Genomic DNA, 44763 nt, shown 5'->3' with positions numbered 1-44763 from the left:
AATATTATAATTTTATAATATGAAAGGAGATTGCCCATGTCCTTAAGCCACAGCATACTTGGTTTCTTATCTTACGGAAGCATGACCGGATACGATCTGGCCAAGGCTTTCGGTTCATCTGTCCGGTTTTTCTGGTACGCCCAGACCAGTCAGATCTACTTAGAGCTTAATAAACTGGAGAAAAAAGAATGTGTCACCTGTGAAATCATTATCCAGACAGAAAAACCCAGCAAAAAACTTTATTCCATAACTCCAAAAGGAAAACAGGAATTTCTCCGCTGGCTTTCCCAGGAGAATGACGAATTTTCCAAGGGAAATAAAAATGCTTTTCTAATGAAAGTCTTCTTTTCCGGCTGCCGGCCTCCCAAAGAGTCTATTGATATGCTGACTGACTTTATCCGTGACTGCAGCCATTATCAAAACGAGATGAAGCAGATCCCTGACAGCATCGGCCAGTACGGCAGTCTGGTGGAACCGGAACAAAAACTGTATTGGGAACTTTCCGCAGATTTTGGCTATAGCTATATTGAAATGTGTATAGACTGGGCCAGCAGATCTATTAAAAAACTGGAGGAGCTGACATGAATGTCCTGATCATAAACGGAAGTCCCAAAGGCGCAAAAAGCAATTCCATGAAGCTGACAGAAGCATTTATTGAAGGAATGAAAGAAACATCACCCGTTCATGCAGAAACCCTGACCGTTTCCAAACTGGACATCAGGCCGTGTATAGGCTGCTTTGGCTGCTGGAAGGCTACCCCGGGGAGGTGCTGTATGTCCGATGACATGGCGATGGTGATAGAAAAGATTTTATCCGCTGATGTTGTTATATACAGCTTTCCGCTGTATTATTTCGGACTGCCCTCCCATTTAAAGGCGCTGATAGACAGACAGCTTCCCATGGTTTTACCTTTTATGGAAAGAGAAGCTCAAAACGGCTCTCATCCTTCCCGGTATGATATGACAAACAAGCGTTATGTGCTGATCTCCACCTGCGGCTTCTATACGGCGGAAGGCAATTATGATGCCGTTGATTCACAGTTTACCCACCATCTTGGTAAAGGCAGGTACGAAACGATATACTGCGGACAGGGGGAGCTTTTTCGTGTTCCTGAATTGAGAAATCGTACAGAGGAGTATTTAATGACTGTGCGGACTGCAGGCAGAGAGTTTGCTGATGGCAGAATAACCGGTGAAACCAGAGAGCTGCTTTCTCAGCTTCTTTTTCCAAGAGACGTATTTGAACGTATGGCAGATGCCAGTTGGGGAATTGAGCCCCCAGATCAGACCCGGGTACAGGAGAAGTCCCACCCAGCCATTACATTTACCAGACAGATGGCTGCACTCTACCAGAAGAATTCCTGGAATGGGAAAGATCTTGTCTTGGAAATGTATTATACCGATGAAGATAAAACGGCACAGCTGATTATGGGAAAAGATGGCTGTGAGGTTTTAACCCGGGATTTTCAGCCCTTTACCACCAGGATTTCAACTCCTCTTTCTGTGTGGATGAGCATAGCAAAGGGAGAAATCGACGGCCAGACTGCGCTGATGAAACATCTATATCAGGTAGACGGCGATTTTCAGCTGCTGATTCACTGGGATGATTATCTGGGTTCTTCATCTAAATCCGATGTTCACCAGGCTGTTTCCAAAAAGGAAAGCAACATGACTCTTATGCTGCTCCCGTGGTTTCCTCTATGGTTTACAGGCATTTATCATCCTGCTTTGGGTGGAATTCTTTCGGTTTTAGTAAGCGCAGCCATACCTTTCTTCTTTTTCCGGTATCAGCCCACCGTATTTGACGTGTTCTCAGGATTTACGGCAGCGCTTCTTGGAATACTGGCTATAACAGGATTTCCTCCCCTGATTCTCGTGCCCGTATCCTATCTCTTGTTCGGGCTGATGTGGTCAGTAACAGTATTTTTGAAAATTCCCCTGACCGCTTACTATTCCATGAATGGATATGGAGGAGAAAACGCGTTAAAGAATCCTCTTTTTATAAAAACCAACCGGATCCTGACGGCTTGCTGGGGAATTCTATATCTGGCCACTCCTCTGTGGACTTATCTGTTTCTTATTTCAGATTTTAAAGCACCTTTAAGTATCATCAATACGATACTTCCATTTCTTCTCGGATGCTTTACCAAATGGTTCCAGAAATGGTACCCTGCCTGTTACGCAGCCAGTAAAATGCGAAAAAATTAATTGTAAAATAAATAATATTGTAATATAATACGAAAAGCAGGGAATGAAGTTCTCCCCAAGGCAAGACCTTAAACCGCTTAATTAGCTGATGACTTCTGTGATGAAAACTCGCAGACGCATCAGCTTTTTTAATCGACTGTACAGAATGGAGAAAATGTATGTTATTATCACTGGCACTTGTATTTCTTATTGGGATGACCCTGGGTTCACTTTTTGAAAAACTGAAACTTCCAAGTCTTCTGGGAATGATAGTAACCGGAATGATACTGGGTCCTTATGCCCTCCGGCTTCTTAATCCCTCCCTCTTAGGTATCTCCACGGAGCTTCGACAGGTTGCACTGATTATTATACTGACCAGAGCCGGTTTAAATCTGGATATTCAGGATTTGAAAAAAGTGGGCCGTCCGGCTGTTTTAATGTGCTTTATCCCTGCAAGCTGCGAGATTGCTGCAATGATGATATTTGCTCCGCTGTTTCTTGGTATCACACGGCTTGAAGCAGCTATTATGGGAACCGTTGTGGCCGCAGTTTCACCCGCTGTTGTTGTCCCAAGAATGCTGAAACTGATAGAAACGGGTTACGGAACTAAAAAAAGCATTCCTCAGATTATTATGGCAGGCGCTTCCGTTGATGACGTTTACGTAATCGTATTATTCACCGCATTTACCGGTCTTGCCGGCGGGAAAGCAATCACTCCGTCAGATTTTCTTACCATTCCCACCTCAATTGTGTTTGGCCTTTCAGGCGGTACCGCTGCCGGTATGCTTCTGTCCTCTATCTTTAAACGTATTCACTTAAGAGACAGCGCAAAAGTTTTACTGATCCTTTCCATCTCTTTCCTTCTTGTAACAGCGGAACATCAGATTAAGGGAAACATTGGATTTTCCGGGCTTCTTGCCGTTATGGCGCTGGGCGCTGTTCTCAGACAGAAAAAATATGAATTATCCAGACGGCTTTCCCTGAAGTTTTCCAAGCTCTGGGTTGCAGCTGAGGTTCTTCTATTTGTTCTGGTTGGAGCCACAGTCAACATTCAATACGCGCTTAAAGCCGGGTTAATGGCTGTGATTCTGATTTTCTGTGTTATTGTATTCCGGATGGCTGGTGTATTCCTCTGCCTGTTAAAAACGCCTTTAAATAAAAAAGAACGGATTTTTACTGCATTCGCATATATGCCCAAAGCAACCGTACAGGCCGCCATCGGCGGACTTCCTCTGGCCATGGGACTTTCCTGCGGTGATATTGTTTTAACCGTAGCCGTATTATCCATTTTGGTCACGGCTCCCCTTGGTGCCTTTCTCATAGACCGGACTTATAAAATTCTGCTGGAGAAAAATTAATAATAACAAATGCTGCGTTTAAGAACCGGATATTTTTCCGTTATTAAACGCAGCATTTTTAAACACAGGCTAAAGAAATTCCTTCAGCCGTTCCACATTATTTTCTTCAAATTTTAATAGCCGCTTCATCAATTCCACAATCTCGTTTTCAGCTTCTCCCTCATACTGCCTGATCCGCTTAATACAGTCAATAATTCCCCGGACACTGCCAAGTATCAGCATTTCTGCCATATGGGAAGCACTTTTGTCAACCATTGTCTTCATATCAATGGCAAAGTAGGTCATCACTTTCTGAATTTGCCCTATTTCTTTTTCCCTGCACCCATTTTTGTTTAACAGTTCCTTTGCTTCCTCATGAATTCCTGTATATTCCTTCAGCTGCGCGTGTAGCTGCTTTTTGAAGGCCTCATTATCTGTCATTGGTAAAAGTTGGTGTAATGTTTCCACTCCCATCTGGGAATTCTGATAAATGAAATTAAGTAATTCTGCATCACCGCTCATACCTGCACCTCTTTTCTTTTTGATTAGTATGAGACAAAAAAGAAGAATTTATGACAGGAGGAAACAATGAACCAAAAACCGTTATTTTTCACTGACAAGAATCGAAATATCATTCTGGAAGCAATCCTTGGAACTCCCAATGCAGCCATTCCGGACAGCCTGAAGCCATTTGAGGTCCTGGAACCCAACACTTCCGATGCAGCATCAGAAAAGCACGCCCCTGTACTGGAAACCAATGATCTTCATGTTACCGTCAGGGTAGGCAGCGTACTACACCCTATGTCAGAGGAACACAGCATTAACTGGATTATGCTTGAGACAAAAGCAGGCTGTACCATGCGAATCCATTTTACTCCCGGTTGTGAACCTGTGGCTCACTTCACATTAGAGGAGGGAGATTCTCCCAAAGCTGCTTATGCATTCTGCAATCTTCACGGTTTCTGGAAGACAGAGGCGTAGCAAAGACAAATGAAAAACAGATTGATTCAGACTTATATCTGATCTGAACCAATCTGTTTATCTTGTTCATTTACCCGAAAATGCGATACCTCGGTCTGCAGTGCCTGTGCCTGTCCTGCCAGCCATTTACTGGAATCGGAGCTTTCTCTTGCTGTCTCCATATTTGACTGTACTACTTCTGACACCGTTAAAAGGCTTTGATTGATCTGCTCCATCACCTGCACCTGATCCATGGATGAAACTTCTATTTGTCTGATTACTTCTTCTGTCATTCCCGCCTGTCCTGCAATTTCCTTTAATATCCTATCGGTATTTTCCGCCAGGCTCCTGCCTTTTGAAACTGCATTTACCGACTGTTCCACAAGCCCCTTGGTTTCTTTTGCCGCATCTGCAGATTTCGCAGCCAGATTACGGACCTCATCAGCAACGACTCCAAACCCTTTTCCTGCAGCTCCTGCACGTCCCGCTTCCACAGCAGCATTTAAAGCGAGTATATTGGTCTGGAAGGCGATATCTTCAATCAATTTTGTAATACCGTTTATTTTTCTGGAAGTTAAATCCACCTCTTCCATCGCCTGATTTAAGCTGTGCATATGTAAATTTCCTTCGTCTACCTTTTTGCCTGATTCCGTTACATAAACGGAAGCTTTCTTCACATATTCTGCATTTTTAACTGACTGCTGGAATACACCGGTCATTGCACTTTGCAGTTCTTCTATGGCTCCAGACTGCTCAGCAGACCGTTTTGCAAGTTCCTGGGCCCCATTCCATACCTGCCCGGATCCTTCCGTCACCTCATCTGCTGACGCCTTAATACGCAGTAGTGTCTCTCTGAGACGAAAAGCGATTGCTTCCATGGAAGTCCGGATTCCGTTAAATTCTCCTGGATACTGGCAGCCGCTTTCTGCCTGCAGATTCCCGCTGGATATTTCATGAAGAAACCGGGATATATCTGAGATAATGTCTTTATATTTTCCTGCCATTTCATTGACTTTCTGCACGATCTGACCGATTTCGTCACTCCTCTTAACAGACAGTTCCAGGTTTAAGTCTCCGCCTGAAAGCCGTTCAATGGCCTCTGCCGCCTGCCCGATCGGTTTTGTAATACGGTTTGCAATGTGAAGCATGGCCAGTCCCGCAAGTATCATGGAAACAATCCCGAGAAGCAGAGATCCCAGCATGGAGACTGTTACTCCTGACATAAACTCAGACTCCATGGCAGTAACATTAACAGACCAGCCATTGGTATCTGCTATAGGAGTGTATGCCCCGATCTTTTTCTCACCTTTTACCCGAAAAAACCGAAAGCCGGCATCCCCGTTTATCATGGAACGCTCCAGACTGGCTGCCTCCCCATATGCTCCCGGGTCTTTCTTCGCATCCTCGATATCATTTTGACCGGCTAAAACAAGAGAGAAATCTTCATGAGCCATTTTCCTTCCATTCCGGTTTATCATATAAGTAATTCCCGTATCACCAAGCTTGGTATCCTTTATAATCTCTTCAAATACGGAGTAAGGAAACTCAAGCACTACCACAATATCTCCGTAGGGATAGATATACTCATAGGATACATTTCCTTCCTTTACAATCGGATCCGATAATGAAGCCGTTCCTTCTTTTGCCTGTAAAAAAGCCGGATCCTGATTGTAGGAATCTCCATTTACGATAGAAACTCCGTCCTTTGAAAGAATGTCAATCTTATTGAGACCATACTGGGAGCTTGACATATTTAAAAATAACGCGATATTCCCTTCCCGTGCCGCATTTCCTATCTGATAAAGTGCAATGGATTCTGCAATTACTGAATACTCTTTTAACTGCTGGGTAATCTTTTCCGACACCAGTTCTGATGTTTCTTTCAGACATTTGTTTAAAGTTCTGCGGTTTAAATCGTAAGAAAGATATACAGAACCCGCTGATAAAATAAATACAATACAGATAATACACCCCATGGTAAACAAGATCAGTTCTCTTTTTATTCCTGTCTGGCGTCTCTTCATTCCTGCTGTCCTCCGATATAAACGTGTGACTCTATTCCATTATGGAACGAGACAGGATCATTATAACGGATAATATTCTGAAAAGTATAGATGATTTACTTATATTTTACAATTTTTACCAAATGCTTACACAATTTCACCAGGACAACCCCAATTCAATATCAGTTTCCGGAACGTTTGCGTGTTGACTATGCCGCAGTAACATCTTTATAACTCATCCAAATAATTGCTGCTGCTGTTGAAAATGCAAGATAGAACACACATCCTGCCAGAAACTGTCCCAGACTGCACGCCATCGGACCTCCCGGGCGGTTAGCCCTCATTCCCAGGCTCATCAGCGTATACGGATAAAACGCCCCCAGACCTTTGGAAAGTGCTCCGATTCCCAGGACTCCACCTGCCATTGCAATTCCTACCGGCACAGAAAAGCTGCGGATGATCAGGGAAAAGCAAAGCTGGACTCCGCATATGACAATTCCTCCCATTGTTCCATAAACCAGCCATTCTAAAAGCTCCGGAGGAACCGGGCCGGAAAGTCCCGATAATATCCCGGAAATAATAAACAATACACCTATCCAGATCTGAGTCAGTATTACCATGAAAGATGCCATGATGAGCTTTGACAGATATAAATGCAGCACAGGCACTGGCAGTGTCATTACACAATTCCAGTTATGGTTGGTGTGCTCCAGACGGAAAAGATAAGAACAATATACGCCAATCGTCGCAGGCAAAAAGAAATAGCAGGTAAACAGAGTGTGCTGAGTCCAAAGGCTGTACCATTCATCCTGCAGTATTTCAGTATTCTGAAGATAATTAAATGTCCCCATAAAAGCAGGTAGTACAGGCAGAAGGAAGAAGGCCAGCCAGACGGGACTGTGTCTCAACTTCATCCGTTCCCCCCGAAGTACGTTCCATAACATAAGCTTACCGCTCCTTTCTTGTAAAACACCATCGTCCAGTTAAATAGATGGCAGCAAACACTCCCGCGAGCAGCAGATAACTGCTCCGGTCAACAAGAATATACTGCATATCTGCAAGTTTAGTCTCACTGTCCCAATTCATCTCTACCTGTGTCAGAACTCCGTAATAACTCCATAAGACTCCTTTTTGAACGCCCGCCGGCAGAAACAGACTGAAAAGTCCCCCGAAGCTCCCTGTAATTCCAATGACCAAAGGAACCATCTGATTGGAAAATAACAGAGAGAATACCTGCTGAAAAGCCAAAATGGTTACAGTGACGGAAGTTGTAGTGATCATATAGCCAAAAATGCGGCCAGGCGGAAACGGCTCGGTAAAGCCTGCTGCTTTTCCCAGAATAATAATAAGAATAGTCTGGGCAGCCGCAGCAGCGGCCATGTGCAGCGAGGCACAGATAAACTTTGCATCAAATAAAGCACCTGCAGGCATGGCTGTTAAAAGAAGCTTAAAGGTCTGCCCTTTATGTTCCAGATCACAGACTCTTGAGGCTGTGACTGCTGCTATCACTGGCATCATGATGGTATTGAGCACAGTAAAATGATACAGGCACTGCATATAACCCTGGGACAGTTCTTTTACACTCATATCCCGAAATGCCCACATTCCCCACAGGCACTGTACTCCAAGCAATGCTGCGATTGTAACCCAGATCTTTCTCTTTCGTATTTTATAAAATTCAAGAAAAACTGCTTTCATCAAAGATTCACCGCCATTCCTGTTAATTCCAAAAATATATCCTCCAAAGTTTTTTTCCGTTCCTCAATACGGACAACACCAATATCTTCTTTTAAAAACTGCAGAAAATGCCCGGCCAGCTGGCGATCGGAAAGTTTGGGGATCAGTAAGCATCCCCCTTCTTCCTGGCAGGAAACCCCCTGGCTGCTTAACACTCTGCGTGCTGCCTGATTATTCAGAGTACGTATTGCAATACAGCTTTCACTTCTGTCATGAAGAACAGACAGCCTGTCCTGAAAAACCAGTTCTCCTTTGCTGATGACACCAATGTGACCCGCCATCTGATCAATTTCACTTAATAAGTGACTGGATACCATGACTGTAATACCAAATGAGTGAGGCAGCGAACAAATCAGTTCCCGTATTTCCTGAATTCCGGCAGGATCAAGTCCATTAATCGGCTCATCTAAAACAAGGAGTCTCGGATTTCCCAGCAATGCCCCGGCAAGTCCCAGCCTTTGCTTCATTCCCAGAGAATATTGACCTGCCTTTTTATTTTTCTGGTCTTCCAGTCGGACAAGCTTTAAAACCCGGTCGATTTCATTGTCCGGAAGTTCCTTTAAGGTACTGATTATTTTTAAATTTTCTTTCCCTGTAAGATGGGCATAAAAGCTTGGTGATTCAATGAGAGAACCCGTTTCCTTTAAAATAGCAAGACGGTTTTTCCTGTTTACCTGTTTATCAAATACAGTAATGGTCCCGCAGGTGGGTCTTGCAAGTCCCAGTAGCATCTTCATGGTGGTTGATTTTCCTGCGCCATTTGGGCCAAGAAATCCGTAAATTACCCCTTCCGGCACTGCAAGGTCTAAGTCCTTTACTCCCATGGAAGCTCCATATTGTTTGCAAAGTCCACTGGTGGTAATCAAATTTGCCATAATATTAATCTCCTTTGCTTATTATGGTTTCAGTCTAACAGGACTGCCTTACATCAGCCTGTAAGCCACCTTACATTTACCTTAAACATTTACTTTTTCGTTCAAATTTTCAGTATTTCGGTTATAATGGTAACAAAACAGAAGGAAAGGACCAAACGCCATGAATGATATTTTTGACTGCAGACTCCTGCTTGTCGATGATGAACCGGAGCTTCGCAGAATGGTCGGCAATATATTAAAGCAAAGCGGTTTTAAAAAAATCACTTTTGCAGAAAACTGCAGCCAGGCACGGTTACTGTTTACATCAGAAAAACCGGATGGTGTAATACTGGACGTTTCCCTGCCTGACGGTGACGGATTTACCCTGATGAGGGAATTCCGTTCCTTATCATCAGCTCCTGTTCTATTTCTTTCTGCCAGAGACGAAGACGAGAACCGCCTTTTAGGACTGGGACTTGGTGCAGATGATTACATTACGAAACCATTTCTTCCAAGAGAACTGAGCCTGCGCCTTCACGCCGTGTTAAACCGCACCTATTTCCCGGCAGTTTTAAACCGGAAAGAAAAACCTGTCTTTCATCTGGGAAATACAAAGATAGATTTTAACAGCGGCACAATCTCATCAGATAAAGGGACCTTTACCCTCACAGCCAAGGAATATGCACTTCTTGAAAAGCTGTATGATAACAGAGAAAAGATCGTAACCGGAGACAGTCTCTGCCTCGCAGCATGGGGAGACCCTCTCTACGGATACGAGAACACACTGATGGTCCACATACGGCGATTACGGGAAAAAATAGAGCCGGAACCTTCCGACCCTGAATTTCTGATAACAGTCCGGGGACTGGGCTATAAACTGGCGGGGGTGACATTACCTTGAAAAGCATGATGAAAATCTTAAGCAGATATGTAATTTCTGCCGCAGCTGCAGCAATTCTCCTTCTTATCATTAATTTCACCGCTCTGGCTGTATGGCTGTTTCAGTCAGCCAGGGAATACGGAAGAAACTACACAGTCAATCAGATGGCTGAAGGACTTGATGTATCTGATGGAGAATATTCAATTTCTGATTCTATTGCCGCAGAACTGGATCAGAATCAGCTATGGGCTATGCTGATAGACGAGAAAGGCACTGTCATATGGAGCCGAAATCTCCCATCGGATGTGCCCCTGTCCTATACGCTTACTGATGTGGCAGGATTATCCCGCTGGTATTTAAAGGATTATCCGGTAAAGGTCTGGCAGCACAGGGACGGACTTTTTGTAGTTGGAAATCCGAAAAACAGCATGTGGAAGATTGGTATAGAGTTTCCCATGAAAACAATGGACAACTCCCGGTTCTGGATACCCATGTTTGTAATTTTAAATCTTGTCACTGCTGTAATACTTGCCCTGCTCTCTGGTCTCCGGCTGTTTGTCTCCTTAAAAAAACTGACCATCGGGATTGAAAATTTAGCACAGATGAAACCGGTATCAATGCCGGCTCAGGGTATTCTGGGAGATCTGGCTTCCGGAATCAACCATGCTTCGTCCCAGCTGATCCGCCAGGAGGCTGCTTTAAATAAACGGGATAATGCACGCACAACCTGGATTGCGGGAATTTCCCACGACATTCGCACACCGCTCTCCGTAATAATGGGATATGCCGGTCAGATGGAGGAAGACAAAACCCTTACCAGAGAGCAGCAGGAACTTGCTGTCATTATCCGCAGCCAGTGTCAGAAAATCAAAGCATTAATCAATGATTTAAACCTGGCTTCCAAACTTGAATATGACATGCAGCCCATACGAAGAGAAGAATTTAACCCCGCTCCCTTAATCCGCAGTATTGCAGCTGATCTTTTAAACAGCAGCATTTCAGAAAAATATACTTTAAATATTTCCATAGACGAGGATGCACAGAACATGATCTTAACCGGCGACAGCCAGCTGATCAGACGGGCCATTACTAATTTAATATTAAACAGCATGGGGCATAACCCAGACGGCTGTGATATTAAAATCCAGCTGTCCGGAAATTCCGGAACCACTCTACTGTCTGTTACAGATAATGGGACCGGTTTTCCCGCAGAGATACTGAAACGGCTTAACCAGCCATTGGAGCCAATGGAGCTTGATAATCACGGGCTTGGACTCACCATTGTCCGGCAGATCATGAGTGTTCACGGCGGCACAGCTTCTTTTTCCAACCTTACCGGCGGGGGGTGCCGTGTTATTCTTACTCTGCCTGGCGGCACGTAATAAATTTCTGCAAATGAAATCAAAAATCATTGCCTGATATCAATGTATTTAAAAACTGGTCAAATATCCGATAAAATTCTTCTTTCTCTGCCAAATGAACATTGTGATTTGTATTGCTCATGGTATAAACAGTTGCATCCTTTAAGCATGCTTCCATATCCAGTAAATCCTGCTTTGTTACCGATTCTTCTCCTGCCGACTTTATAAGAAGAGTTTTGCAGGATATTTGAGGAAGCAGATCCAGCCAATCATATTCATTTGCCCTGTATGCCCCTAATGCCTGCTTTGAAAATAAAAAGCGGTATCCGGATTCATCTTCATATAAACTGTTGACGAAATACTCAGTTTCCAGTTCAGAGCCCGATGCCCTCTTTATACACTCCAAAGCTTCTCTTCTCGTGTCAAAAACCTCATTCCATTCTTTTGTAAAGGCATCGTATTCTTTTACCTGACTTGACAGAACCGGGATATGTCTTTTTGGTCCTTTTGCTGTTTTGTCGAGAATGGCTGCTGCCCGGATTTTATCAGGATATTTAGAAGCAATATAACCCACTATCCCTCCCCCCATGGAATGTCCAACAAGAATTGCCTGTTTTATTCCAAGCCTGTCCATCAGTTCCACCACATCTTCTCCCATCTCCTCATACGTGTAATACCCATCTGGTTTACTGCTTCGTCCATGTCCTCTTAAATCCGGTGCAATCACTCTGTATTTATCTGCGTAATGACTGAAAAAATCACTCCACGTTTCCGCTCTGCCATACATTCCATGAAGACAGATCATCACTGGTTTTTCTCCCTTCGTATCGTAGTAAAATAAATCCACTTTGCTTAAACCGGCTGTTTCCCTATAAATTTTTCCCATGATTTTTTCTCCTTTTTAATTAGTTTTATATAAAACTATTATGATGTAAAATATGATTCTTCGTAAATAATCCTGCTAAAACCATATTCTTTTTAAATATTTTTAAATATTATTAAAATTCTGGTTTATTTTATCCAGAGTCTGCATTAAGGCTTCCCGATCCTCTTTTGGGATATTCTGATAGACAGTATCAAACAAATTCTTTGAAATATCCTCAAACATGGGTTTTAAATCCGCTCCCTTTTGTGTAAGGGAAAGGTAGGTGATCCTGTTGTCTGCAGTATCCCGTTCTTTTTTAATATACCCAAGCCGGACCAGCTTCTCCACAAGTACGGTCACTGTGGATTTGTCTTTTTTAATCGAATCTGCCAGATCCTTCATCGTAATCCTTTCCATCTTGAGCAATGTGAAAATGATATCTCCATGAGAAGGTGCCAGTTCATATATTCCGTAATCTTCCATTTTTTTAATAATAAATTTATTAGCTTGTGTCCTGATTTTTGACAATACCGAAATAATATCTTGTTCTCTCATAGTTATATAATAGTTTTATATAAAATCATTGTCAAGTGAATTTTTCATAAAAAAAGCTGCTGTACCCAAAAGTACAACAGCCTTTTTCATATGCCGGCGACCGGAATCGAACCGGTACGGGAGGTAAGTCCCGCAGGATTTTAAGTCCTGTGCGTCTGCCAGTTCCGCCACGCCGGCAACAAATGCCGCCAATGCCTTAGCACTGAACAACATATCGATTATACAAAAAGTCACCTTTCTTGTCAACCATTTTCAACTGAATTTTACGTTGAAAAAAATAAATTATTATTATCAATAATAGTAATTGTTTTTATTTTAACGATATGTTATAATAAAAAAAAACCACTGAAGGAGGGTATTTTATGGAACGTATCGTAGTAATCGGAGCAAATCATGCAGGCACTGCTGCAATTAACACAATCTTAGACAATTATAAAGATAAAGAGGTAATTATATTTGATTCCAATAATAACATCAGTTTTTTAGGGTGCGGTATGGCTTTATGGATCGGCAACCAGATCACATCACCCGACGGACTGTTTTACTGCAGCAAAGAGATCTTTGAGCAAAAAGGGGCAAAGGTTTATTTAGAGACCATCGTATATCATGTTGATTTTGAGAAAAAGCTGGTATTCGCCACAGGAAAAGACGGACAGAGCTATCAGCAGCCTTATGACAAGCTGATTATTGCGTCCGGATCTCTTCCCATTTCACCTAACATTGAAGGCACAGATCTTGCCAATGTTCAATTTGTTAAATTATACCAGAATGCAAAGGAAGTCATAGATAAGCTTCATGAATCCATGATCCGAAATGTTGTGGTAGTTGGTGCGGGATACATCGGTGTGGAACTGGCAGAGGCATTTATCCGGATCGGCAAGAAGGTCACCCTGATCGACAATATGAGCACCTGCCTTTCCGGCTATTATGACCGTGAATTTACAGATATTATGTCCAAAAATTTAGAGAGCCATGGAATTAAGCTGGCCTATGAAGAAATGGTAACCAGCCTTAAGGGAAGCGGAAAAGTGGAAAAAGTCATAACTGATAAGAATGAATATGCGGCAGACATGGTAGTTCTTGGGATTGGTTTTAAGCCTAACAGCCAGCTGGGCAAAGATACTCTTAAGCTGTTTAAGAACGGAGCCTATCTGGTTAACAGGCATCAGGAGACAAGCATACCTGATGTTTATGCCATCGGAGACTGCGCCACTGTATTCGATAATTCCATTCAGGACACCAATTATATCGCTCTGGCCACCAATGCGGTCCGTTCCGGAATTGTAGCTGCTCATAATGCCTGCGGCACTCCTCTTGAATCCATCGGTGTTCAGGGATCCAATGGTATCTGCATCTGGAATCTTAAGATGGTATCTACCGGTATTACTCTGGAAAAAGCAAAAAAACTTGGCTATGATGCAGCTGCTGCCGATTATGAGGATACTCAGAAGCCGGCATTTATACAACATGACAATTATGATGTCAAGATCCGGATTGTATATGATAAAAAGACGCGAATCATCTTAGGCGCCCAGATGTGTTCCGAATACGATATCTCAATGGCAATTCACATGTTCTCTCTTGCCATTCAGGAGCAGGTGACGATTGACCGTTTAAAACTGACAGATATCTTTTTCCTTCCGCATTTTAATAAACCATATAATTACTTTACCATGGCAGCGCTTCAGGCAGAGTAAACGTTCATAGTATCTGGTTAGGAATGGGCAAAAAACAAAAATAAAGAAAAAATCGGTGTGTTCCAGTGAACACACCGATTTTTTCTTATATCACTTCCGCTACTGAAGTGGGTGGAGAAGGATTCGAACCTTCGAAATCGTCGATAACAGATTTACAGTCTGCCCCCTTTGGCCACTCGGGAATCCACCCATGCTTTATTAACAAGCGAGTGTTATTTTATCACAGAGAATAAAAAAAATCAAGGCATTTTTAAAAATTACATCAAAAAATGTACAACTTTTACTCTCTGTCGCCCACCAGTAAAACAGAACTCAACGGAGGCATTAATACTCTCACACTGCCCTGTTCAACCGCAAAAGTAATTTTCCCTACATTATAGCCGCTCTCATAAGTCAGCATAACCCTGGACATGGTCTCTCCATCCTTCATGCCCAGCTGCCAGACCGGAATTAAAATATCCTGCTCTGCTGTATGGTTGCTGACTGCAACTGCACAAATGCTGTCATTTATAAAACGACCGTATGCAATCAGATGATCCCCTGCCAGAAGAGGCTTTAATGAACCAAGGCACAGTGCCGGAATGGTCCGGTGCAGCTCAGTCATATATCTGTGAAACTCAATCAGTTCCAGATTCTCATTTCCCCATGGATAAGTTCTTCGATTATCCGGATCAGTCCAGCCGCAGACTCCTGCCTCATCCCCATAATAAATGGTGGGAGCTCCGGGCCATGTCATCTGGATCATTACACCTTCACGGAATATGCCATAACTGATCCCTTCTGAGGCCGCTGACGGTCCCTCTGTTGAAGTACGGCCTGTCTTCATACTGGTTCTTGTAAGAAACCGGGAATGATCATGGTTTGAAAGCTGATTCATAGCTGTTAAAACTGATCCCGTCATCATACGGCTCATATGGTAATTCATAGAGCGAAAGAAGGTCTCACCGTCCCCGAAAAGCCTTAGATTTTTTTCATCACTATGTTTTTCCATACCGGTTAAAAACCAGGAAACGGGCTCCATGAATGCGTCATAATTCATGACTGTATCCCATTCATCCCCCTGCAGCCAGGCAGATGGATCTCCATAATGCTCCGCAAGTACGATAGCATTGGGATTCGCAGCCTTTACCGCTTTTCTGAAATCCTTCCAGAACTTATGGTTAAACTGGCTGCTGTGGCCTAAATCCGCCGCCACATCAAGCCGCCATCCATCGGCGTTATAAGGCTCGGAAACCCACTTGGCGGCAATATCCAGGATATACCGGCAAAGAGTCTCAGAACCCTCATAATTAAGCTTCGGTAAAGTAGCATGCCCCCACCAGCCATCGTAAGAATCATTGTACGGCCACTGTCCATTAAAAAATTTAAAAAATGACTGGTAAGGGCTGTTCTCTGATTCAAATGCTCCCGGCTCATACTTTCCTGATAATTCATAAATCCGTTCTCCGTCAAGCCATTTGTGGAAGGAACCGCAGTGATTGAATACGCCGTCAAGAATCACCTTCATACCACGTTTGTGGATTTCCTCCATAAATCTGGCAAAAAACTCATTGCTGGCTTTTAAGTTCTCCTGATCAGTCGTACGGATCATATATCTGGTAGCCCCACGGTTATCGGAAGCCTCCCCTGTCAAGGTCTCCCCGCCGTCTTTCACTATTACGCCGTAATGAGGATCTATATAATCATAATCCTGGCAATCGTACTTGTGATTTGACGGTGAAACAAATATGGGATTTAAATAAATCACTTCTACGCCCAGATTTTCAAGATAGTCAAGTTTATCCCAAACTCCCTGTAAATCTCCGCCATAGAAACTGCCCACATCAAACTGGTCCGGGTATTTATCCCAGTCATCCACTGCCATAACTCTCCGGCCTATGTACAGATATTCATCACCAACTACATCATTGGAGGGATCTCCGTTACAAAAACGGTCCACGAAAATCTGATACATAACCGCACCCTTTGCCCAGTTTGGCGTAGAAAATCCCGGCACAATGGTAAACCATCCTGCATCCGGATACTGCCCCACAGGACCCAGACGGCTGTAATAGCAGATCTCATCTCCCTTTCTTACTGAAAAGCAATACTTTATTGGAATGCTTCCTGTCTTAAGCCTGTATTCGTAATAATCAAATAAATTGTCTGTATCTGTTTTAATCATGGCAGACCCCAAAGAACTGCCAGCTTCGATGTAGCTTACAACATCCGCATTATTTGCTGCTGTCCGGAAAAGAAGAACCACTTCGTCCCCTTCTTCAGGCTCCGAAGGAAACCGGAAGCTGTCAGTTTCATCGGTGAATAATGCATCTTTATTTAACGCCTCTGTCTGGAAGCACATATGTTCTTCATTTCCTTTCACGTCTACTCTATTACTATTTTATCTGATTGAATTCAAATATACAACCCCGCCTTTTCTAAATTGGGCATAAAAAACGGTCAGCGGGGTAGCTGACCGTTTTTCGGAGAAGGTATTTCGTTTCTTATGGGGTGTAGCAAAAACTATATAATGTATTGGGGGGGTTTACGTTTATTAATATACCACGCCTGAGAAAATAAGTGTGCACAAACATGTTTTTTTTATAACTGTTTTTTTATGCATTTTTTCTCCGGTCACTCACAGGCAACAAAAAAGCGCAGATACACCGGTAAAAACTTAGATATTTTACCGAATATCTGCACTTTCATCACAAATCAGAGTTTCTATATCAGACTTCTGCTTCAGCAGGAAACAGGCTTTCAAATTCTTTCTGGCCTATCTTTTCTTTTTCCATAAGCAATTTACAGCAGGCATGAAGAACATCTTCATGTTTTAAAATGATTTCCTTGGCCTTTATATAGCATTCATCAATGATTCGCTTCACTTCATTGTCTATGGTGTTGGCTACCTGGCCTCCGTAATTCTTGGTATGGGCCAGATCTCTTCCGATGAATACCTCATCACCGTCATTATCATAATTGATCATGCCCACCTGATCAGACATACCGTACTGGGTTACCATGGCTCTGGCAAGAGCCGTTGCCTGCTTGATATCCTGGGAAGCACCTGTAGTAATATCGCCGAAAATAATCTCTTCTGCAATCCGCCCCCCCAGATCTACCATAATATCCTGCAGCATCTTTCCTTTTGTGTTAAACATATGATCACTTTCCGGAAGAGGCATGGTATATCCGGCAGCACTGACTCCTGTAGGAATAATGGATATGGTATGAACCGGCCCTTCATCAGGAAGCAGATGGAAAAGGATCGCATGCCCTGCTTCGTGGTAGGCTGTGATCTTCTTCTCTTTTTCCGTAATAACCTTGCTTTTCTTTTCCGCACCAATTCCCACCTTTACAAAGGCTTTATCTATGTCAGACTGATTAATATACTTCTTACTGTGTCTTGCTGCATAAATAGCGGCTTCATTCATCAGGTTCTCTAAATCAGCCCCTGTAAAACCGGCTGTGGTCTGAGCAATTCTTCTTAAATCCACATCTTCTGCAAGAGGTTTTTCCTTGGAATGTACTACTAAGATTTCTTCTCTTCCCTTTACATCCGGTCTCCCTACGCTGACTTTACGGTCGAAGCGTCCTGGTCTTAGAATGGCCGGGTCCAGAATATCCACACGGTTGGTTGCTGCCATTACAATGATTCCTTCATTGATTCCAAAACCGTCCATCTCAACGAGAAGCTGGTTTAATGTCTGCTCCCTTTCATCATGGCCTCCGCCCATTCCGGTACCTCTGCGTCTTGCAACCGCGTCAATCTCATCGATGAAAATAATACAGGGAGCATGCTTTTTGCCCTCTTCAAACAAATCTCTCACACGGGAAGCACCCACACCGACAAACATCTCTACGAAATCCGAACCGGAAATCGAGAAAAACGGAACGCCCGCTTCTCCGGCTACTGCCTTTGCAAGAAGTGTCTTTCCTGTTCCGGGAGGTCCCACCAGAAGAATGCCCTTGGGAATGCGGGCTCCGACACCGGTATATTTCGAAGGATTCTTTAAGAAGTCCACAACTTCCTCCAGCTCCTCTTTTTCCTCTTCAAGTCCGGCTACCTTGCTGAAGTTTATTTTATTGGCATCTTTGGCAAGATGAGCCCGGCTCCTCCCAAAATTCATCATCTTGGCATTGGCGCTGCCGGCCCCAGCTCTGGCATTCATTAACATAAACAGAAAAACCAGGGCTACTGCTGTTAAAATAATGGGAAGGGTTATGACAAGAAACAGATTCTCTTTCTGGACTGCATCCACGGTATAGGTAATTCCATTCCGGTCCAGAAGATCCTGAATCTCAATCACATTGGATACATTGGCCTGTTTTGATGAACCATCAGCCATTGTCATCTCGATTCTGCCTGTTGGGGGCGGATCGTTCTGTCTGACTGTCGCTGAGGTTATGGTCCCATTGTCAATCGCCTGCATAAGTTCCTGGTTTGTTATGATTCCGCTCTTTTGGGGCAGTCTGCTGGCAAATAAAAGCATAATAGCCAGAAGGAGCAGAAATCCCAAGCCTTTAAATGGTTGCTGTTGTTTCAACATGCTGCCTCCTTATTGCTGTTCTATCACTCCAATATATGGCAAATTCCTGTATATCTGATCGTAGTCAAGACCATAACCGATAATAAATTCATCCGGCACGGTAAAGCAGGTATACTTCACTTCAACCTGTTTCTTTACGCGGCGTTCCGGCTTATCAAGCAGGGTACATAACTCAACACTGTTTGGATTTCTCTGTTTCAACACCTCGATTAAGTAAGAAAGAGTATTGCCGGAATCAATGATATCCTCCACAATCAATACATCCTTTCCTTCAATCGGGTCATCCAGATCCTTGATGATTTTCACAATTCCGCTTGATACGGTTCCGGATCCATAGCTGGAAACAGACATGAAGTCCATGGTTAACGGCAGACTGATCCGCTTTGCCAGCTCGCAGGTAAAGAAAACGCCTCCCTTTAAAATGCAAATCAGGTGAAGAGGTTTTCCCTCATAATCCCTGCTGATTTCTTCCGCTACTTCCTTAATTCTTGTTGCTATCTCTTCCTCTGATAACATCACACGTATCTTGTCATCCATTAACTTTTCCTCCGTCTAGCTGCATTTGTATTACTGTATGGGTATCATCTGTTATCTTATAGTATTCACTGATCCGGTATCCGATTACCCATAGGACATGGGAACCTTCCGCAACAAGAGGAATTTTTCCACGTTCTTCTCTGGGAACCTTGGCATCGATCAGATAGGACTTTAAAGTCTTTCTTCCGCCTCCGGCCAGTGTCATGTAATCTCCGGTTTCCCGATACCTCACAGAAAGTGCACATTTGATTTTATCATAATCAAACCATTTCGTATACCCGTTTTTGGGAATTTCCATGCCTTTTTTGTAGGAAAAAACAGAAAAATCCACATTTGGGAGACAAACATCCAGGTGGTTATCCACCAGATCTTCGACATTTTTCTTTTTTATCCACATTTCCTTTCCGGTTCTGGCTGCAATCAGTCCTCCGGGAAGGTCGATCTGCCTGTCTGCAGGGCCAAAAAGAAGCGCTGCCGCGCTTTCCACATGAATCATGGTAATGTCTTTCATGGACTGATTGACGTTGTTAATCATCTGCCGGATTACATAAGTCCTTATTATGTCATCCTCTGCCAGTAGTATTTCAGTACCAATTCCGCACTGAAAAACGGACCCGGATTCTTCTTTTTTCCATACTCCGTGCTTCTTTAAAAGGCTGCCTGCCTGTTTTTCCAGGTAAGCATCTGCTTTTGCTGCCATCATCCCGGCATGGACAATATTCTCTCCAGCCCTTGCATTTAACTGTTCTTTCACCTGTGGAATGATCACTCTTCTGATCCGGTTTCTGGCATATTCGATTCCGCTGTTGGTGGAATCCTCACAATAAGATATCCCTTTTTCCCTGAGATATGCAAGAATATCCTCTCTCCCGACACATAAAAGAGGGCGCACAATATTCTCTCTTAAAGGGCGCATTCCGCCCAGTCCTTTTAATCCGGTTCCCCGGAACAGATTATACAGTATGGTCTCTGCCTGGTCATCACCATGATGAGCTACTGCAATCTTTGTTCCCTCAAACCGCTGCCTTTCTTCTTCAAAAATCTCATATCTTAAATGCCTCCCTGCTTCTTCCACAGACATTCCATGCTCTTTTGCATAGCCTGCAGCATCTACATAAACACAGGAAAAGGGCACCCCCAGTTTTTCTGAGAGTTCCCCGGCATAATTACTGTCTCTGTCCGCTTCTTCTCCTCTTAAGCCATGATGAACATGTACTGCTTTTAAAGCCAGATCAAATTCCTGCTTCATTTCGTTTAAGACTACAAGAAGACAGACAGAATCGGCTCCTCCGGATAACGCCACAATCACGCGGTCTCCCCGGTCAAACAGCTGGTTCCGTCTGACATAATCTAAAATCGTTTTGTACATTCAGCCACCTTCCTTAGTTGATTTTCTCCCCTCTCTATCATAAATATACCCGTAAATCATGACAGTTGCAATTATTATTTTCGTTTCCATATTCCGGCTGTCAGCACGGTCATATCATCGGCTGCATTTTCCGTAAATGATCTCGCAAACAAAAGAATCCTGTCCGCCATATCCTGTGGATTCTTAATTGGCATTCCTGCAATGAATTCCTGCAGCATCAGCTCCTTGTCATCTGCAGGCAGTGCATCTAATACTCCGTCGCTTACCATAATTATCCGGTTATCGTCCCACAGCTTTTTGGATAAAAGCACTGGCTCTACCGGACTTAATATTCCCATGGGAACTTCACCGGCTTCTAAGCGCTCCACTCCTCTTTCGCTGCGGATATAGGTAGCTGCCGCTCCCAGCTTCATGGCTTCCATGATTCCGGTTTTTAAATCAATGCAGCATAAATCCAGCGTCGCCGGATGCTGGGATATTCCGGTAAGAAGAAGTACGGTATTCACCATTTTTAAGGCCGCCCGTGTGGAGAAACCTGCCTCCAGCAGTCTCTGTGTCAGTTCGATTACCTGCCTGCTCTCTTCCTCCGCAATTTTCCCGCTTCCCATACCGTCGGACAGACTCATGATTGCCTGTCCGGGCTGAACCTGTCCAAATGTATAGTTGTCTCCGGAAATCTCTTCACCGCTCTTAATGGCCTTTGCAGCACCATAGATAATCTGATAATCTCCCTTTTCAACAAAACGTATGGTATCTGCTGACCTGGTAACTAAAGTTCTACCATCAGGGGCAACGGTCCACTCCCCTTCCTCCATGGCATCCTCAAGAATCTCCGCCGCTTCCTTGACCGTGACGCAGCGCCCGTTTAAGGTCCTCATGGTAAGATAGGCTTCTCTCTGCTGATTCTCATATTCCAGAAGCAGCATTTTCTCTATCACAATGTGATTTTTACGGAATGCCCGTTTGATCTCATCCTCCCAGTCCGGAGTGATGTCAGTGGCATGCTCCACCTGATGGGAAAATTCCTCTAATATTACCGCCAGTTCTTTAAACTGGACAATAATTGCATCCCTGCTTTCCAGAAACCGGTTCTTCCATGCAAGATTCATGGTCGCCCGGCCAAGCCCCCTGTTTAGGTGAGCCAGATACTCATCCCTTCTTTTACAGCTTTCCAGAAAAAAACGGGGCATGTCCCCGTAATCTACGCTTCCCTTCTGTTCAAACGCACGAATTAAATACTGCAGATAATATTGGTTGTCCTGTTCCTTGCCGGGATATACAATACATTTGTTGCAGCCTGCGCATACCATTGCTGCAGCAGTCTCAAGCGCTGCAATCCCGTCTTCCTTTGTAAGTCCCTGTTCTGCGGACAGCTCATCTGTGCACGCTCTGGCAAGTTCTCCAAGCGAATTTGCCATATCGTTTAATCTCTTTGCCGTATATACATTCACATCAGCCATATCGTGATGTGCCGCCTTACGTCTGAACACAAAAATCCCTCCTGCCTGTATCATGCTTTAAACCATTATATACAGGGAGGAGGGAAATTTTTGTCAAAACAGCTGATTCAAATTTAAAATTGTACGACAGGTTTCCTCTATATTGTCCACGCTTTTTGGACATAAAGGGATACCCGCAGACTTTCTACTTCTTCTGCGACGGCTTTAATAGTATCTCATCGGGTTTCACAAGCCCCAGCTTCTGCTTTGCCACCTCTTCGATATACTGCTTCGTCTGGACATATACCCGGTATTCCTCCAGTTCTTTGGCACGGTTCTGCTCCTTGTCCACCTGCGCCTGAAGATTCTGCAGGCGAAACTGATATTCCAGTTCTTTTTCTTTGAGCGAAGCACCTTCGATCGTGACAATCACTGCGAGGCTGAACACCACAAAAGTGATCCCAATCAGAGTCATTCGGTTTCCCCATCTATCTTTTCTTTTTCTTCTTGACTTACCCATCTCGTTCATACAATCACCAGTTGTTTCTATTGCCGCCCTTTGGGGCGGATCCACTTATGTATTTTCATTTTAAGATATTTTTGAAGGTTTTTCAAGGTTTTTAAAAAAAACCTGCTGACCAGCCGGTCATATAAAAACATTCCAAGAAAAATCCCGGCTATGACATATCCTCTTAATCCTCCGTCATTTTGCTCATACAACAGGGAAAATGTCACCAGTGCGGCATAAACCCAGTAAATCATGTCCTCGATTCCCGTAAATACATAAGTATGAGGAATAAAAATACGGAAAATTCGCAGCAGGTCATATGTCATCATAAGCCCTGCACCTGTAAAAAAGCTGTAGAGCAGAAGTTTTACTTCATATACGATATGAACGCTCATATGACTCCCTCTGGATTTTATTTAAACAGCCTGGACAAAAGGGATTCCCCTGATCTGCGCAAAGCCTCGTTAGAGGAATAAATCAGGCTCTCTATGCTGCCGTTTAGATCCACTTCCCCTTTTTCCAGTGTTAACCGGCTGACATGAAGATCCTTGCCCTTTAAAGTCAGCAGACCCATATCAGTATCCAGTACCACCTGGTTTTCGTCGAAGGATACTACATCCCGTATTCCCGTCATCGTACTGGAAGCACGATTATCTATTGTCAGCCTGTGAGGGCGTGTGCTAATCTTTTCTTCCATAAAGAAAAACCTCCTAATATACCTGTCTAAAGTATATTAGGAGGCGAGCTCCATTATTCCTGAAATTAATCTTTTGTATCAAATGTAAGACTAAAGATAGCGATAAAGCTCTTTTGCCTCATCTTTTTTTACAGTTTCCGCGACATCAAGAACCTCTACCTTAACTGAACTGGTGCCAAAATGTATTTCAATCACATCGCCTTCCTTAATGTTCAAAGAAGCTTTTGCAGGTTTTTCATTCACAAGCACACGGCCTGCATCACAGGCTTCGTTTGCTACGGTTCTTCTCTTAATGATTCTGGAAACTTTCAGAAACTTATCAAGTCTCATGGATTATGCGTTCACCATATCCTTTAATGCCTTACCTGCTTTGAACTTTGGAGTCTTGGAAGCTGGAATGTTCATCACTTCACCGCTCTTAGGATTTCTGCCTTCTCTGGCAGCTCTCTCAGATACTTCGAATGTACCAAAGCCAACTAACTGGATTTTCTCGCCCTTAACTAATTCTTCAGATATTACATCTGTTAAAGCTTTTACTGCCTTTTCTGCATCCTTTTTGGACAGTTCTGCTTTCTCTGCTACTGCCGCGATTAACTCTGCTTTGTTCATTGATATCTTCCTCCTAGAATGTAGCACCAGGCTACTGATTTTCTCGTTGACACGATTACTATATCATTTATAGCTGTTTCTCCTGTTTTTGTCAAGGTTTTTTGCTCTTTTCACAGGCCTTCTCCTGCATTTTTATCGCTTTCCAGAGAGCCTCTCCCTCTTCCGGCGAAATCGCCTTTTTATCGCCAAAAACATGAGGATGCCTGCGGATCATTTTCTCACACACTCCATTCACCACATCGTCAATGGAAAAACTGTGGTTCTCTTTTGCAATCTGACTGTGTAGCATTACCTGGAATAGTACATCCCCCAGCTCCTCACAAAGGTTTTCCATATCCTTATTATCAATTGCACAGAATACCTCCCGGCTCTCTTCTTCCAGATGCTTTTTTAAGCTTTCATGAGTCTGCTCCCTGTCCCAGGGACAGCCTTCCTCCGACCGCAGTTTATTTGTAATATCTACTAAATCTTTAAAAGTATACATGGACGGAACCTCCTTTTTTCAGATTATAACACATGCCGGAGAAAACGGTAATCTGTTTCCATTTCTGACGTTTTTCTGACATTTGTCCCGCACCCCTGTTAAAAATTACTGGATTCTATTATAATAGGTGCTAGTTTAATAAAACCGGAGGTAATCATGAAACATTTTAGTATATGGAAAAAGATAGCAGCCTGCGTGCTGTTTATTAACATTGTGTTGAGCGCTTTTACACCTGAAATTATAACTCCCGGAAGGACCGCCGATGAATTAACAGCCGTTCGCATGGGCATTGGTCCCTCCTTAAATATTGGTCCCGGAAGCAAAATTTTTAACGGAGGAAGTCTTTCCCTTCTTGCAGACTATGACAACCGACAGATGCTTTCCATGGTTTTACAGGATAAAAACGGAGCACTGGTAGTCATCGACGGCGGCTGGGACATTGATGCGGATCATTTAAGCGATGTAATCCGTTCTAAAGGCGGACATGTATCAGCCTGGTTCATCACCCATCCCCACTCAGACCATATCGGAGCACTGGTTAAAATATTAAATAATCCGGACCGGAAGATTACCATTGACAATGTATATTATTCACTGGCAGACCAGTCCTGGTATGATAAGGTAGAATCCTCCCGGTCACAGCTTGTAAATGATTTACGCTCTGCTTTATCCACACTCCCCGCAGAGAGTCTTCATACGGTAAAAAAGGGAGATGAGATCCAGATCGGATCAATAAAAGCCAAGGTCCTTAACAACCCATACCTTCTGGACGTTACATCAGTTAATAACAGCTCTATGGCATATAAATTCTTCTTAAACAATGTCAGCATTCTTGTTTTGGGAGATATGGGACCTGAGGCAGGAAAACTTCTCTATGAAGAGGCGGGCGCAGCCGAATTAAAAAGCGATATTGTCCAGATGTCCCACCATGGACAATATGGTGTAAGCAGGGAAGTCTATGCTGCCATTAAGCCTCAGATTGCATTATGGCCCTGTCCGCTCTGGCTGTGGAATAATGATAACGGCGGAGGAATCGGAAGCGGAGACTGGAAGACCTTGGAGACAAGACAATGGATGGAAGAACTGGGTGTGAAGGTTAATTATTGTATTAAGGATGGAGACCAGACCATCTACTAATCCATATCCCATCAGCAAAACGGCAGCCAGATTAAAAAGTGGCTGCCGTTTTTAGCTGTGCTTGTGCTGGTTTAGTCCCCTCCGGGGCCATCCCGCCTTGGCCTTTCTGATTCTGGCAGAGGCTCTACATAAAAGCCATCTTTGTAGGGATCGGTATCTATCTCAGGGATATCGCCATCGCTGTAGTCGTCCTCTTCCGGCATAAAAATCCGCATATTCTCACCTCCTTATCCTTCCATCTGGCGTCCTAAAAATCCGGCTGCCGTAGTCGCCAGTTTTGTCTCCATATCACCAAAACGGGCTCTTGGTTCTCTGCTTAAAAGAGCAACTGCTCCAATGGCATCTCCTTCGCAGATAATCGGCGCCACAACCTGCGCCGTTATGCCTTCCAGGCTTTCCCCTGTCAGCGCTATAAATCCTTTATCATCCTTTCCAGCTACAACAACCGTACGCTCATTAATGATAGTCTCAAGCTGCTTGCTGATCGTCTTTTGAAGAAGTTCTTTTTTCGATCCGCCAGCCACTGCAATAATCTGATCACGGTCACTGATGCATACGGTCAGCCCTGTAGTCTGGGCCATGGCTTCCGCATACTGGGAAGCAAAAGCTGTAAGCTCCACCATTGGAGAATATTTTTTTAATATAATTTCGCCTTCCCTGTCTGTGAATATCTCAAGCGGAGTTCCTTCTCTGAGTCTGAGTGTTCTTCTGATCTCTTTTGGTATTACCACGCGTCCGAGATCATCAATTCGTCTTACAATACCAGTTGCTTTCATATTTAATATTCCTCCATCTTGTGCATTTTAATATCACTGATATTATTTTGCTTCGAATACACAAGATTATACTTAAGTCTGCCATTTTTCCCAAAATTTAAAATCAGGGCCAGACTTAAAAAAAAGTCGAACCCTGATTTTCAGTTAGTAAATTATGAAATTTAGGAAGAGGGATGTTCCATACCCAGATTAAAAATTACCTTGTCTGACACGATGGGGAACTTCTTTTGAAGAGGAAATATATGCCTCATGTGCCACTTTTGCCGCCGTGTTATCGGGGACAGGCGCCACAAACCTGTTTTCAAAAGAACCATAGCGCTGAATGGTTAATTCATCTGAAACTCGTTGGAGAAGATACATGCCTAAAACGTCCATAGCTACCACCTTTCTTCGAAACAAAATGTATTGAAGTAAGAAAGCATCCGGGACTTAATCCCATCTTCTACTATTATTATATCACATAATGCCAAAAAATCAACCAGACAAGCTGTATTTTTTTAGTTATATTTTATATTTTTCGCTATTTTTCAGATAATTTCACAATCTGCTTTAAGATGACCTCTGCCTGGCTTATCATTACATCTGTTGTTGCATTTTTCTTTCGGTCAAGGTAAGCAAACTTAGGCTCTTCTCCCATATGGAATTTCAAATCTCCCCGGTATTCTTCGATAATCTTTGGAATTCCTTCCACCTTCAGCTTTGCATTCCGGTACATGGTAAGCCGGATTTCCTGGCGGTTTATATTCACCTCCGTCACGTATGCACTGTGTGCAAGGGCCTTTAATGCTGCAACCTTAAGAAGATTCTCAACCGGCTTTGGCATCTCGCCGAAACGGTCCATCAGTTCATCCTGCATATCCATATGCTCATCTTCAGTCTCAATAGAAGAAATACGCTTATAAATATCAAGCTTCTGATATTCATTTTTAATATATGAGGTTGGAATATAGGCATCGATATCGCAGTCTACAACGGTTTCGTAGGTATCCTCTTCTTTTCTCTCCCCCTTCAGTTCCAGAACTGCCTGGTTTAGAAGTTTACAGTAAAGATCATATCCCACAGCTTCCATGTGACCGTGCTGTTCTGCACCCAGAACATTGCCTGCTCCCCTTATCTCCAGATCTCTCATGGCAATTTTGATACCTGAACCAAGTTCCGTGAATTCCCGGATTGCCTGAAGGCGTTTCTCTGCCTCTTCCTTCAGCATTTTATCCCGCTTATACATAAGAAATGCATATGCGGTACGGCTGGAACGGCCTACCCGGCCTCTTAGCTGGTAAAGCTGGGAAAGACCCATTCGGTCTGCATCCTGGATAATCATGGTATTGGCATTGGAAATATCAAGCCCTGTCTCAATAATCGTTGTGCATACCAGAACATCTATTTCCCCATTCACAAAATCAAACATGATCCGCTCCAGCTCATGCTCGTGCATCTGTCCGTGGGCAAATGTGACCACGGCCTCAGGAACCAGCTTAGCAATATGGTTTGCCACCTCATCGATATTGTTAACCCGGTTGTATACATAATAAACCTGTCCTCCCCTTGACAACTCCCTGTGAATTGCTTCCCGGACCATTTCGTCGTTATGCTCCATTACATAAGTCTGTATGGGCATTCGGTCAACCGGAGGCTCTTCCAGCACACTCATATCCCGGATTCCCACAAGGCTCATATGAAGCGTCCTGGGGATCGGGGTTGCCGTGAGGGTCAGAACATCAATATTTTCCTTTAACTGTTTGATCTTCTCCTTATGGGCTACTCCGAAACGCTGCTCTTCATCAATGATTAATAGTCCCAGATCTTTAAACTGTACATCTTTGGATAAAACCCGGTGGGTACCAACCACGATATCCACCATTCCTTTTCTTAAGTCTTCCACTGTTTTCTTAACCTGGGCAGAGGTCTTAAACCGGGACATTAAATCCACCCGTACCGGAAAGTCCTTCATTCTCTGCGCAAAGGTGTTATAATGCTGTTGAGCCAGAATAGTGGTGGGAACCAGATAGACAACCTGTTTGCCTTCCTGTACTGCTTTAAAAGCCGCCCTCAGAGCAATTTCTGTCTTGCCGTATCCCACATCTCCGCAGATTAGGCGGTCCATGATCCTGCCGCTTTCCATATCTGCTTTTGTGGATTCAATTGCATCCCACTGGTCCTCGGTCTCCTCGTAAGGAAACATCTCCTCAAATTCCTTCTGCCAGACTGTATCCTCGCCGTACCGGAATCCGTGTGTCTGCTGTCTAGCTGCATACAGCATAACCAGGTCTTTTGCAATCTCTTTTACAGCACCCTTTACTCTGGTTTTTGTTTTATTCCACTGGTCTCCTCCAAGGCGGTTGAGTTTTGGCTTCTTTGCTTCAGCACCGGCATATTTCTGGATTCCGTCAAGCCTTGTGGCAGGAAGGTACAGATTGCCGTTTTCCGCATATTCCACCTTTAAGTAATCCTTGATCACGCCATCCTGTTCAATCTTTTCAATTCCCCGGTAAATTCCCAGACCATGGTCTTCATGTACCACATAATCGCCTACGGAAAGGTCAGAGAAGTTCTGGATTCTGGTGCCTTCATACACCGTCTTTTTCCGTTTGCGCTTCTTCTTTTCCATGCCGAACATATCGCCTTCGGTAATGACCAGGAATTTAATCATGGGATATTCAAAGCCGCGGTGAATGCTGCCGTAAGTAACCAGGATCTCCCCTGGTTTTACCTCACGTTCCCCATCCTTGTCATCCGGATAGTACGCACGTAAATCATATTCCCTTAAATCACCGGCCAGGCGGCTGGCCCTGGTTCTGGAAGCGGATAGAAGAATGACCCGGTATCCTTCCCGTTTCCATCTGGTTAGATCCTTGATAAGCAGTTCGAAACTGTTCTGGTAGGAATTTACGTTCTTAACCTGAAAGCTGTAGCGGTTTTTTACCACAAAGCCTGACAGCTTCTGTTCCAGACCGGTTAAATAAACTCCTCTTTTCATCTGAATTCGGGCTAACATCTCTTTTGCCGGATAGAGAAGATTGGTCTGGCCCGGAAGGAGATATCCGTTTTCCAGCCGGTGAATCATACTTTCCCGAAATTCCATCTCAACGGTCTCTCCCTTTTCCTTAAGCCGCTCCGGCTCATCCAGAAAAAAAACCGTATTTTCAGGGGAAAAATAATCCAGGAAGGAAACACTTCCCTTGCAGAAATAATGAATATAGCCATCAAGTCCGTGCTGCTTCCAGCCCTCCTTTAAGCCTTCTATGAGTTCTGATACTATGGAACGGATCCTGGCTGCTTCCTCAATCTTTGACTGCGCCCTCAAATCCTTTTCATATTTTTTCAGCTCCTTTTGAAGTTCCTCCATGCCCTCATTAATCTGCTGGGATGTAAGAACCATTTCTGTCGCCGGATAAATGCAGATCTCATCAAGCTGCTCTATGGATCTCTGGCTTTCCAAATCAAAGGTTCGGATGGAGTCCACCTCATTGTCCCAAAGTTCAATTCGGACAGGAAGCTCTTCTGTTAACGGGAAAATGTCTATGATACCTCCGCGGATGGAAAACTGTCCCATTCCATCCACCTGGCCCATACGTTCATATCCCAGTTGTGTAAGCCGCTTCTTCCATAGTTCCACATCAATGATCTGACCGCTTTCAACGAAAAGCGCCTGTTTTTTCAAATCAGCCAGTGGCATGAGATGGTCCATTAAGCCGTCAAAGGTAGTTACCACCCAGCCGGAGGACTGTTCCATCAAATGACGGAAAACCGCCATTCTCTGCTTGGTAAGCAGGTTTCCATGGATATCCGCATTGAAAAACAGCAAGTCCCTTGCAGGATAAAGCCACGCGTTGGAATCGAAAAAGCGAAGGTCCTCATAGATCTCTCTTGCCCTGGTATCGTCATATGTCACTACCAGTTTGAGACCTTCCTGTTTTGCCGCTTCATACATCAGATGAACCTTCTGGGAATCCATACAGCCGCTTGCCATGACTGGTCCGGCTTTCTTAGCCAGATCAGAGCAAAGACCCTCAAAATCCTTCAGTTCCTTTAATGGTTTCTCAAATAGATCGTTCATGAAATCTCCTTATTTCTTCCTGTTGAAATAATTCATCGCCTTTTCGGCGCCATCTTCCACCATCATGATTGACGCTTCTGCTGCCGCACGGTAAGCATCGGCCATTACAGACTCCTGCTCTTTCGGGAACCGCCCCAGCACATAGTCTGCCAGATCCATCTCTTTTGGCTTTTCTCCCACTCCGACTCTGATTCTTGGAAATTCCTGGGTTCCTAAATGCTGAATGATATTTTTCAGCCCGTTGTGGCCGCCGGCGCTTCCTTTCAGACGAATGCGAAGCTGCCCCTCTGAAAGGTTGATGTCATCACAGATGACGATAATATTCTCAGGCTCCACCTTGTAAAAGTCAGCCATTGAGCGAATACTCTCTCCGCTTAAATTCATATAGGTCTGGGGTTTTGAAAGAATCACCTTTTTAAATCCCGCCATTCCCATACCGTACACAGCTTTGTGCTTCTTTTCTGTCATGCGGATTCCAAGTTTGTCCGCCAGAACATCAATAGCCTCAAAACCTACGTTGTGTCTTGTTTTATCATATTCTCTTGTTGGATTACCTAATCCTGCGATGATGTACATGATGATTCTCCTTATTATTGTCTATATTAACAGCAGTTGCGTTTCATGACTGATGGGGGCGTTTTATGAACGCCCGAAAAGCGTTAGATTTCCCATACAGGGGTACCTAACGCGATTCTTTTCATTTTAACAGTTTAAAAGAAGGATGTAAAGGCAGAATGACAGATTTATTTTATTCCATTGATAACAGATACACAGGAGGTTATAATGTAACTATTTAGGGAGGAATAACGACATGGAAAAACAGAACAATTATTACCGGATGATTCTTTTAAGCTCACTAAACAAGGTTTTTGCCGATGAAGAGCCCTTATTCTTTCCGGAATGCTGCCGCCTTAGCGGGCTTTACGGCGAAACTGTTTCCTTTCAGGCCGCCTGCTCTTTTACCGGAAATGAGAAAGAAACTCTGCGGGTTGATATCAGCTCTGCATTAAAAAAATATATCAGGATCCGCCAGGTGATCTCTGTTCCCTCTGCATATCCGGCCCATGTTAAACGGGACAGCAATTATCTCCGCTATACACCAGGGCTTTATCCGGATCTCCTTAGAAATCTGGATCCGGATGAATTTGTGCTCCTTCCCGGTGTGTGGCAAAGCCTTTGGATTGACCTGTCACTTACCCATGATATCCCTGGTGGGGTTTATCCCATCACGGTTTCACTGATTAATGGAGCAGAATTAACAGTGGCCTCAGTTACTGCTGCAATCGAAGTCATTCCTGCATCATTGCCGGATCAGGAGCTGATTCATACGGAATGGTTTCACGGAGACTGTCTGGCTGATTATTATAATGTTTCCGTATTTTCGGAAGAGCACTGGCATATCCTTGAAAATTTTATAACCCTTTATGGTAAAAAGGGCATGAACATGATACTTACTCCCATCTTTACCCCTCCTCTTGATACTGCCAGGGGCGGGGAACGGACGACCATACAGCTGGTTGAAATAACGGAAGAAAACAACCAGTATCAGTTTGATTTTACCCGGCTGAAACGGTGGGTGGCGATCTGTAAGGCTTCCGGTATTAAATATTTTGAAATGGCACATCTGTTTACCCAGTGGGGAGCAGGCTTTGCCCCAAAGATACTGGTGATGAAAAACGGAGAGACGGTCAGACGGTTTGGCTGGCATACCCCTGCCATAGGTGAATACACCTGTTTTCTCAATCAGTTTCTTCCTGCGCTGAAGGAGGAACTGAAAATTCTTGGTATTCTCGACGATACCTGGTTTCATATTTCAGACGAACCAAGAAGTGCCCATCTGGAATCTTATGCCGCAGCCAGAGAATCCGTAATGAGCCATTTAAAGGGCTGTAAGCTGATTGATGCCCTATCCGAATATACTTTTTATGAAGCAGGTCTGTCTGAGCGTCCAGTTTGTGCCACCGACCACATCGAACCATTTTTGCAGCACGGTGTTCCTCATTTATGGAGTTACTATTGCACTGCACAGTGTGTGGGTGTTGCCAACCGCTTTATGGCCATGCCATCAGAGCGGAACCGCATCTATGGAATCCAGGTCTATAAGTTCGGAATTGAAGGAATACTCCACTGGGGTTTTAACTTCTATAATTCTGAATATTCCAAGGAACATATTAATCCCTACCTGGTTACTGACAGCGGAGGGAGTTTTCCTTCCGGTGATGCATTTTTAGTTTATCCCGGAGCGGATAAGAATCCGGAGGAATCCATACGCCTTATGATTCTAAATGAAGCTATACAGGATCACAGGGCGCTAAAACTGCTGGAACAGTATATCGGCAGGGAAGCTGTGATAAAGCTTTTGGAAGAGGATCTATCGGAACCGATTACATTTGATACTTATCCAAAATCATCTGCATATTTAACTTTAACCAGGAATAAAATCAACCGGACATTAAAGCAGTATATTTAAAGAAAAGGATGCTGGGGCAATCATCCATGTTATAGAAATTTTATACTCATGTACCTTGTCATACCTCCTTCCATTATGATAAAATAAAACCGTTGCGCTTATATAAGTTCAAAATTGGTTGAACGTTTCTACCAACTACCTCAATAGTTGACTATAAGGGTTAGAAGGAAAAAGGAGTGATGTTCATGAAGGAAGCTTCAAAAAATTACGATGTGATCATCATCGGTGCAGGCCCCTCCGGTATTTTCTGCGCCTATGAACTGATCGAGAAAAAACCGGATTTAAAGATCCTTATGATTGAAAAGGGCCGTCCTATTGAAAAACGTACCTGTCCCAAACGTACAACCAAAGTATGCGTAGGCTGCAAACCATGCTCCATCACCACTGGCTTTGCAGGTGCAGGAGCATTTTCAGACGGTAAACTGTCGTTATCCCCTGATGTTGGAGGTAATCTTCCGGAAATACTGGGATATGACAAAACCGTAGAACTGTTAAAGGAATCTGACAATATTTATTTAAAATTCGGCGCTGATACCAACGTATACGGTGTGGACAAGCAGAAGGAGATTCAGGAGATCCGCCGCAAAGCCATTAACGCCAATTTAAAGCTGATCGAATGCCCCATCCGCCATCTTGGTACGGAGGAAGGCTATAAAATCTACACCCGTCTCCAGGAGCATTTACTGACACAGGGTGTGGAGATGGAATTTAATACCATGGTTAAGGATATCATCATTGAGGATAATCAGGCCAGAGGTATTATTACTGATAAAGATGAGGTTTACGAGGCTCCTGAGATTGTCTCCGCCATCGGGCGGGAAGGATCTGACTGGTTCAGCCATATCTGCGGTAATCACGGAATTGAGACAAAGGTGGGAACCGTTGATATCGGTGTCCGTGTTGAAGTCAGGGATGAAGTAATGGAATTCCTGAATAAGAACCTCTATGAAGCAAAGCTGGTTTATTACACACCAACTTTCGACGATAAGGTACGTACCTTCTGTACCAATCCTTCCGGTGAGGTAGCTACTGAATACTATGAGAACGGACTGGCTGTGGTCAACGGACATGCCTACAAATCCCAGGAATACAAAACCAATAACACAAACTTCGCGATTCTGGTATCCAAAAACTTTACCAAGCCCTTTAAGACACCGATTGAATATGGAAAACATATCTCACAGCTAAGCAACATGCTGTGTGACGGAAGAATTCTGGTACAGACCTTTGGAGACTTCCAGAGAGGCAGACGTACCACAGAAGAGCGATTGTGCCGGAACAATCTCATTCCCACCTTAAAGGATGCGGTTCCCGGCGATTTATCCCTGGTATTCCCTCACAGAATTATGGTTGATATTAAGGAAATGCTGCTGGCTCTCGATAAGGTTACGCCTGGTATTGCCAGCGACGAGACTCTTCTTTACGGTGTAGAAGTTAAATTCTATTCCAATAAAGTAGTCGTTAACAGTGATTTCGAAACCAGTGTGCTGGGACTGCGTGCCATCGGAGATGGTGCCTCTGTAACAAGAGGACTTCAGCAGGCCTCTGCTAACGGAATCAGCGTTGCCAGAAGCATTTTAAACAAATTATATTAAGCACAAAAAACATGGGACCGGTTATTGCCAGTCCCATGTTTTTTCTATATCTTTCCGGTGTGTTAAACAAGCCCCAGCTTTTTCATCGCATAAGCCACTCCGTCATCTTCCACATTCTTTGTGTAGAAGGTGGCATACGGCTCCAGCTCCACGCTGTGGTGTCCCATTAAAATACAGTTCTTTGCATATTCAAACATGGATAAATCGTTGGTGCTGTCACCGAATACGTATGTATCGGAAAGATCCACTCCATAATACCTGATTACTTCCTCAATGGCAGTGGCTTTGGAGTGTCCTGCCGGAACACATTCGTAAAATCCGCCGCCCCGGTTAATTATATCAAAATCCAATCCCAGTTCTCTGGCAAAGCCCTTCATATCACTTTGTTCATCTTCCATAACGCAGAATTTATCAAAGTCATAACAGTCTTCATCCCAGCCGAACGGAGAACAGTTTCCCTCGGAAGCTACATTCTCCTTCATGATTCTGACCTTTTCGATCCGAGATTCCTCTTTGTTAAAATAGCAGCTTTCTGTTCCCTCTAAGATCCCGTCAAGACCATATTTCAGGATCATTTTCTTAATTTTAATACCCGTTTCATGAGGAATTGAAGCGGAGTAAATCACGTCTTTCCCCGCTACAATCCGTGTCCCGCAGCCGCAGCAATAGCCGTCAACCTCCAGGAGAGACCGAATAGGTCCGGTGAGGCAGTAGGTGCGTCCGGAATTAATAAATACCAGATGCCCTGCCTCCCTCGCCCGTTCAACGGCCTGCTTTGCGCTCTCCGGCACATTACGGTTAATTTCCGAAAAAAGCGTGCCGTCAATATCAAAAAACAGGGCTTTTCTCTTCCCGGTCATCGATCACCTCGAAAACAGATGGTACCGGTGGTTTCATCCATGCTTTCAACAATTGCCAGGGATTCTACCCGGATTCCTTCAGAACGAAGATGGTCTCCTCCGGGCTGAAATCCCTTCTCTATAACAATTCCTGCTCCTACCAGTTCTGCGCCGGAGTCTCTTACAATCGCTGCAAGCCCCTCTAACGCTTTGCCGTTGGCCAAGAAATCGTCAATGAGCAGCACCTTGTCACCAGCACCCAGAAATTCCTTGGATACCATCACATCATAGGTTCTTCCATGGGTAAAGGATTCTACCTGAGTAGTATAAACATCTCCGGCAATATTCTTCGTCTTGGATTTCTTGGCAAATACAACAGGAACATCAAAATACTGAGCCACAATGCAGGCGATACCGATACCGGAGGCCTCAATGGTCAGGATCTTGTTGACTTCTTCATCTGCAAATCGTCTTTTAAACTCTTTTCCGATCTCCACGAACAGCTTTATATCCATCTGGTGATTTAAAAAGCTGTCTACTTTCAGTACGTCACCGGACTTGATCTTTCCATCCTTCCGTATTCTGTCCTTTAAAAGCTGCATAAAGGTTCCCCCTATGGTATGTGATTTATTCCGTTATCTTAGCGTTCTCTTTTAAGAAATCCAGTACTTTATTGCTGATGATATAATCATCTACTTCATACTGTCCTGCTGCCTGGATCATGCTGTCTACACTTTCGTAACCCATCTTCTCGGCTACATCCTTGCGGTCATCATCGTTTACGGTGATTCCCTCTTTTTCAGCAATTGCATTTAATACCAGTCTCTGTTTTACGATTCCTTCCGCCTGAGTCTTCACTGTACTTCTGAAATCTTCTTCCTTCATTCCTGTAAACGCTGTGATAAATGATGCAAAATCCATGCCATAAGCGGCCGCCTGATTGGTATATCTGGCAACTACATTCTCTACATTGGCATCAATCGCTTCCTGATTCGCTTCAACTGTAGAATTTGCTAAAACAGCATCATAGATATTGCTTTTTACATTCTGATCTGCCTGGTCATTCTTATTCTGAAGAAGAGTCTGTTTTTTGTCTTCTTTATATTCGTCAACCGTCTTGAACTCTGTGTTTTCCTGAACAAATGTATCATTTAACTCAGGAGTCTGCTTTTCCTTAATGGTGTTGACAGTTACTTCAAATACTACCGGCTGTCCTGCCAGATCCTTGTTGTTGTATTCCTGTGGGAAGGTAAGATCCAAAGAGAGCTTGTCTCCTTTTTTGGCTCCGATAATTCCTTCTTCAAAACCAGGAATGAACTGATTGGATCCAATGGTTAAATCATAGCCCTGAGCTGTGCCGCCGTCAAATGCTGTGCCATCCTTTTTTCCTACAAAATCAATGTTTACAACATCGCCGGACTGTACGGCACGATCTACTTCCACATCTTTTTCATGAGCTGCCAGATCACTCTGGATTGCCTGCTGCACTTCCTCATCTGTCACTTCCACAGCATCCCTTTTTACTTCAATGCCCTTGTAATTACCCAGTTTAATGGTTCCGTTATCCACTTTTGATAAGTCTACAGACGGAACTGTTTCCTGTGCGGAGGATTCAGTAGCCGTGGCTTCTGTGGTTTCAGGTGCTGCTGTCGTTTCAGTTGCCGGTTTCTTGGAACAGCCGGTTACAATAGCGGCGGCAACAAGTCCGCACATACATACATTTAAAATTTTTTTCATAATACAATCCTTTTTCCTTCTAAAATTATATATCATATTCGTACTGCTTCCAGTCAGTTATACCATATTGTACACAGTAAAAAAAGCACTTTCCGGAAATTAACAAAAATTTCAATATTCCGTTATTATTTGTAAAATGCCTGGAATGCCTTATATGTATTATAAACATCCAGTTTGGAAGAAAGCTCAAAGGGAGAATGCATGGACAAAATCGGCACACCTAAATCCACTACATCTACATCCATCGCGGCTACATACTTTGCAATTGTTCCGCCGCCGCCCTGGTCTACTGCACCAAGCTCACCGATCTGCCAGTATACGCCTTCCTTCTCCATCATGGCAATTACCTTTGCCATCAGTTCCGCGCTGGCGTCGTTTGATCCTGCTTTTCCCCTGACACCGGTATACTTTGTCAATACACAGCCTTTGTTTAAATAGCAGGAATTGCGCTCCTCATAAACAGAAGAAAAGGTGGGATCATAAGCTGCATTCACATCAGAAGATAAGCACATGGAATTGCGCAGGACAGTTCTCACATTTGCACGCGCCATTTCAGCCAGGTCCTCGATGTAATGAAGAACAAAGTGGGAATTTAAGCCGGTATTGCCGTCAGAACCGATCTCTTCCTTGTCTGCCAGTACGGTCACTGTGGTATATTCCGGTTTCACTGCATCTATCTCCGCCATAAGCGCTGTATAAGCACATACCCTGTCATCCTGTCCGTATGCACCGATGATGCTGCGGTCCAGACCAACATCACTGGCTTTCTGTGCCGGAACCAGCTCGATCTCAGCACGTAAAAAATCTGTTTCCGTAATTCCAAAACGGTCGTTTAAAAGTTTGAGAGTCATCAGCTTAACCGGTTCTTTTATTTCAGCCTCATCATTAAAAGGCAAAGATCCGATGACAACATTCAGTTCCTCTCCCTTCAACCCTTCTCCAAGCTTTCTACTATTCTGTTCCGCCGCCAGATGGGGAAGTAAGTCTGTGATGCAGAATACAGGATCGCCTTCCTTTTCACCGATATTAACCTCAATCACTTCTCCGCTTTTTTTAATAATCACACCATGCATGGATAATGGAATCGTCGCCCACTGGTATTTGCGGATTCCGCCGTAATAGTGGGTCTTGAAGTAAGCCAGATCGTTCTTTTCATAAACAGGATTTGGTTTTAAATCAAGTCTTGGGGAATCGATATGGGCGCCGTTGATGCGCAGTCCCTTCTCAAGGCCCTGTGTTCCAAAGGTAGTTGCAAGTATCGCCTTCCCTCTGTTAACCTGGTATACTTTATCTCCCGGCCGGTAGGTCTTTGTTCCGTCAAAAGGCACATAGCCCTGCATTTCCAGCATGGCAACGGCTTCTCTTACACACTCCCGTTCTGTCTTTCCATTATCAAGAAACCTCTTATATCCATTGCAGAACAGATCTGCCTTTTCCATCTGTTCCGGCGCTTCTTTTCCGATGTGGGGAAATTTAAATGTCAGTTCTTCCTGAAGCTTTTGTCCAATTGTTTTATCCATGGTAAATAATCCTCCGTTTTTGTCAGGGCACTGCCCTATTCATTCGTTAAGTGGTTGCCGGACATATCGTCTCGCTGTCTAATACCAGCGTAAATGGTCCGTCATTTAATAAAGAAACCTTCATATCTGCACCGAAGCTGCCGGTCTGAACCCTCTTTGCAAAAGTTCCAAAACGTGCCGCAGCGTATTCATAAAGGCGGTTAGCCAACTGCGGGGAGCCTGCACCCGCAAAACTGGGCCGGTTTCCTTTTCTGCAGTCAGCATAGAGAGTGAACTGGCTCACTACCAGAATCTCTCCCTCCACCTGAGATAAAGATAAATTAGTCTTCCCGTTTTCATCGGGAAAAACTCTGAGTCTGCTTATTTTGTCCACCATCTTATCAGCGACCTCTTCTGTATCCGTGTCGGAAACTCCTAACAAAAGCAGAAAGCCTTTTCCAATAGAGCCGGTCTCATGTCCATCTACAGTGACCGCAGCATGGGCAACCCGCTGTAATACAATTCTCATGTGTGTTCTCCTGTCTATTTTAATACCAGCTGCAAATATTCCAGCAGACTTTCTGTGGCAGCCTCGCGGTAAACAATCTCCCGCGCAAGTATGGGATAATCTGTAATGATATTATCAACTCCCAACATCTTCATTCGTTCCATCTCGCTTTTCCCGTTCACAGTCCAGGCGTGTACCGTCTTGCCTTTTTCATGGGCAGCCTCCACCAGCCGTTCATTGATAAAACTGGATCGAATGCTGATAAAATCTATGGAATCACTGGAATAAAAATTCCCGTATGCCGCAGATATAATATAGCCGGTGCGGATCTGTGGGTCTGCCTTTTTAATTCTGACCAGATAGGAAAAACGTGTGGAAGTCACCACGCACTGCTCTTTCATCTGATATTCATCGATCAGCTGTACCACCTTTTCGGGTAAATCACTGTCGTCTCCCAGGTTTTTAATCTCAATGTTTAAATTGATCTTCCCTTTGCAGTATTCCATGGCTTCTTTAAGGGTGGGTATATACTCCCCTCTGTATTCGTCGGAAAACCAGGCGCCTACATCCAGCCTGACCAGATCATCATAATCGTAGGAACCGATGGTCCGGTTTATTCCAGCCACCCGGTTCAAAGTGAAGTCGTGTGCCAGTACCACGATCCCGTCCTTTGTCTCCTGCACATCAATCTCTGCATAATCAGCCAGATCATCCACTGCCTTTCGAAGTGCAGCCATGGTATTCTCCGGTGCCTCATTAGAACTGCCCCGGTGGGCTGTGATCTGAATCTCACTGAGCATATCTCCGGTAATTACAGAGCCGTTTCTTAAAACGTAAAAGAGAGACAGAAGACAAAGTACTGTTGCGGCAGACATAATGATTCCTGCTGTCTTCCGGTTCCCAAAAGGCTTACCCTCATAACCGATGGCTGCCGCCTTTCTGGAGATGCGGCTGTTAAACCGGAAATACTGAACACTGACAGCCCCGTATTTACCCACAGCCAGAAGCATACTGGAAAAGAAAATAAGGACCAGTTCAATCCAGTCACAGGCTGCCGGGAGCACAGCAAGCGCCAGGCGGTTATCCGTAAACAGGGTAACTGCCACAGCGGTAAGCAGCACACAGAATCCGTAAAGCGCCCAAAGGGCAAGGATGGCAAGCCCATAGTAAACAAACATCAGAGGCAGAACCTCAAAAATCCTGCGTCTTATAAGCCACCAGCTTTTTAAATAGCCAGCCCGGAACCGCTTCTGCTCCACCATACAGGCATGAAATGCATAAAGCCCCGGAACCACAAAAAACAGGACCAGAAGAATGGATGCTGCCAGCAGTACCCGCCCCCATGGCTGCCTCAGTAACTCAGAAGTAACGAAATTAATCGGTTTTACATGGGTAAATACCCGATAAATCAGATACAGATTCGTAATAAAATAATCCGCCAGAACCAGAAGTCCCAGCTGCCAGTTTTTCCGGCGGATCTCATCAAAAAGTTTTGATAATCCGCCAGCCAGAATCTGCCACAAATTCAGCTTTCTGAAGTAGAATGCTCCCTGATACAGTGTAATCAGACAGCCTGTTTCCAGAAGCATTATTAATATTCCAAGAATCAAAAGAGCAGCAATGATCGCTGCTGTCCATGGTTTTATCAGAAAGGAACCGATATTTGACGCAGTTAAATAGCTGTAATCCGCCATTTTAAGCGCAAACTCAAGACCTGCATTTAAAGCAAGCAGATACAAAGGAGCTGTAACCAGCCGAAACAGCAGCGTGAAGATGAGACCATTTCTCTGGTTATATTTAAGAATCTTAAATGTGTCTTTTGTTAATGTGCCCATAGAACAACCTTCTTTTTATGAAGTTAAAAACAGCCTTAAGCGGGCGGAATCGTCAAGGCTGCACCTTTTCTTTTATTCTTCCTCTGCCTTACTGTCTCCGCCGTCCGGTATGGGCTTTTGTGCTTCACTCAGCTCCAGAATGGCCTGGTTCAAAGAAAACATCTTTTTATCAAGCATATTGACCACATCTGCACAGGCTTTCAGCTCCTGCTGCAGATATGCCGGCGCATTGCCTTCAAATTTGTAGTAAATCTTATGCTCAAGACTTGCCCAGAAATCCATGGCGACCGTTCTGATCTGAACCTCCACCTTGGTATCAACCGGCCCATCCGTCAGATAAATGGGGATGGTCACTACCATGTGGTAGCTTTTATATCCATTGGGCTTTGGATTCTCAATATAATCCTTTACATAAAGGACTGTTACATCACTTTGCTTTGTTATCATCTCCGCAATCTGATAAATATCTGAAGTAAACGAGCAGATAATCCGGATTCCTGCAATATCGTTTAACTTTTCCACCATATTATCGATGGTCACATCGTACCCGTACCGCTTTAACTTTTTAACAATACTGTCCGGCGTCTTAAGTCTCGACTTGATGTGCTCAATGGGGTTGTAATTATAGATATGCACAAACTCATTATTGAGTATCTCTATTTTTGTATTAATTTCCCTTAATGCTGAGTCATACAAAAATATGATGGATTTCCACTGGTCAACCTGATCAAATGATTTGGGAATATTCATTCCACATTCCCCCTCCCTTGGCAACCTGTCTGAATCAGTGAGACAGGGGCAGCCCAAACGACAGCCCCTGCTACTCTTTAAACAGTATACCATAGAAACCCGATATTTTATATTGTTTTTACCCAGTTTCTAAAATTTTAATCCTTTTAAAAGATTTGCAAGTCCGGTAGATGCACTTCCCTCTTCTTTGTAATCAAAGATCTCTGCTGACTCTTCCTCACCGGCTTCCACCGCCTTCATGCTTAAACTGATCTTATTATCTGCAGTCGAAATAATTTTAACCTTTACCGTCTGTCCTTCCTTTAAAACTGCGCCCGGGTGTTTAATTCTCTGATTGCTGATCTGTGAAATGTGAAGAAGACCGGAAAGACCATTTTCCAGATTAATAAATGCACCGTAATCCTTGATGGTATCAACCGTTCCTTCCATAACTGCTCCAACCTGACATTTAGCGATCTTTCTGCCGGTCTCCTCTTTCTGTTTTAATAATGCAGGCTCTTTTCCGGACAGCACCAGCTTCCGGTTCTCTTCGTCGGCAGTAATCACTGTGACATCAATGGTCTTTCCGCTAAAATCCTCCAGGTTTTCAACATACTCCGCAGCCAGCTTGGAAGCGGGAATAAATCCGCGGATTCCCTCCAGGTAAACAACAGCTCCGCCTTTAACAATCTCAGATATCTTAACCGCTATCATGGTGCGGTCTTCCATCATGGTCCTTAACTTCTCCCATGCTGCCTGATCATTTTGAAGCTTTCTGGAAAGCACAAGGTTGCCTTCCCCGTCATCGGTGCTTATAACAGTTGCGGTGATTTCCTCTCCCGTATGAATTTCAACAAGAGGGTTAAAATCAGGGTCACTGCTTAAGTCCTCTTTATTAATGATTCCTTCAGCATAATATTTTAAATCCAGAAAAACCTGGTCCTCACTTACGCGGATTACTGTTCCGGTTACTGTATCGCCTTCTCTGACGCGTTTAAAGGATGCCTCCAGCTCTGCCGCATAATCATCCATGGTTTCCATCCGCTCCTGCGAAATGGCATCTGTCTTCATCTCTTCTTCCATAAGAATTCCTCCATTCATAAAATACCTTGTTTCAGGCATAATCTAAGTATATATTTAACACATCCCGCCCGATATTTCTATAGTTTTCTCAGGAAAAATATGTTATATTCTAAGAAATATACATACCTGCCGAATCAAAAGATCCGGCTTTGCTACAGAAAGGACAAACATGATGAAGGACATAATGGACCTGCATACTCACACCGTGGCCAGCGGACATGCATACAGCACTTTGTATGAAATGGCAAGATCCGCCTCTGAAAAGGGACTCACTCTCATGGGTTCCACGGACCACGCACCAAAATTGCCAGGAACATGCAACGAATTTTATTTTATTAATTTTAAGGTGATCCCCCGCACGCTCTACGGAATTCATATTCTTATGGGAACGGAGTTAAATATACTGGACTATACTGGCCGGATCGACTTAAGAGAAGGTCTTCTTGAAAATCTGGACTATTCCATAGCAAGCATCCATGAGCCCTGCTATAAAAACGGAACCATGGCCCAGAATACAAGTGCCTATACAGGCGCTATCGAAAATCCCTATGTAAAGATTATCGGACACCCGGATGACAGCCGCTTTCCGGTGGATTACGATACCATAGTCTGTGCAGCGGCAGAAAACCACACACTTCTGGAGGTTAATTCCAGTTCCCTTCACCCCTTAAGCGCCAGAAAGAACGCAAGGGAGAACTATCAGATCATGCTGGATTTATGCCGCCGCTACAGCGCATCCATTATTATAAACAGCGATGCCCACATTGAGGCTGATGTTGGGAATCATGCCCGCGCATTAGAGCTGCTTGATGAATTATCTTTTCCCCAGGAACTGGTTGTAAACAGCTCCATTGACCGGCTTCTCCCTTATATACCAAAGCTGGAGGCTTATCTATGATTAACTTCCTGAACCTGGAATATTTTCTGGCTGTTGCGGAAGAATTAAATATTACAAGAGCCGCTAAGCGGCTTTATATTTCCCAGCAGTCTTTAAGCAACCATATCTCTAATATGGAAAAAGAATTCGATGTTCAGCTCTTTAACCGTACCATGCCTTTGACACTGACCTATGCGGGCCGTGCCTTAAAGATCCGTGCCAAAGAGCTTCTGGATCTGAAGGATGAAACATACCGCCAGTTAGCAGACATTAAAGATTTTACCATCGGACAGCTTTCCATCGGTGTATCCCACACCAGAGGGCGCTTTCTTCTTCCTGTCATTCTTCCCGCCTTTCAGGAGAAGTTTCCCAATATCGAACTTCATCTGGTAGAAGGAAATTCGTCTGAACTAAGCAATGCGCTGATTCACGGAGAGATTGACCTGATGATTGACCTTCTTCCATTTAAAGCAGAAAACGTAGAAACAGTTCCCATCTGCGAAGAAGAAATTCTTCTCGTAGTTCCTGACCAGATCTTAGACCGGTATTTTCCTGGCAGGCAGGAAGAGATTAAAAAGGAACTGGAATCCAATGCGGATGTTACACTTTTAAAGGATTGCCCTTATCTTCTCATCAATAAAGGGAACCGGGTACGCACCATTGCCGACGAAATATTTGAAGAGGCCCAGCTGTGTCCAAACATTCTTTTGGAGACAGAAAATATCGAAACAGTTCTTGCCCTTGCATCAAAGGGAATGGGCATTACCTTCTATCCTAAAATGTTTATGTCGGGAAACCAGGACGGCGCCGGTGCCGTTATGAAAAAAACCGGTCTAAATTACTTTTCATTAAATTACATGCGCAGCCATGGCATTCTCGCGTTTGGATGCCACAAGGGCAGATACTTGTCCCAGGCTACGGAAGAATTTATCCGGATTGCAAAGGAAAATATATAGATTTAACTGCAGATTGACAAATGGGTTAGAATCCTATACCCGAATTATTCATGAGAGG

At 43.9% G+C, this 44763-nt stretch carries 43 protein-coding genes, 2 tRNA genes and 2 riboswitches; of the genes, 12 read left to right on the top strand and 33 right to left on the bottom strand.

The window, feature by feature from the left end; translation table 11 throughout:
- Positions 1-36 precede the first annotated feature (36 nt).
- From DS742_RS24510 to DS742_RS24500, 3 genes are all read left to right on the top strand, one after another.
- Positions 37-585 (top strand): PadR family transcriptional regulator, encoded by a 549-nt coding sequence (locus DS742_RS24510; protein ID WP_117419558.1) that lies wholly within the window; start codon positions 37-39, stop codon positions 583-585.
- Positions 582-2207 (top strand): NAD(P)H-dependent oxidoreductase, encoded by a 1626-nt coding sequence (locus DS742_RS24505; protein WP_117419557.1) that lies wholly within the window; start codon positions 582-584, stop codon positions 2205-2207. The genes DS742_RS24510 and DS742_RS24505 overlap by 4 nt, the downstream gene beginning before the upstream one ends.
- A gap of 30 nt (positions 2208-2237) precedes the next feature.
- A riboswitch (Fluoride riboswitch) is annotated at positions 2238-2312 on the top strand.
- A 53-nt stretch (positions 2313-2365) separates the two neighbouring features.
- Positions 2366-3544 (top strand): cation:proton antiporter, encoded by a 1179-nt coding sequence (locus DS742_RS24500; RefSeq protein WP_117419556.1) that lies wholly within the window; start codon positions 2366-2368, stop codon positions 3542-3544.
- A gap of 69 nt (positions 3545-3613) precedes the next feature.
- Here the strand turns inward: DS742_RS24500 and DS742_RS24495 are convergent, their stop codons facing one another.
- Entirely contained in the window at positions 3614-4045 is a 432-nt protein-coding gene (locus DS742_RS24495; protein WP_117419555.1) for a hypothetical protein, read from the bottom strand.
- 66 nt (positions 4046-4111) lie between these two features.
- Here DS742_RS24495 and DS742_RS24490 point away from each other — a divergent pair, with 66 nt between their 5' ends.
- On the top strand, positions 4112-4504 hold the full coding sequence (locus DS742_RS24490; RefSeq protein WP_117419554.1) for a desulfoferrodoxin family protein: 393 nt from the start codon (positions 4112-4114) through the stop codon (positions 4502-4504).
- A gap of 32 nt (positions 4505-4536) precedes the next feature.
- Here DS742_RS24490 and DS742_RS24485 read toward each other — a convergent pair whose 3' ends face one another.
- The 4 genes from DS742_RS24485 to DS742_RS24470 all read right to left on the bottom strand — a co-directional run bounded on the left by DS742_RS24485 (position 4537) and on the right by DS742_RS24470 (position 9098).
- Positions 4537-6507 (bottom strand): methyl-accepting chemotaxis protein, encoded by a 1971-nt coding sequence (locus tag DS742_RS24485; protein WP_117419553.1) that lies wholly within the window; start codon positions 6505-6507, stop codon positions 4537-4539.
- 188 nt (positions 6508-6695) lie between these two features.
- Positions 6696-7430: an ABC transporter permease gene (locus DS742_RS24480; protein WP_117419552.1), complete on the bottom strand. Its 735-nt coding sequence runs from the start codon at positions 7428-7430 to the stop codon at positions 6696-6698.
- Between the two features lie 4 nt (positions 7431-7434).
- Positions 7435-8184, bottom strand: coding sequence for an ABC transporter permease (locus tag DS742_RS24475; RefSeq protein WP_117419551.1), 750 nt, complete (start codon positions 8182-8184; stop codon positions 7435-7437).
- A complete protein-coding gene (locus DS742_RS24470) occupies positions 8184-9098 on the bottom strand; it encodes an ABC transporter ATP-binding protein (protein ID WP_117419550.1) in 915 nt (304 codons plus the stop codon). The genes DS742_RS24475 and DS742_RS24470 overlap by 1 nt, the downstream gene beginning before the upstream one ends.
- A 160-nt stretch (positions 9099-9258) precedes the next feature.
- Here DS742_RS24470 and DS742_RS24465 point away from each other — a divergent pair, with 160 nt between their 5' ends.
- Together DS742_RS24465 and DS742_RS24460 are read left to right on the top strand one after the other, a co-directional pair.
- Entirely contained in the window at positions 9259-9978 is a 720-nt protein-coding gene (locus tag DS742_RS24465) for a response regulator transcription factor (RefSeq protein WP_117419549.1), read from the top strand.
- Positions 9979-9983: 5 nt separating this feature from the next.
- The gene (locus tag DS742_RS24460) at positions 9984-11339 is read left to right on the top strand and encodes a sensor histidine kinase (RefSeq protein WP_242996782.1); all 1356 of its coding nucleotides are present in this window, start codon (positions 9984-9986) and stop codon (positions 11337-11339) included.
- Between the two features lie 19 nt (positions 11340-11358).
- On the opposite strand, the gene DS742_RS24455 is transcribed toward DS742_RS24460, so the two are convergent.
- The 3 genes from DS742_RS24455 to DS742_RS24445 form a co-directional block, all read right to left on the bottom strand.
- A complete protein-coding gene (locus DS742_RS24455) occupies positions 11359-12204 on the bottom strand; it encodes an alpha/beta fold hydrolase (protein WP_117419547.1) in 846 nt (281 codons plus the stop codon).
- A 102-nt stretch (positions 12205-12306) separates the two neighbouring features.
- A complete protein-coding gene (locus DS742_RS29645) occupies positions 12307-12666 on the bottom strand; it encodes a MarR family winged helix-turn-helix transcriptional regulator (RefSeq protein WP_278336097.1) in 360 nt (119 codons plus the stop codon).
- Positions 12667-12829: 163 nt separating this feature from the next.
- A tRNA-Leu gene (locus DS742_RS24445) sits at positions 12830-12915 on the bottom strand.
- A gap of 185 nt (positions 12916-13100) precedes the next feature.
- Here DS742_RS24445 and nox point away from each other — a divergent pair.
- Positions 13101-14435, top strand: coding sequence for a H2O-forming NADH oxidase (nox, locus tag DS742_RS24440; protein WP_117419545.1), 1335 nt, complete (start codon positions 13101-13103; stop codon positions 14433-14435).
- Positions 14436-14543: 108 nt separating this feature from the next.
- On the opposite strand, the gene DS742_RS24435 is transcribed toward nox, so the two are convergent.
- From DS742_RS24435 to DS742_RS24380, 12 genes are all read right to left on the bottom strand, one after another.
- Positions 14544-14625: transfer RNA gene (locus DS742_RS24435), tRNA-Tyr, on the bottom strand.
- Positions 14626-14715: 90 nt separating this feature from the next.
- Positions 14716-16776 carry a glycoside hydrolase family 13 protein gene (locus DS742_RS24430; protein WP_117419544.1) on the bottom strand — a complete coding sequence of 687 codons (2061 nt, stop codon included), beginning with the start codon at positions 16774-16776 and terminating at the stop codon, positions 14716-14718.
- Positions 16777-17143: 367 nt separating this feature from the next.
- Entirely contained in the window at positions 17144-18961 is a 1818-nt protein-coding gene (gene ftsH / locus DS742_RS24425) for an ATP-dependent zinc metalloprotease FtsH (RefSeq protein WP_117419562.1), read from the bottom strand.
- 12 nt (positions 18962-18973) lie between these two features.
- Positions 18974-19501, bottom strand: a complete 528-nt coding sequence (hpt, locus tag DS742_RS24420; RefSeq protein ID WP_104433552.1) for a hypoxanthine phosphoribosyltransferase — start codon at positions 19499-19501, stop codon at positions 18974-18976.
- The gene (tilS, locus tag DS742_RS24415) at positions 19494-20870 is read right to left on the bottom strand and encodes a tRNA lysidine(34) synthetase TilS (RefSeq protein ID WP_117419543.1); all 1377 of its coding nucleotides are present in this window, start codon (positions 20868-20870) and stop codon (positions 19494-19496) included. The genes hpt and tilS overlap by 8 nt, the downstream gene beginning before the upstream one ends.
- Before the next feature lie 74 nt (positions 20871-20944).
- On the bottom strand, positions 20945-22360 hold the full coding sequence (locus DS742_RS24410) for a SpoIIE family protein phosphatase (protein ID WP_341457698.1): 1416 nt from the start codon (positions 22358-22360) through the stop codon (positions 20945-20947).
- Positions 22361-22514: 154 nt separating this feature from the next.
- Positions 22515-22838 carry a septum formation initiator family protein gene (locus DS742_RS24405; protein ID WP_117419541.1) on the bottom strand — a complete coding sequence of 108 codons (324 nt, stop codon included), beginning with the start codon at positions 22836-22838 and terminating at the stop codon, positions 22515-22517.
- A 17-nt stretch (positions 22839-22855) separates the two neighbouring features.
- On the bottom strand, positions 22856-23212 hold the full coding sequence (yabQ, locus tag DS742_RS24400) for a spore cortex biosynthesis protein YabQ (RefSeq protein WP_117419540.1): 357 nt from the start codon (positions 23210-23212) through the stop codon (positions 22856-22858).
- A gap of 17 nt (positions 23213-23229) precedes the next feature.
- Positions 23230-23514 (bottom strand): sporulation protein YabP, encoded by a 285-nt coding sequence (gene yabP, locus DS742_RS24395; protein WP_117419539.1) that lies wholly within the window; start codon positions 23512-23514, stop codon positions 23230-23232.
- 90 nt (positions 23515-23604) lie between these two features.
- Positions 23605-23844 (bottom strand): RNA-binding S4 domain-containing protein, encoded by a 240-nt coding sequence (locus DS742_RS24390; RefSeq protein WP_097005390.1) that lies wholly within the window; start codon positions 23842-23844, stop codon positions 23605-23607.
- A 3-nt stretch (positions 23845-23847) separates the two neighbouring features.
- The gene (locus tag DS742_RS24385; RefSeq protein WP_268875600.1) at positions 23848-24150 is read right to left on the bottom strand and encodes an HU family DNA-binding protein; all 303 of its coding nucleotides are present in this window, start codon (positions 24148-24150) and stop codon (positions 23848-23850) included.
- A gap of 64 nt (positions 24151-24214) precedes the next feature.
- Positions 24215-24607 (bottom strand): MazG nucleotide pyrophosphohydrolase domain-containing protein, encoded by a 393-nt coding sequence (locus DS742_RS24380; RefSeq protein WP_117419538.1) that lies wholly within the window; start codon positions 24605-24607, stop codon positions 24215-24217.
- A 156-nt stretch (positions 24608-24763) separates the two neighbouring features.
- Here DS742_RS24380 and DS742_RS24375 point away from each other — a divergent pair, with 156 nt between their 5' ends.
- Entirely contained in the window at positions 24764-25744 is a 981-nt protein-coding gene (locus tag DS742_RS24375; protein WP_117419537.1) for a ComEC/Rec2 family competence protein, read from the top strand.
- A 71-nt stretch (positions 25745-25815) separates the two neighbouring features.
- Here the strand turns inward: DS742_RS24375 and DS742_RS24370 are convergent, their stop codons facing one another.
- The 5 genes from DS742_RS24370 to pth all read right to left on the bottom strand — a co-directional run bounded on the left by DS742_RS24370 (position 25816) and on the right by pth (position 31153).
- Positions 25816-25959 carry an AE-binding protein gene (locus DS742_RS24370; protein WP_104433535.1) on the bottom strand — a complete coding sequence of 48 codons (144 nt, stop codon included), beginning with the start codon at positions 25957-25959 and terminating at the stop codon, positions 25816-25818.
- Between the two features lie 12 nt (positions 25960-25971).
- Entirely contained in the window at positions 25972-26520 is a 549-nt protein-coding gene (spoVT, locus tag DS742_RS24365) for a stage V sporulation protein T (protein WP_117419536.1), read from the bottom strand.
- Positions 26521-26709: 189 nt separating this feature from the next.
- A complete protein-coding gene (locus tag DS742_RS24360; RefSeq protein WP_117419535.1) occupies positions 26710-26895 on the bottom strand; it encodes a hypothetical protein in 186 nt (61 codons plus the stop codon).
- Positions 26896-27040: 145 nt separating this feature from the next.
- Entirely contained in the window at positions 27041-30577 is a 3537-nt protein-coding gene (gene mfd / locus DS742_RS24355) for a transcription-repair coupling factor (protein WP_117419534.1), read from the bottom strand.
- Positions 30578-30586: 9 nt separating this feature from the next.
- Positions 30587-31153, bottom strand: coding sequence for an aminoacyl-tRNA hydrolase (pth, locus tag DS742_RS24350; RefSeq protein ID WP_117419533.1), 567 nt, complete (start codon positions 31151-31153; stop codon positions 30587-30589).
- Positions 31154-31388: 235 nt separating this feature from the next.
- Here pth and DS742_RS24345 point away from each other — a divergent pair, with 235 nt between their 5' ends.
- Complete coding sequence (locus DS742_RS24345; protein WP_117419532.1) at positions 31389-33047, top strand: DUF4091 domain-containing protein; 1659 nt, start codon at positions 31389-31391, stop codon at positions 33045-33047.
- 78 nt (positions 33048-33125) lie between these two features.
- Positions 33126-33221: riboswitch (purine riboswitch) on the top strand.
- Positions 33222-33232: 11 nt separating this feature from the next.
- Positions 33233-34642 carry an NAD(P)/FAD-dependent oxidoreductase gene (locus DS742_RS24340; protein WP_117419531.1) on the top strand — a complete coding sequence of 470 codons (1410 nt, stop codon included), beginning with the start codon at positions 33233-33235 and terminating at the stop codon, positions 34640-34642.
- A 62-nt stretch (positions 34643-34704) separates the two neighbouring features.
- On the opposite strand, the gene DS742_RS24335 is transcribed toward DS742_RS24340, so the two are convergent.
- The 8 genes from DS742_RS24335 to DS742_RS24300 all read right to left on the bottom strand — a co-directional run bounded on the left by DS742_RS24335 (position 34705) and on the right by DS742_RS24300 (position 42872).
- Positions 34705-35502, bottom strand: a complete 798-nt coding sequence (locus tag DS742_RS24335; RefSeq protein ID WP_117419530.1) for an HAD family hydrolase — start codon at positions 35500-35502, stop codon at positions 34705-34707.
- Entirely contained in the window at positions 35499-36083 is a 585-nt protein-coding gene (locus DS742_RS24330; protein ID WP_117419529.1) for a xanthine phosphoribosyltransferase, read from the bottom strand. Before DS742_RS24330 ends, DS742_RS24335 begins: the two co-directional genes overlap by 4 nt.
- A 25-nt stretch (positions 36084-36108) precedes the next feature.
- Positions 36109-37218, bottom strand: a complete 1110-nt coding sequence (tig, locus tag DS742_RS24325; RefSeq protein ID WP_117419561.1) for a trigger factor — start codon at positions 37216-37218, stop codon at positions 36109-36111.
- Positions 37219-37343: 125 nt separating this feature from the next.
- The gene (locus DS742_RS24320; protein WP_117419528.1) at positions 37344-38738 is read right to left on the bottom strand and encodes an aminopeptidase; all 1395 of its coding nucleotides are present in this window, start codon (positions 38736-38738) and stop codon (positions 37344-37346) included.
- 46 nt (positions 38739-38784) lie between these two features.
- Positions 38785-39246: a D-aminoacyl-tRNA deacylase gene (dtd, locus tag DS742_RS24315; RefSeq protein ID WP_117419527.1), complete on the bottom strand. Its 462-nt coding sequence runs from the start codon at positions 39244-39246 to the stop codon at positions 38785-38787.
- Positions 39247-39260: 14 nt separating this feature from the next.
- Positions 39261-41060 (bottom strand): glycerophosphodiester phosphodiesterase, encoded by a 1800-nt coding sequence (locus DS742_RS24310; protein WP_117419526.1) that lies wholly within the window; start codon positions 41058-41060, stop codon positions 39261-39263.
- A gap of 72 nt (positions 41061-41132) precedes the next feature.
- Positions 41133-41810: a GTP pyrophosphokinase gene (locus DS742_RS24305; RefSeq protein ID WP_117419525.1), complete on the bottom strand. Its 678-nt coding sequence runs from the start codon at positions 41808-41810 to the stop codon at positions 41133-41135.
- 129 nt (positions 41811-41939) lie between these two features.
- Positions 41940-42872: a S1 RNA-binding domain-containing protein gene (locus DS742_RS24300; RefSeq protein WP_341457697.1), complete on the bottom strand. Its 933-nt coding sequence runs from the start codon at positions 42870-42872 to the stop codon at positions 41940-41942.
- 172 nt (positions 42873-43044) lie between these two features.
- On the opposite strand from DS742_RS24300, the gene DS742_RS24295 reads away from it, so the two are divergent.
- Both DS742_RS24295 and DS742_RS24290 read left to right on the top strand, forming a co-directional pair.
- Positions 43045-43770, top strand: coding sequence for a phosphatase (locus DS742_RS24295; protein ID WP_117419559.1), 726 nt, complete (start codon positions 43045-43047; stop codon positions 43768-43770).
- Entirely contained in the window at positions 43767-44705 is a 939-nt protein-coding gene (locus DS742_RS24290) for a LysR family transcriptional regulator (RefSeq protein ID WP_117419524.1), read from the top strand. The genes DS742_RS24295 and DS742_RS24290 overlap by 4 nt, the downstream gene beginning before the upstream one ends.
- Positions 44706-44763: the final 58 nt, after the last annotated feature.

The sequence above is a fragment of the Lacrimispora amygdalina genome (genome assembly GCF_003432035.1).
Classification (GTDB): domain Bacteria; phylum Bacillota; class Clostridia; order Lachnospirales; family Lachnospiraceae; genus Lacrimispora; species Lacrimispora amygdalina.
This window is presented reverse-complemented; position numbering and strand designations above follow the sequence as displayed.

Coding starts and splice junctions, on each gene's coding strand:
- DS742_RS24510 (WP_117419558.1), top strand. CDS start 37: ATGTCCTTAAGCCACAGCATACTTGGTTTCTTATCTTACGGAAGCATG.
- DS742_RS24505 (WP_117419557.1), top strand. CDS start 582: ATGAATGTCCTGATCATAAACGGAAGTCCCAAAGGCGCAAAAAGCAAT.
- DS742_RS24500 (WP_117419556.1), top strand. CDS start 2,366: ATGTTATTATCACTGGCACTTGTATTTCTTATTGGGATGACCCTGGGT.
- DS742_RS24495 (WP_117419555.1), bottom strand. CDS start 4,045: ATGAGCGGTGATGCAGAATTACTTAATTTCATTTATCAGAATTCCCAG.
- DS742_RS24490 (WP_117419554.1), top strand. CDS start 4,112: ATGAACCAAAAACCGTTATTTTTCACTGACAAGAATCGAAATATCATT.
- DS742_RS24485 (WP_117419553.1), bottom strand. CDS start 6,507: ATGAAGAGACGCCAGACAGGAATAAAAAGAGAACTGATCTTGTTTACC.
- DS742_RS24480 (WP_117419552.1), bottom strand. CDS start 7,430: ATGTTATGGAACGTACTTCGGGGGGAACGGATGAAGTTGAGACACAGT.
- DS742_RS24475 (WP_117419551.1), bottom strand. CDS start 8,184: ATGAAAGCAGTTTTTCTTGAATTTTATAAAATACGAAAGAGAAAGATC.
- DS742_RS24470 (WP_117419550.1), bottom strand. CDS start 9,098: ATGGCAAATTTGATTACCACCAGTGGACTTTGCAAACAATATGGAGCT.
- DS742_RS24465 (WP_117419549.1), top strand. CDS start 9,259: ATGAATGATATTTTTGACTGCAGACTCCTGCTTGTCGATGATGAACCG.
- DS742_RS24460 (WP_242996782.1), top strand. CDS start 9,984: ATGATGAAAATCTTAAGCAGATATGTAATTTCTGCCGCAGCTGCAGCA.
- DS742_RS24455 (WP_117419547.1), bottom strand. CDS start 12,204: ATGGGAAAAATTTATAGGGAAACAGCCGGTTTAAGCAAAGTGGATTTA.
- DS742_RS29645 (WP_278336097.1), bottom strand. CDS start 12,666: ATGGAAGATTACGGAATATATGAACTGGCACCTTCTCATGGAGATATC.
- nox (WP_117419545.1), top strand. CDS start 13,101: ATGGAACGTATCGTAGTAATCGGAGCAAATCATGCAGGCACTGCTGCA.
- DS742_RS24430 (WP_117419544.1), bottom strand. CDS start 16,776: ATGTGCTTCCAGACAGAGGCGTTAAATAAAGATGCATTATTCACCGAT.
- hpt (WP_104433552.1), bottom strand. CDS start 19,501: ATGGATGACAAGATACGTGTGATGTTATCAGAGGAAGAGATAGCAACA.
- tilS (WP_117419543.1), bottom strand. CDS start 20,870: ATGTACAAAACGATTTTAGATTATGTCAGACGGAACCAGCTGTTTGAC.
- DS742_RS24405 (WP_117419541.1), bottom strand. CDS start 22,838: ATGAACGAGATGGGTAAGTCAAGAAGAAAAAGAAAAGATAGATGGGGA.
- yabQ (WP_117419540.1), bottom strand. CDS start 23,212: ATGAGCGTTCATATCGTATATGAAGTAAAACTTCTGCTCTACAGCTTT.
- yabP (WP_117419539.1), bottom strand. CDS start 23,514: ATGGAAGAAAAGATTAGCACACGCCCTCACAGGCTGACAATAGATAAT.
- DS742_RS24390 (WP_097005390.1), bottom strand. CDS start 23,844: ATGAGACTTGATAAGTTTCTGAAAGTTTCCAGAATCATTAAGAGAAGA.
- DS742_RS24380 (WP_117419538.1), bottom strand. CDS start 24,607: ATGTATACTTTTAAAGATTTAGTAGATATTACAAATAAACTGCGGTCG.
- DS742_RS24375 (WP_117419537.1), top strand. CDS start 24,764: ATGAAACATTTTAGTATATGGAAAAAGATAGCAGCCTGCGTGCTGTTT.
- DS742_RS24370 (WP_104433535.1), bottom strand. CDS start 25,959: ATGCGGATTTTTATGCCGGAAGAGGACGACTACAGCGATGGCGATATC.
- spoVT (WP_117419536.1), bottom strand. CDS start 26,520: ATGAAAGCAACTGGTATTGTAAGACGAATTGATGATCTCGGACGCGTG.
- DS742_RS24360 (WP_117419535.1), bottom strand. CDS start 26,895: ATGGACGTTTTAGGCATGTATCTTCTCCAACGAGTTTCAGATGAATTA.
- mfd (WP_117419534.1), bottom strand. CDS start 30,577: ATGAACGATCTATTTGAGAAACCATTAAAGGAACTGAAGGATTTTGAG.
- pth (WP_117419533.1), bottom strand. CDS start 31,153: ATGTACATCATCGCAGGATTAGGTAATCCAACAAGAGAATATGATAAA.
- DS742_RS24345 (WP_117419532.1), top strand. CDS start 31,389: ATGGAAAAACAGAACAATTATTACCGGATGATTCTTTTAAGCTCACTA.
- DS742_RS24340 (WP_117419531.1), top strand. CDS start 33,233: ATGAAGGAAGCTTCAAAAAATTACGATGTGATCATCATCGGTGCAGGC.
- DS742_RS24335 (WP_117419530.1), bottom strand. CDS start 35,502: ATGACCGGGAAGAGAAAAGCCCTGTTTTTTGATATTGACGGCACGCTT.
- DS742_RS24330 (WP_117419529.1), bottom strand. CDS start 36,083: ATGCAGCTTTTAAAGGACAGAATACGGAAGGATGGAAAGATCAAGTCC.
- tig (WP_117419561.1), bottom strand. CDS start 37,218: ATGAAAAAAATTTTAAATGTATGTATGTGCGGACTTGTTGCCGCCGCT.
- DS742_RS24320 (WP_117419528.1), bottom strand. CDS start 38,738: ATGGATAAAACAATTGGACAAAAGCTTCAGGAAGAACTGACATTTAAA.
- dtd (WP_117419527.1), bottom strand. CDS start 39,246: ATGAGAATTGTATTACAGCGGGTTGCCCATGCTGCGGTCACTGTAGAT.
- DS742_RS24310 (WP_117419526.1), bottom strand. CDS start 41,060: ATGGGCACATTAACAAAAGACACATTTAAGATTCTTAAATATAACCAG.
- DS742_RS24305 (WP_117419525.1), bottom strand. CDS start 41,810: ATGAATATTCCCAAATCATTTGATCAGGTTGACCAGTGGAAATCCATC.
- DS742_RS24300 (WP_341457697.1), bottom strand. CDS start 42,872: ATGGAAGAAGAGATGAAGACAGATGCCATTTCGCAGGAGCGGATGGAA.
- DS742_RS24295 (WP_117419559.1), top strand. CDS start 43,045: ATGAAGGACATAATGGACCTGCATACTCACACCGTGGCCAGCGGACAT.
- DS742_RS24290 (WP_117419524.1), top strand. CDS start 43,767: ATGATTAACTTCCTGAACCTGGAATATTTTCTGGCTGTTGCGGAAGAA.